Here is a 54,943-nt window from a genome sequence, read left to right as displayed (position 1 = left end):
GAGGAACTGCTTCAGCGTCTCGGCCGTCCCCAGGTCGGAGCGTTCGCGCAGGAAGGTCGGCAGCGGCGAGATGTGGTCGTACCAGGCGGTGGGATCAACATTGCCGTCGAGCACCATCGCCCGCACTCGGTCGGGGAAGAGGTTGGCGTAAGTCGCGCCGAGCAGCGTCCCGTAGGAGGCCCCGTAATAGGTCAAGCGCTCGTCGCCCACGACCGCCCGCAGCAGATCCAAGTCGTGTGCCGAGTCTGTGGTCGAGACGAACCGCAGCAAGACCGGGTCACGCTGTTCGCAACCCCGACCCAGTTCGGCGTTGAGTTCGATCCACCGCCGCTCTTCCTCATGGCCGACGGGGAACCCTGCGGGCAACTGTGCGGACCAGGCCGCGTACTCCGCGGCAGTGGCGAAACATTGGACGGCGGTCGAGCGACCGAACCCGCGCGGATCCCAGCTGACGATGTCGAACCGTTCTCGTATCTCTTGGGGAAAGGACGGATACTCCCCGATGAACAGGTCGATAGCCGGTGCAGGCCCGCCGGGGTTGAACAGCATGCTGCCGATCCGATTCGCCGGGTCGGTTGCCAGGTGCCGGATGACCGCCAGCTCGATCGTGCGCACTTCCGGATGCTGATAGTCCAATGGTGCGGGCACGGTGGCGCATTCGAAATCGGGGGCGTCGGGGCACGGGGTCCAGACTGGAGCGGGCGGTACCGCGGGTGTCGGGTCCGGCGGCTGGGCCGCGGCGGGCGCGGCGCCGCAGGCCACGACCGCGACCGCGAATATGGATGTCAGCACACGTCGGGGGAAAAGTCGGCGGTTCGACACGGATCCTCGCTATCGGCACGGGGAAAGAGCGTGGCTGTATTGCAAGGAAACTTCGCCCACCGTAGTCGACCGTCCAGCAAATGATGGTTACGCAGACCCATCGGCGTGGTGTTCCTCGACACGCGGTGCACCCGCTTCGTGACGCGACCGATGGAGCGCCGATCGCCACATTGGGACCCGGCCAGTCGAGGCGCTTGAGAAAAACATACGATCGACCGTATGCTCTGCTGCATGGAGCAACAGACCTTCACCGAGGCGACCGACCCGTTCTGCCTGGACCAGGCGGATGCCGTGGCGTTACTGACCGAGGCCCCGTGGGGCAGGTATGCCGTTGTCGGAGACAGCCTTTCGGCGGGAACCGGCGATCCCACCCCGGGCTACAAGAATCAAGGCTGGTCAGACCGGGTTGCTGGTGTCTTGCGGTCGGCCCGGCCGGAGTTGGACTACCTCAACGTCTCCCGAGATCGGGGCGACAACCGCCCAGACGCTGGAGAGCCAGGCGGCCCGGATGCTCGAGTTCTCCCCGGACCTGCTCCACATGCCATGCGGGGCAAACGACATCGTGCGGCGGAAGCCGGACTTCGGTGAGATCGAGCGAACTCTTCGGCAGATGTACGACCTGGCGAAGGGGACCGGCGCCCTGCTGACCACTTTCACGCTCGGCAGGGCGTATGTGGTCCCGGCCTTCCCCGACTGGCCGCAGCGGATTGCCGCGATCAACGAGATCGTGCGCGGGCTGGCTTCCGAATACGACGCCATCGTCGTGGACATGTGGGACCACCCGGTCAACGACCGCGACAACCTGCTCAGTGCGGATCGTATCCACTTCTCGACCTCGGGTCAGGCTGTCATGGCGGCCGAGGTGGTCAAGAAGCTGGCCAATTCCCTGGGACGCACGAATGAAGAGGTTTCTTACCGTGGCAAGTAGTCAGCAAGCAGTTAGCCAGCCGGTAGTGGCCGCGAAGGCCGACGGCATTCCATGGATGACGATGTCGATTGTCTTGTCCGCCATGTTCATGGCGGTCCTCGACTCGTTCATCGTCGTGGTCGCCGACCCCTCGATCGTGGCGGACCTGCATGCCTCCGCTGGCGATGTCCAGTGGGTTCTGGCGGGTTACCAGCTCAGCTACGCGGTCTTCATCATTACCGCTACTCGCCTTGCCGACATGTACGGCCGCAAGCGGATTTTCCTTCTCGGGGTGGCCCTGTTCACGCTGTCATCAGTCGCTTGCGCGCTGTCACCGAACGCGGGCAGCCTTATCGCCGCGCGTGTCATCCAGGGCCTGGGAGCCGCCCTGATGGTTCCGCAGGTGTTCGCGTACGTCACGGTGCTGGTGCCGGAGGCGAAGCGGCACAGCGTATACGGCGTAGTCGGCATCGTCATGGGTATGGCCACCATCGGCGGCCAGGTCATCGGCGGACTGCTGATCGGCGCCGATCTGTTCGACTCCGGCTGGCGCCTGGTGTTCTGGGTGAACGTGCCGATCGGAATCGTCATGTTCCTGCTCGCCGTGCGATACGTGCCGCAGACAACCTCAGCCGCCACCCGCAAGCTGGACATGCCTGGCGTTCTGGCGCTCAGCGCGGCACTCTTCCTCTTGGTGCTCCCGCTGATCCAGGGGCAGCAGGCAGGCTGGCCATGGTGGGTCTGGGCTTGCTTCGCAGGCAGCGCGGTCGCGTTCGGTTTGTTCGTCGCGATCGAACGGGGCTTGGAACGGCGGGGCGAGGATCCGCTGGTACCGCTGACGCTGTTCGGACAGCGCTCGTTCTCGCTCGGGATCATTCTCGTCCTCGCCCTGTACGCGCTGATCTACTCGTACTACCTGGCCTTGTCGGTAACGCTGCAGCAAGGCCTCGATATGTCGGCGCTCGGCGCGGGTCTGGTCTACACCCCCGCGGCCACCGCATTCTTCGTGTTCAGCATGGTAGCGAGCCGGATCATCCCGAAATATGGACGACGTGTCCTCGAGGTCGGGGCGATCATCCTGGCGAGCGGTTACCTGGCGACCGGCCTCTTGCTGGTGTCCGGCCCGCGAATCACTCCGCTGCTCGTGATCCCCACCCTCATTCTGCAAAGCGTCGGTGGCGGACTGGTTATCACCCCGGCGCTCAACACGGTGCTGAGCCGCGTCGAGCCGGAGTCGGTCGGCGTCGCGTCAGGGGCGCTCTCCACCGCCCAGCAATGTGGCGGAGCGCTAGGCGTTGCCATTATCGGAGCGATCTACTTCGGCTCGTTCCATCCCGCGGAAGTCGGCAGGGCCGCCGCCGCCGGCCACGCCTTTGCCACCGCGTCCTTCGGGACGTTCGTAATCGCCGTGATAGCAGGCATTGTCGTGTTCCTGCTACCGAAGCGGCCGGCGGCCCAGGCCTGAGTGCGAGGGTCACCAGTAATGACCGGGGCTGCCGGAAAGTTCTTCGCTACTTCAACCCCGACCGCACGAACGCATTCACGATGTGCCGTTGCAACAGCAGATACATCAACAGAACCGGCAGGCAGGCCAGACTGGCCAGGGCCATCATCGGCCCCCACTGATCACCTTCGGTGCCCATGAAGCTGCGCAAACCCAGCTGAAGCACGCTGTTGGATTGGCGGAGAACGACTGCGGGCCAGAAGTATTCGTTCCAGGCGTTGATGAACAGCAGGATGGCCAGGGCGGCGAGGGCGGGGCGGAGGTTGGGGACGACGACGGTCCAGAGGATGGACCAGGAGGAGCGGCCGTCGATTTTGGCGGCGGCGACGAGTTCCTTGGGGAAGCTGGCCATGTGCTGACGCAGTAGCAATACCGCGAGTGCCGAGCACAGGGTCGGCAGGACCACGCCGATCAGCGAGTTGACCAGTCCGAGCCGGGTGAGCAGCACGTAGTTCGGCAGCATCGTCACCTGGAACGGAACCAGCCAGGTGCCGACGAACGCGAGGTACAGGATCCGCTGGAACGGGAATGTGTACATCGCGAACGCGTAGGAGGCGAGCAGCGCCACCAGCAGCTGTCCGGCCGCGGACAGTGCCGCCACGAAGAAGGTGTTGCCGATCAAGCCGACTACGTCGACCTTTTCGGCGGCATCGGTGTAGTTGGCGAAGGAGATCGGCCAGGGGAAGGGCGAGAGTGAGGTGACATCCTCGGGCCGCCGCAGCGAGGTGGCGAACAGCCAATAGATCGGGAATATGCACACCACGGCGGTGACCGCGAGCAGCAGATGGCTGCTCGCGGTCCGCAGACGATCAATCATCATGGAAGGCAACCCTTTCCGAGATCCACACCAGAATCCCGGCTATCACACCGAATCCGGCGAACAGCAGCACACCGGCCGCCGCGCTGAGTCCGGCATCGAAGCTGTGGAAGGCGTAGTCCCACAGCAGGTAATAGATATTGGTGGTGGCCTGTGCGGGGCCGCCCTGTGTCATCGAGTCGATGAGCGGGAAGGTCAATGTGGGACTGAGCAGCACGGTGGTCAGCACCAGGAACAGCAGCGTGGGGGAGAGCAGCGGCAGGGTGATCCAGCGCCGGATCTGTCCCGAACTCGCGCCGTCCACCTGTGCGGCCTCGTCGTAGTCGCCGCTGATACCGGCCAATCCGGCCCACACCACCAGCACCGCGAAACCGAGCAGCTGCCAGCCGGTGATCCCGATGATGACGGCGTGCGCGGTACCCGCGTCGTACACCCAGTTGCGATCCGAGCCGAGCACCTGGTCGACGAAGCCGCTGCCGGGATGCAGCAGCCACCGCCACACCGCCGCAGCCGCAACGGGCGCCACCAGGAACGGCACGAATATGAAGGCGTGATAGATGGTCCGGCCCTGCACCCGCCTACTGGCCAACGCAATCAACACCGGCAGCACCACGGTGAACGGAAGCATGCCCAGAATCAGCACCCCCGTCCGCCCGACCGAATCCCAGAACGCCGGAAGTTCCACCAGCCGTTCGTAATTGCCGGTGCCGACCGGCTTCATCGGCGAGGTCGGCAGGAGATTCCACGAGTACGTCGACAATTCGAACGCCTGCACCAGTGGCCGGTAGATCCACACCACCAACAGGAACAGCGCAGGCGCGAGATAAAGGTAGGGCACCACGAACCGCCCCGCCCGGCGGAACCGGGCGAGGCGGCGGGTCTGCGGCACCGGCACGATATCCGTTGCCGCAGTGGGTATTTCGACTACGAACATCTACCTGGCCTCGGCGGCCAGTGCGGCCAACTGCTCGAGCACATCCGATTCGGCCCGGTCGTAGACGGTTTCGGCGGGTGTCGCCTCGATCGCGGTGGCCACCAATGTCGTACCGAGCAGATCGATTCGGCTGTAACCGAATCCGGTCAGGCCGCGGTGCCGTCCGATCGGGGCGATCGTATCGATTCGGTATGCCAGCGCGGGCCCGATCCACACCGGAATGCCGCCGAGCGCGGCCGCGCCCGTCAGGTGGTTGTGCCCGCAGATGATCAGTCGCACATCCGATCCCGCAAGCACTTCCTCGAGCAACTCCGGCTGCTCGAGCCGCAGATATTCGGTCGCCGCGACCGGCGACGGAATCGGCGGATGGTGCAGCACCAGCAGCGTGCCGTGCGGTGCGGGTTCGCGCAGCTGATCGGTCAGCCAATCCAGCTGTTCGGGCTCGAGCCGCCCGTCGTGCCTGCGCGGTGTGCTGCTGTCCAGCGCGATGATCCGGAGTCCGGCGATGTCGAACACCTGGTCATGGGTGACGTCCGGGTCGACCGAATCCAGACCGAGCAACTCGATGCCGAACGCCGTGCGCTCGTCGTGATTGCCCATCGTGTACACCGTCTGCGCGCCGAGTTCGGCGGCTACCGGTTCCACCGCATCGCGCAGCCGCCGATATGCCTCCGGCGACCCGTTATCGGTGAGGTCCCCCGATAACACCAGCGCGTCGATGCGCTGCTGCGAGGCCCGCAGCTGCTGCAGCGCGTGGGTGAGGTTGGCGTAGGTGTCGATCATGCCGTGTACCCGCTCCCCGGTGGCCCGGATGTGGGTATCGGTCAGCTGAACGACGGTCACCGTGCTCATGACGCGGGCAGGAGTTTGGCGCCCTGTTCCCGGGCGGTGGTCAACGTGGGCTGGGGATCCTTGCCCTGGAACACGATCGACTCGACCGCGTCCATCATGCCGTCCCGGATCTGCAGATAGTTGGTTCCCGGCATGGAGATCCACGGCTCCATATTCGCCAGCTGCGCGACATTCGGCTTCAGCAGGGGATTCTGCTCCGACCAGGTCTTCAGCCCGTTCGGATCGTCCATCAAACCGGTACGCAGCGGCAGATACCCGATGCCCTGCGAGATCTTCGTGTACGCCTCCTCACTGGTGAGGAATTTGATGAGCTCCCACGACGCCCGCTGCTTGGCCGGGTCGTTGGACAGAATGTGCAGCGACGCACCGGAATTCGTCGGCACGGTCGGCTTGCTGCCGAAGCTCGGCATGGGTGCCGCGCGCAGATCCCACTTGTCCTTGGCGCCGGTGACGAAGGTGCCCTGGATCGCGCTGGTCTCCAGGATCATGCCGATCTCACCGCGGGCGAACGCCTCATAACCCTGCTTCTGGTTGAACTTCGGCATACTTCCCGAATCGACCAGCGCCTTGCTCATCTGGGTGACCTCGACCGCGGGCGTGTCCGCGAACGACAGCGTCTTGCGATCCTCGGAGATGACCCGGCCGCCGTTGGAGCGCACCATCGACTGGAAGCACCAGTCCTTGGCGGTCTTGGTCAGGCAGTCGATGTACACACCGCCCTTACCGGTCTTGCCGGTGATCGCGGCGGCCGCATCGGAGACCTGCTGCCAGGTGGCCGGCGGCTTGGCCGGATCGAGTCCGGCCTCGTTGAACAGCGAGGCGTTGAAATACAGGACGGGCGTGGAGAATACGAACGGAACACCGTAGGTGTGGCCGTCCCAATCCGCGAGCGTGCGTGCCTTCGGGGCGTACGGGTACTTGGCGCCGTCGAAGTTGTGCTGCACTTCCTGCTTGGAAACCAGCGTGTCCAGCGGCTTGGCGCCGAGCTGGTGGATGGTGTAGTCCAGATCGCTGAAGCCGAGCTGCGCGACATCCGGCGGGGTGCCCGCGACCATCTGGTTCTGAATGCTGGAGATGGTGTCGGTGGCCGGGTTCGGGCTGTTGCCCTGCGGCTTCTGCGCGGTCACCTTGATATTCGGGTACTTCTTGCCGAAATCGGCGATCAGCGCGTTGAAGGTGTCGGTCCACGCGCCGGCGAGTCCGTAGTTGTAGGACTCGAACACGATGGACACCTGCTGATCCGGTTTCAGTTCCGGGATCTGGGCGGTGTCGGCATTCGAGTCGGTGGTGGTGCTCCCGAGGCCGCCGCAGGCGCTGAGCGCGACGGTGGTTGCGAACACCAGGCCCAGTACGGGCAAGGTGCGTTTCACGGTGGTTCTCCTCATCGATGAAGGGTGGTTGCTACGAATCAGGCGACGGCGACTACGGCGCTGTCGGTAACCGAATCCTGATGCGGCTCTTGCCAAGTCAGGCGCAGTCCGGATTCGGGGTGGAACAGGTGCAGGTGTGCGGGATCGACGCGCAGTCCGATCGGTTCGTCGGCGCGCACGCCCGCCGGGCGCGGTGCGCGGGCGCACAGTGTCTGCTCGCCGATGCTGAAGTGGATCAGTTCTTCACTGCCCAGGTTCTCGACCATCCTCACGTGCCCGCGGATGGCTGGGTCAGCCGAGTCGATGCGCAGTTGTTCGGGGCGGATTCCGGCGACGACCTCGATGTCGGCATCGAAATCCGCTGCGGTTATGGCTAATTCGGTGTCGATGCCATCGGCCACCAGGAACAGGCTGCCGTCGCGCTGGGTCACGGCCGCGGGGAACAGATTCATCGGCGGGGCGCCGAGGAATCCGGCGACGAAGGTCGAGCGGGGCCGATCGTAAAGTTCGGTCGGCGTGCCGACCTGCTCCACCTGACCGTCATTGAGCAGTGCGATCCGGTCCGCCATGGTCATTGCCTCGACCTGGTCGTGTGTGACGTAGAGGAACGTCGCTCCCAACCCGCGATGCAGTGAAATCAGTTCGGCCCGGGTGGCGCTGCGCAATTTCGCATCCAGATTGGACAGTGGCTCATCCATCAAGAACGCACCGGGATCGCGAACCATGGCGCGGGCCAAGGCAACTCGCTGTCGCTGCCCGCCGGACAAAGCGGCGGGCTTGCGGCGCAACAACTCGTCCAACCCGAGCGCTGCCGCCACCTCCGCGACCCGGGCCGCGATTTTCGCGCGCGGTGTGCGCCGCGCCCGCAATGGAAAGCCGATGTTCTTCGCCACCGTCAGATGCGGATACAGCGCGTAACTCTGGAACACCATGGCCAGGTCCCGCTGCTGCGGCGCCCGATGGGTGATATCGGTGTCGTCCAACAGGATTCGGCCGCCGGTCGGATCCTCCAGACCCGCGATCATCCGCAGCAGGGTGGATTTGCCGCAGCCGCTCGGTCCGAGCAAAACCATGAACTCACCGTCGGCGATATCCAGGCTCACCTCCCGCACCGCATAGGTGGTGCCGAAGTGCTTGGATACCTGCTCGATGCGCAGTCGTGCCACCAGATCTCCTAGACCGGCAGCTCGCCCGCGACGACCCAGGTCGCCACCCGGGCCGCGATCGCCGGTGCATCCTTGACCCACTGGAAGTGGTCACGGTGGTCGACCGGCGCATTCTCGTCGATATGCCACTGGGTGACCCGGGCGTTCGGCATCCGGGAGACCAGGAAGTCGACATTGGACTTCGGGCCGAGCACATCCTCGGACAGCGAGATGACCAGCACCGGCAGTGTCATCCCGCGCAGCAGCGTATTGTACTGCCGCGCTGTGCCTTTCGGGCGGTAGTAGCTGGTCAGCGAGTGCATCGACCAGTCGCGCATCACGCGGCCGGGCATCGGTGCGGGGATCAGCACGCCGCCGGGCCAGTGCCCCTTCCAGCGCGATACCAAGCCGATCCACTGGATCTGGCTCAGTGCCTCGAACCAGCGGCGCGGTCCGAACGCCCACCAGAACACGGTGCCGGTCCCGATGACGGTCACTCCGGCGACCTGATCGGGTTCGGCGGCGGCGAAAAGCAGCGCGAGCTGGCCGCCGAGGCTGTGTCCGAACAGGTGGACCGGGGCTTCCGGAAAGCGTGTGCGCACCGCGGAAACTATCGCGGGCAGATCGATTTCCAACATCTCGCGATAGCCGAAATCGCTGTGCAGCCCGAATTCCGGCTTCGCCTCACCGTGCGCGCGCAGGTCGCAGGTTGCGACCGAAAGCCCTTGGGCGTTCAGCTCTTTGGCGAGGGCCAGGTAGTTCTTCGCCTTCATCGCCATGGCGGGCAGGATCAGCACCACCGGCGCATCGGCCTTCTTGGCGGGCAGGAAGCGGACGGTGAATTCGACGCCATCGGCGGTCGATACCGTGGTCGACTCCAAGGCCTGGAATTCCGAACTTTTCTGGGGTGCCGTACTGGTCACTGGTCGGCCTCCGTGATCGCGATATCGCAGACATAGTCGAAGGTGAATTTCGCGACGACAATATCGGCGTCGTCGAGCAGCACCGCCTTGCCGGACAATTCGAACCGGTTCGAGGCGGCGGCGGTCAGCACCTCGGCGAGTTCACGCTGGTCGACGGTGGCGATGGCGCGAATCCGCCCGACCGCCGGTTTGCGATAGGACGCCGTGCCCGCGCGCAGCACCAGTCGCTCGACGGTGTCCAGGCGAGTCGCGGCCGCGCCGACGAAGGCCGCCGCGCCGCCGATATCGGCGGCGGTGAACAGCGCACCGGCGTGCACGGTGCCCATGTGGTTGCGCACGGTGTCGACGGCGGGAATCTCCACGACCGCGCGCTCCGGCGAGATCTCGGTGATCAGGGTGCCGACGTGCCGTCCGAACGGCACCATATCCTGCGATACCGCCCGCAGATATTCGTAATCGACCGCATCGCAATCGAGTTCGGGATACGCGGCGGCGAATCCGACGATTTCACGCGTTGTCATTGTTGTCTCCTTCAGCGATTGCGCAGTGCGCGACGGGCAATGGACCAGCGCAGCACCTCGGATGGCCCCTCGTAGATGCGGAAGGCCCTGGCCTCCACCAGGAACCGGGCGACCAGATAGTCCTCGCAGACACCGAGTCCGCCGTGCAGCTGCACCGCCCGGTCGAGAACTCGCCAGACGGCTTCGGAGACAAAGGTTTTCGCGATCGACGCATCGTGGCGCGCCTGCGAGGAGGTCGGCCCCTGCTCGTCGATGGTCTCGGCCGCCGTGCGGATCACGCCACGGGCCGCGGCGATATCGATCTCGCTGTCTGCGACGAGCCCCTGTGCCAGACCGTGATCGGCGATCGGCACACCGAAAGCCTTTCGGGTGCTGATGTGTTCGATGGCGAGGTGGTGTGCGCGCACAGCCAGCCCGAGCCAGTTCATGCAGAACACCAGGCGTGAGGGCGCGAGCCGGACCTGGGCCAGCACCAGTCCCTGACCGACCGCGCCCAGTACGGCGGAATCCGGTACCGCGCAGTCGACGAAGGCGATCTCGCAGTGTCCGCCGGGTGCGCTGGAATGGTCGAGCGTCGGCATCCGGCGACCGACCTTCAGACCTGGATTGTCCTGGTCCACCAGGAACATGGTGGGTCCGTCACTGGTCTGTGCGACACAGATGGTGAACGCGGCGCCCTGCGCACCGGTGGTGAAATGTTTGGCGCCGTTGATGATCCAGCCGTCGTCGGTCTCCTCGGCGACGGTCTGCAGCATGCCCGGATCGGATCCCGCGCCCGGTGCCGGTTCGGTCATCGCGATGGCCGAACGCACCTCACCGGCGGCCAGCGGCGCGAGATAGCGCTGCTGCTGCTCGGCATCGGCCACGTGGGCGAGCAGGTGGATGTTTCCGTCGTCGGGCGCCCAGGCGTTCACCGCGATCGGGCCGAGCAGACTGGCTCCGGCCGCTTCCAGCACACGCGCCTGGGCCCTGGTGTCCAGGCCGAGTCCGCCGTACTCCGGGGCGGACAGGGGGCCGAATACGCCCGCCTCTTTCGCTTTCTTCTGTAATTCGAGCCGCAGCGCGTCGTCCATTACGCGCCCGTCGACAACGACCTCGCGTTCCACCGGAATTACCTGGTCACGTATGAACTGGGTGGTCTTGTCCACCAAATGCGCCACAGTGGTCATGGCGTCAGTTTCGGTGGGCGGGCGGCGTCTGAGTCGGGTCGATAGTCAACGTCGATTGTGCGAATCGACTGCGCATTCGTCCGGTGCGGATCGGCGGTCTCTCGGCGACGGTAGTCGCGAAGACGAGATAGCCGAGGGGACCAGATGACGGACATTCCGGTACGGGTGTCGGCCCGCCGTGACGAGGCCGAGGGTGTGTTCTCGCTCGAGCTGACCCCGGTTGCGGGCGGTCAGCTGCCGTCGTGGGAGCCGGGCGCCCACATCGACGTGGCGGTCGGCGCCGCCGGGGTGCGGCAGTACTCGCTTTGCGGTGATCCGGCGGATCGGCTGCACTGGCGGATCGCGATATTGCGCGAGCCCGACGGGCGCGGCGGGTCCGAATATCTGTACCGGACGGCGCTGGTGGACTCGGAGCTGCGTATTTCGGCTCCCCGCAATAATTTCGAGCTCGTCGAGCGAGCGAGTTACGTGTTCGTCGCGGGTGGTATCGGAATCACGCCGATCCTGCCGATGGTGGCCGCCGCGCAGGCCGCCGGTGCCGAATGGGAGCTGTACTACGGCGGACGGACCCTGGCGCATATGGCCTTCGCCGAGGAGATCGTTCGCCACCCGCACGCCCGACTGCTGCCACAGGACGAGCACGGACTGCTGCCGATCGCCGACATCGTCGCCGAACACCGTGATTCCGCGATCTACTGCTGCGGACCGGAACCACTGCTCGCAGCCGTGGAAACCGAAGGAGCACGGCGTGATTCGGCTGTCTTCGCAGAACGCTTCGTGCCGCGATCGGTGGACACGCCGCGCGGCTCATTCGAGGTCCAATTGGCAAGCAGCGGAACAACTTTCCGCATCGGCGTGGACGAGTCCATTGCCGATGTGCTCGACGCCGCCGGTATCGGCATCATCACCTCCTGCCGCGAAGGCACCTGCGGCAGTTGCGAAACCGCCGTGCTCGCAGGCGTTATCGACCACCGCGATTCGGTGCTCACCGCCGAAGAGCAGGCCCGCGGCAACACCATGATGCTGTGCGTTTCGCGGGCCAGATCGGACGTGCTCGTCCTCGACCTGTGACCGGCGAACCCTGAGCTGTCGGCGCGATCGGCGACCGGCATGCGGCGCGCTCGCGCGCCCGACCTCCCCGAAAAATCGAGAGGAAAGAAGTAAGGATGAGGAAAATCGTTGCGGTGGCCGCCGGATTGGTCGCCGCAGTCGGCATCGCCGCCGGTACCGCCGGCGCCCAGACCGACGGTGACGAAGCGGTCGGATTCACGGCCTACGCCACCGACACCCAGTCCATTGTCAAGACCGATGGCGGCTCCATGGTCATCGAGGACAACGTCTTCAAGATCAAGGCGAGCAACGGCACCGTGCTCACCGGCATGCCGCTGAAGTTCCGCGTCGACGACTTCGAATTCCCGATCGTGGCCGATATCGCCGACCACTCCGCCACCCTCACCCCGCAGTTCGACATCGCGCACGCGGCCTACAAGCCGGTCGCGCTGCCGTTCGAGGACAAGGCGCCGTGGAAGAACGAATACGACCGTGAGCAGGCCGCCTGGTCCCGCATGACCAGCACCATCACCATGGGCGCCACCCTCGGCACCCTGATCGGCGGCCTCAGCGGCGGCGCTGTCGGTTGCGTCCTGGGCGGCATCGCCGGTGCGACCGTCGCCTCCGCCGCCATCGTCGGCCTCTTCGGCGCCTTCATTCCGGCCGCGGCCATCGGCTGCCTCGGCGGCATCGTCGCGGTCGGTGCCCTCGGCACCCTCGCGGGCCAGATCCTGATCACCGCCCCGGTGGCCATCGGCGCTGCCATCCAGTACTTCTCCACTATCAACCAGCCGCCGTTCCCGCCGGCGAAGTAGATAGCGAAGAAGAACCCAACGGCGTTCGTGGGGGACACCCGACCCCGCCCGGTTCCTCACCCCGGGCGGGGTCTTCGCTACGTGGTAGAGCGGATGGCGCGGCGGGCGGCTATGGAGCCGAAGGTTTCGCGGTCGGCGAGGAAGCCTTCGAGGGCGAAGGTGGCCGCGCCGAGGCTGACGGGGTTGTGGGGGAGGGTGCACAGTTGCAGGGTTACCGCGGTGAAGGGGTCGGACATGGCGTGGTGGGCGGCTACGCGGCGGGTCGCGTCGAGAAGGCGGTCGCCGAGGACGTTCGCGACGAGGTCGCCGAAGACCATGGTGCGGGGGTTGAAGAGGTTCACCAGGTTCGCGACGGCGACCCCCAGGTAATTGCCGGTCTTTTCGATGACCTCGCTCGCGATGGGGCCGTCGCTGGCGCCTATGGCCGCGATGGTGGCGGCATCGTCGGCCGCGACTAGCGGACTGGCCGGGGCGATTTCGCGCAGGGTCTGCACGATGCCGCGTGTGCTCACATAGGCCTCGACGCAGCCGTGACGCCCGCAGCGGCATTCGCGTCCGTCGATGACGAGGTTGGTGTGGCCCCATTCGCCCGCACTGTTGGTCACGCCGCGATAGAGCGTGCCATCGATGACGACGCCGATGCCGACTCCGGCGCGCAGCGTGACCACGATCAGATCGTCCACATCCCGCCCCGCGCCGAACCAGAGATGCGCTGCCGTACTGGCTTTCAGCGGATTGTCGAGGTACAGCGGATGCGGCACCCGCGGTTGCAGCAGCGATTTCAACGACACGTCGTGCCAGTCCCAGTACGGCGAGAACACCGAAACGCCGCCCTCGGGTTCCACCAGTCCCGGCACGCTCAATCCGACGCCGAGTACCCGCTCCGCATCGTCGGCGGTCAGCTCACCGATGCCGCGAACGATCAGCTCGGTGACATCCTCGGGCCGGGTGGCCGCGGGATCCACCGGAATCTCCACCGATCGCAGCACCGTCATCGCCAGGTCGAAAAGGTCGAAATGAATGCTGGTTTCGGCGATATCGACCCCGACCAGGGTGCCGCGCGCCGGATTGATCGCCAGCTGTGCACGCGGCCGCCCGATGCCGGGCGCGTCGTAGCCGAGTTCGGCGAGCACCCCCACATCGAGTAGTTCGGCGAGCAAATTGCCCACCGTCGCGAACGAGAGCCCGGTGGCGCGGGCGATCTCCTGACGGCTGGTGTGGCCCTCGGCGGCATAGACCGCCTGCAGTACATAGAACCGATTCCGGCGTCGGATGTCGCGCGCGGTCAGCTGGTACACGGTCGGGCCATCTCCTTCCGATTGATATTCGCAGACGCTACCCGAGCAGTTCTGACAACACTATTTACAACGGTTAGCCGAAGTCCTACTGTAACCCAGGTCACTACAAGACGCCGAGTGCCCGGCGCAGCATCAGAGGAGCACCCATGTCCTGGACCCGCCGAAGCCGTTGGACCAGAGCCGTTTTCTGCGGGGTATCGCTCGCACTGGCCGCGTCGGCCTGTTCATCGGGCAAGGACGATTCGCAGGCGACCGGTCCGCAGCACACCACCGGCGCGATCAGCCTGGTCTACGCCCAGAAGCAGGGCGATCAGGAGTACTTCATCGGCGAGGCCGAAGGCGCGAAGGCCAAGGCCAAGGAACTGGGCATCGATCTGAAGGTGGTGAACCTCGGCAATGACGCGAACAAGGCGGTCACCGAGGTGCAGAACGCGGTGAACCAGAAGGCCAGCGGCGTGATCGTGGTGGTGCCCGATCCTTCGGTCGGCCCGCAGGTCGCCCAGCTCGCGAAGGCCGGTGGTGTCGCGCTGCTGACCTCTGATGACCAGGTCTGCACGAACGGGCCGGATCCGACGTCCTGCGCGAAGGACAATCTGGTGCCACGGGTCGGCTTCAGCGGCACCCAGATGGGCACCGAGGTCGGCACCCGCGCCGGTCAGGACTTCAAGAAGGCCGGGTGGAAGCCGGAGGAGACCGCGATCATCGACGCCTGGAAACAGGATGTGACCGTGTGCACCGACCGGGTCAAGGCCAACCAGAAGGCCTTCAAGGATGCCGCCGGTGTGGACGTCAAGGTGATCGAGGTCGGCACCGACAACACTCCGTCGGACGCGCAGAACAAGATCTCGGCGACGGTGTCGGGCAATCGGTCGGTGAAGAACTGGATTGTCATGGGCTGCAACGACGAGAACGTCAGCGGCGGCGTCGCGGCGATCCAGAACGCCGGATACTCCGCCGACAATGTGCTCGGCGTCGGCCTCGGCGCCTACCTGGCCTGCAAGGAATGGCGCGGCGGCAAGCCCACCGGCTTCAAGGCGGCACTGTTCATCAACGGCAAAGACGTTGGCGCACTGTCGGTTCAGACGATCTACGACTACCTGAAGAACGGCAAGCAGATGCCGCCCGAAGCATATGCGCCGACCAAGATGGTCGATTCGACCAACTGGCAGCAGGCGGGCGTCACATGCAGCTGACCGGACTGCGGGTATCCGGGCTGAGCAAGAGCTTCGCCGGGGTGCCGGCCCTGCGCGAAGTGAGCCTGGATTTTCCCGCTGGCGCGGTGACCGCCCTGATGGGTGAGAACGGAGCGGGTAAGTCCACCCTGATCCGCATCCTCGGTGGCGATCACCGCCCGGACGGTGGCCGGCTCGAGTTGGATGGTGTGCGACTCGAGCTGGCCACCCCCGCCGACGCGCGGTCGGCCGGAATCCGGGTGATCGGCCAGGAGCCGGAGATCGTGCCGCACGTTTCCGTCGCCGAGAACGTCTATCTCGGATCGCTGCCGCGGCGCTCGGGCCGACTGCTCGATCGGGCCGCCCTGCGCGAACGGATGCGCGCCGACCTCACCCGGCTCGGCTTCGACCGTGACCTCGACCCGGACACCATCGGATCGAAACTCACTGCGGCGCAACGGCAATTGGTGGAGATCATGCGCGCGTTGACCACCGATGCCAAGGTGATCGCCTTCGACGAGCCGACCTCGTCGCTGTCGGACCACGAGACCGAATCGCTGTTCGCGCTCATCGGTCGATTGCGTGAGCAGGGCCTCGCGGTGATCTATGTGTCGCATCGGATGCGGGAGATCTTCCGGCTGGCCGATCGGGTCGCGGTGCTGCGTGATGGCGCGCTCGTCGGTGAGTGCGCGACCGCCGACACCAGCGACCGCGAGATCGTGCGGATGATGGTCGGCCGGGATCTGTCGACGTTGTTCGCGCGCAAGCACAATACGCCGGGCCGGGTGGTGCTCGACGCGGATGCGGTGACCACCGACGACGTGACGGACGTGAGTCTGCAGGTGCGCGCCGGTGAGGTGGTCGCGCTGGCCGGCCTGGTCGGCGCGGGTCGCTCGGAACTGGCCGGTGCGCTGGCCGGTGATCTGCCGATCCGCTCCGGCGAGGTGCGGGTGGACGGTAAGAGACTGCGTCTGCGGCAACCGCGGGACGCGGTGCGAGCCGGGATGGGGTACGCGCCCGAGGAGCGCAAGGCGCAAGCCCTGCTGCTGCATCGCGGTGTGCGCGACAATATTTCGCTCGCGATGCTCGATCGCCTACGGCGGCTGCGATTCGTCCGGGGCGGTGAGGAGCGGCGGCTCGCTCGTCAGTACGTCGAATCACTCAGGGTGCGAACACCTTCCATCGAGCAGGAGGTGCGCAAGCTCTCCGGCGGCAATCAGCAGAAGGTCGTGCTGGCGCGCTGGCTCGCCCGCAAACCCAAGGTGCTCATCCTGGACGAGCCCACTCGTGGCGTCGATGTCGGCGCCAAAATCGAGATCTACCACGTCATCGAGGAACTGGCCGAATCCGGTGTCGCGGTGCTGGTGATCTCCTCGGAGCTACCCGAAGTGCTCGGCCTGGCCGACCGCATCGTGGTCATGCAGCACGGCCGAGTCACCGGCGAACTGGACCGCGAAGAAGCCAGCGAGGAGGCGATTCTCGCGCTGGCCATGGCCGCCGACCTGTCGCATACATCGCGAGGAAACCCATGACAGACCAACAACTTTCGATTCCGGTGGAGGCCGCCGCGCCCTCGGTGCCGGCTCCCGGCGCAGCCGCCCGTCGCCTGGTGCAGGCGATCGGCACCGGCAACCTCAGCCTCATCGGCGCGCTGGTGGTGATCGTCGCGATCTTCGCCTGGCTCAACGACGGTTATCTGGATCCGGCCAATCTGGCCGGAATCGGCGAAGCGGTAACGGTTTTCGGTCTGCTCGCCGTGGTTCAGACGGTCGTGATCATCTGTGGTGCGCTCGATATTTCGGTCGGCTCGCAGGCCGGAGTCGCCTCGGTGATCAGCGCGATGGCATTTACCGTGACCTCTGGCAATGCCTGGTTGGGCATTCTGGCCGCGATCGGAGTCGGGCTGGTGCTCGGGGCGATAAACGGGCTGATCATCGTCTACGGACGCGTCAATCCGGTGATCGCGACACTGGCCACCCTGGCCGCGTTCAAGGGCGTCGCGCAGTTGATATCCGGCGGTAAGGCACAGGGGTTCGTGCTCGGCGACGATGTGTTCATCTTCATCGCGCGCGGCAAGATCCTGGGTCTGCCGGTGCCGGTGGTGATCCTCGCGGTGGTCGCGATCGGTATGCATGTGCTGCTGAAGTACACCGATATCGGCCGCAATATCTATGCCATCGGCGGCAATGACACGGCCGCAAGGCTTTCCGGCATCAATATCAACAAGTACCTGATCGCGGTGTTCGTGCTCGCGGGTGCGGTGGCGGCGATCGCCGGAATCATCCTGACCGCGCGGACCGGCTCCGGGCAGCCGGTCTCGGGTAGTGAGGGGCTCGAGCTGAAGGCGATTACCGCGGCGGCTCTGGGTGGGTGTGCGTTGAAGGGCGGTAAAGGCACGATCGGGGGCACGCTGCTGGCCGTCGTGCTGCTCGGTGCGCTGGACAACGGGCTGAACGTTGTTGGTGTGAATACGTTCTGGCAGAACGTCGCTCAGGGGTCGTTGCTGGTGGCGGCGGTTGTTATCCAGCAGCGACGCAGCGGGGAACGTGCGGTCGGATTGCCGACCTAGCACCCGTCAGGAGCGAATCATGATCGAACTGAAAGCCGACCGCTGCTCGCCGAGGCCGGGCAGATTGTGCGAGGGACCGGTCTGGGATGACCGCACCGATGAGGTGCTGTGGGTGGACATTCCGGCGGGCCGTATCCATCGCGCGACACTGCGCGACGGCGACCTCGTGCAGCGGTCCACCGTGGCGGTGGGGAAGCGGGTCAGCGCGGTGGTGCCGTGCGCATCGGGCGGGCTGATCGCGACTGCCGTCGACACCTTTTTGCATATCGCCGACGGCACGATGACCGAGGTCGCGGCTCTGTCGCTGCCCGATGACGGGGTTCGGCGGCGCATGAACGACGCCAAGGCGGACCCGTGGGGGAGACTGTTCGCCGGGACCATGTCGGAAGACGAAATCCAGGGCACCGCAGCGCTTTATCGACTGGATCCCGATGGCGAGCTGAGCACCGTGCGGCAGCAGGTGACGATCTCCAACGGACTCGGCTGGAGCCCGGACGGCGCCACTCTGTACTACGCGGACAGCCCGACACATCGAGTCGAGGCATTCGACTACGACTCGGCCACCGGCACCTTCAGCGGTGGGCGCACCTTCGCGGAATTCCCGGACGGTCTGCCCGATGGACTGACCGTGGACGCACGGGGTTTCGTCTGGGTCGCGGTGTGGGGTGCCGGGCAGGTCCGGGCATTCGATCCATCGGGTCGGCCGCACGCGGTGATCGATGTCGGCCCGGCGCAGGTCTCCAGTTGCGCCTTTGCGGGTCCGGACCTGGATGTCCTCGTAATTACCACGGCCGCAGAAGGTTCCGCCGATCCGGATGCCGGGCGGCTGTTCACCTGTAGGCCGGGTGTGACCGGTCTTCCGACGAATACCTACTCCGATGCGAGATTGGTGAGCAACCCATGACCGACCACGGCCTGATCCTGGATCCGCCGGTAATCGCGATCCTGCGCGCCCCGACGGCCGCGCGGTTCGCCGAAGTGGCTGCCGTACTGCACGAGTCGGGCATCACGGCGGTGGAGTTCACGCTCAACTCGCCGGGAGCGCTGGACGCACTGCGCGATTGCGCCGGAGCGGCCCACGCGGTCGGTGCGGGCACGGTGCTCACCGCGATCGATGCCGCACGAGCTGTGGATGCGGGCGCGGCATATCTGATCACGCCGACGGTATGCCCCGAGGTGATCGCGGAGGGCCGCCGCCTGGGTGTCCCGGTGATCTGCGGCGCGTTCACGCCCACCGAGATCCACAGTGCGTGGCAGGCGGGCGCGACCATGGTGAAGGTCTTCCCGGCCTCGGTCGGCGGTCCCGGCTATCTGAAGGCGATTCGGGGTCCGTTGAACGAGATCCCGCTGGTGCCGACGGGCGGCATCGGGCTCGCCGATGCCAGAGCGTATATGGATGCTGGGGCCAGGGCGCTCGGTATGGGGTCGCCGCTTGTCGGTGACGCGTGCGTCGGCGGTGATCTGGATGCGTTGCGTGAGCGCGCAGCGGTGGTGCGGAAGGTATTGCTATGAGCGCTGTTTCGCGGGTTTCGAGTGTGTGCAGGGCGTTGCGGGTGAAAGGCGTAGTAATGAGGGGCGTCTTTCACGATCCGATGCGCCGTCGAGCGGCACTGCCCGCGAAAGGTGTCACCATGGGGGCTGACTCGATGTGTCCGATCGCGGTCATCGTGCCTCTCGACACGCGAAAGCCGCCGCAATGACCGGCGGATTGGTAACTCTGGGCGAAGCACTCGGTGTCGTAGCCGCGACTGACCCCGGTCCATTGGCTCCCGGTGCGGCAATGCGGATGGATTTCGCGGGCGCGGAAGCGACGGTCGCGATCGGCGTTCGCAGGCTGGGGCATGAGAGCGCATGGGTGGGCAGCGTCGGTGCCGATGCCGTCGGCACCATGGTGCTCGACCGACTCCGCGCCGAACAGGTCGACATCTCGCGGTGCCGAATCGATCCAGAACTGCCGAGTGGTCTGATGCTGCGCGAGCGACGAACCGCCGCCCATATGCGAGTCACCTACTACCGCAGGGGTTTCGCGGGTTCTCGGCTGTCGCCCGCCGATATCGACACCGCCCAGATCGCCGCCGCACGCGTGCTGCATCTCACCGGCATCACCCCCGCACTCAGCCCGTCCGCCCGCGATGCCGTCCACACCGCACTCGACGCCGCTGTCGATGCCGGGGCGATCATCTCCCTGGATATCAATTACCGCCGCGCATTGTGGTCGGAATCGGATGCGGCCGTGGAGCTTTCGAAGCTGGTGTCGCGCGCCGATATCGTCTTCGCCGGTACCGACGAAGCGGCCATCCTGGTACCGGCCGCGACTCCCGCCGCGATGGCGGAATCGCTTGCCGCACTGGGTCCTTCGCAAGTCGTGATCAAACTCGGATCCGAAGGCGCGCTCGCACTGCACAACGGCGAGCTGATACCGCAGCCAGCGGTGGACATCCGCAGTGTCGACCCGGTCGGTGCGGGAGATGCGTTCGTCGCGGGCTACCTCGCCGGTGTGCTCGACAACGGGTCCGCAAGGCACAGCCTGCGATTGGCCGCCGCCTGCGGCGCATTCGCCGTATCCGTACCCGGTGATTGGGCTGGTCTGCCGTTCCGGCACGAACTCGGCCTGCTCACCGGAGCCGACATCAACCGATGAAGGGAACAGCATGAGTCGTCTGGCAGACCGGGTCGCGGTCGTCACCGGGGGCGCATCCGGCATCGGTGCGGCCACCGCGCATCGGCTCGCCGCCGATGGCGCCGCGGTCGTCATCGCCGATATCGCCGAGGCGAGTGGGCGCGAGGTCGCCTCCAAGATCCGTGCGGCCGGTCATCGAGCCGAATTCGTTCGCTGTGATGTGTCTTCGGAGGATTCTTGGATCGAGCTACGCAATAGCGTCAACGAGCTGTTCGGACCGCTGGACTTCTTGTGCAGCAACGCATCCCGGCAGGCCACCATCCCGGCACATGAATTGAGCAGGCAGGCATGGGATGACGGCCTCGCGGTCAACCTGACCCCGCTGTTCCTCGGCCTGCGCACCTTCATCGACGATCTGCGCAGCCGCGGCGGCAATGTGGTCGCGGTGTCCAGCGTGCACGCCCAATTCGGGCTGCCCGGATACCCGGTCTATGCCGCCGCCAAGGGTGGGCTGACCGCATTGGTCCGGCAACTCGCCGTCGAGTACGGGCACTCCCGCGTGCGGGTCAACGCCGTGCTGCCCGGCCCGATTCTCACCCCGGTCTGGGACGACGTCGACGAGGCAGGTCGGCGGCTGTCCGCCCAGGCCACCGCCCTGGACCGGATGGGCGCGCCCGAGGAGGTCGCCGCCGCGGTCGCCTTCCTCGCCTCCGACGACGCATCTTTCATCACCGGTGCCAACCTGGTCGTCGACGGCGGCTGGAGCGTGCGAAAGGAGTCCCGGTGAAGATCACCGCACTCACCACCTACCTGGTCGCACCGCGCTGGTGCTTCCTGAAGATCGAGACCGACGAGGGCATCGCCGGCTGGGGTGAACCGGTACTCGAGGGCCGTGCCCACACCGTCGCCGCCGCGGTCGGCGAACTGGCCGACTATCTCGTCGGCAAGGACCCGATGAGTATCGAAGCGCACTGGCAGGTACTCACCAAGGGCGGCTTCTATCGGGGCGGACCGATCCTGTCGAGTGCGGTCGCGGGCATCGACCAGGCGCTGTGGGATATCACCGGAAAGGCGCTGGGCGTACCGGTTTGGCAGTTGCTCGGCGGTGCGGTGCGCGATCGTGTCCGGGTATACAGCTGGATCGGTGGTGATCGTCCCGACGATGTCGCGCGCGCGGCGGTAGAGCGAAAAGAGCAGGGCTTCACCGCGATCAAGATGAACGGCTCCGCCGAACTGGAGCTGATCGATACGCCACGCGCCACCCGAGGCATTGTCGATCGAGTCGCGGCGGTGCGCGAGGCAACCGGCGACGATTTCGATATCGCCGTCGATTTCCATGGTCGCCTGTCCATTCCGATGGCGCGGCGGGTGCTGCCGTTACTCGAACCGTATCTGCCGTTCTTCGTCGAGGAACCGCTCCTCCCGGAGTGCAGCCAGCAGATCGGCGAGATCACCCGCGCGACAAGCATTCCCATCGCCACCGGTGAACGGCTCTATTCGCGTTGGGATTTCAATGCGGTGCTCGATCAGGGCATCGCCGTCGTGCAACCCGATCTCTCGCACGCGGGTGGCATCTCCGAGGTCCGCCGCATCGCCGCCCTGGCCGAGGCCCGCGATATCGCCCTCGCCCCACACTGCCCCCTCGGCCCCATCGCCCTCGCCGCCAGCCTCCAAGTCGGCTTCGCCACCCCTAACCTGCTCATCCAGGAGCAAAGCCTCGGCATCCACTACAACACCGGCTCGGACTTGCTCGACTACCTCGCCGACCCGACGGTCTTCGCCTATCGCGATGGCTATGTCGACCTGCTCCAAGCCCCCGGCCTCGGCATCCAGATCGACGAAGCCGCGGTGACTCGCGCCGCCGAACAGGGTCACCGCTGGCGAAATCCGATCTGGCACCGCAAGGACGGTTCTTTCGCCGAGTGGTGATCCCCTAGGGCGTCGTGATCCGTCTGGTGTTTCCCGTAGATTTGCCCGGGTCGGCGACAATCCGGCACCGGACAAATCTCGCAAGGGAATATCGTGACCACAACCGACGAGCGCACGCGCTCACCCTTCTCGGCCTGGCTCCTACAGGGCGTGACCGATGAGCGCCACTCGCAGCATGCGGGTCCCATGCGCAAGCCGGGCGATGCCGAACACGAGCGGTCCTGGTGGCAGGTGATGTGCCTGACCGGTGTCGACTACTTCTCGACCCTCGGCTATCAGCCGGGTATCGCGGCGGTCGCGGCCGGTGTGCTGTCGCCGCTGGCCACGCTGGTGCTCGTCGCGCTGACGCTGTTCGGTGCGCTACCGGTATATCGGCGGGTGGCGCGGGAGAGCCCGCACGGCGGCGGTTCGCTGGCCATGTTCACCGAACACCTACCGCGCTGGACCGGCAAGATCTTCATTCTGGTGCTGCTCGGTTTCGCGGCAACCGATTTCGTCATCACCATGACGCTCTCGGCCGCCGACGGTGCCGCTCATATCGTCGAAAACCCATATGTGCCCGCGGCTCTGCACGATCACAACCTGCTCATCACGCTCGCCCTGCTGGCATTGCTCGCGGCTATCTTCCTGAAGGGTTTCGCCGAGGCCATCAAGATCGCGGTCGTGTTGGTGGGCGCGTATCTCTCGCTGAATGTGGTTGTCGCCGTTGTCGGTTTGTATCAGGTGCTCACCGCCGGTGATCTGGTCGTCGACTGGACGCATGCGCTGACCGCCGAGCACGGCAACGTCGCGGCGATGATCGGCGTCTCGCTGCTGGTTTTCCCGAAGCTGGCGCTCGGCTTATCCGGATTCGAGACCGGTGTCGCCGTGATGCCGCAGATCAAGGGTGCACCAGAGGAATCCGAGGAGAACCCGACCGCTCGCATTGCCGGGGCGCGCAAGCTGTTGACCACCTCAGCCCTGATCATGAGCAGCTTCCTCATCGTGACCAGTTTCATCACCGTCGTGCTGATTCCCGAGCGGGAGTTCGAAGCGGGTGGGTCCGCGAACGGTCGAGCGCTGGCCTGGTTGGCGCACGAATACCTCGGCGATATGTTCGGCACGGTGTACGACGTGAGTACCATCGCGATCCTCTGGTTCGCGGGCGCGTCGGCCATGGCGGGGCTGTTGAATCTGGTGCCGCGCTACCTGCCTCGGTACGGCATGGCGCCGGAGTGGGCGCGTGCCGTGCGGCCACTGGTGCTCGTGTTCGCGGTGATCGCGTTTGGTATCACCTGGTACTTCAACGCCGATGTCGACGCGCAGGGCGGTGCGTATGCGACCGGTGTGCTCGTGCTCATCACCTCCGCGGCGGTCGCGGTGACGTTGTCGGCCGCGCGGAAGGGGGAGCGCAACAAGGTAATCGGCTTCGGCGCGATATCGGCGGTCTTCGTCTACACGACCATCACCAATATCTTCGAACGCCCCGAGGGCGTGCAGCTGGCATCGCTGTTCATCGTGACGATCATCGTCATGTCTTTCGTCTCGCGTGCCCGGCGCTCCTTCGAATTGCGCGCCATCGAGGTGACTTTCGACGAAACCGCCGCCCGCATGATCGACCGGGCCGCGGCCGAGGGCATGATCCGCATCGTCACCCACGACATCGACCAGCGCAGGCCCGAGGAGTACCGGGAGAAGGAAGCGGATCAACGTCTGGAGAGCCATATCCCCGCGGATGCCCCGATCCTGTTCCTCGAGGTCATCGTCCGCGACGCCTCCGACTTCAGCACCGACCTGCGCGTCACCGGACTCGACCTCGAGGGCTACCGCATCCTCAGCGTCGAAGCCACCGCCATCCCCAACTCCATCGCCGCCATCCTGCTCGCCATCCGGGACCGCACCGGCCTGGAACCGCACGTGTATTTCGAATGGACAGAAGGCAACCCGCTGGTCAACCTCCTGAAGTTCCTCTTCGTCGGCGAGGGCGAGGTCGCCCCGGTAACCCGCGAAATCATCCGCCGCGCAGTCCCGAACCCCGCCGACCGCCCCCACGTCCACGTCGACAGCTAGCGCCCGTCATTGCCGCGGCTGTGTGTAATTCGTCCACTGATACCCGTCGAACCACCGCACCAGCCCGGGATTCGCATGGTCCGGATACCACCCTGGAGCCATCGCAGGTGCCTGCGATCTCCCTCCCGACCCGGACTTCACAATCAACACGATGACCACCGGCACCGCCACGATCGCAAGCAGAATCAAGATGTGCAACATACTGACAGCACCCATGCGGTCAGTATGTAGTACGCCCACTCACCACTGGAGTCCCACCACGGGAGTTTGCCCTGGACAGATGTTCATCATGCACTGGCTGCGTTGCTCTCGACCGATGCCGCCACGAATGCACGGTGATCACCCGTCCATAAGTGCTTCGGCGTGGCGTGCGGTGCATCGGGTGTTCGGGGGATTCTGGCGCGGTGGGTGTGCGTCGATTCCGTACCCGCACCCGGGCTGGTACTGGCTCGCCTGGTCCGGCGGCCTTGCGCTCTTCGGACTTCAGATCATCAGCTGGGTCGAGCAATCCTGGGATTTCGTCTGGATCCGAAACTGATCAGCATCCGTTTGGTGCCGGAGCTCCCGCGAACCGATCCGCGAGGTATTGAATCGCATCCTGTTGGCGGACAAGGCCTTCCAATACATGGTCGAGCCAGGCGTCGCGGACGAGCTGTATGCTCGCTCCGCCTGCGCACCACTGACGTGTCATATCGTCGGCTTGACTCACCGGCACGATTTCGTCGAGAACGCCGTGGAAGCTGTAGATCGGGACGCGTGGTATGAATCGGCCGAGTGTATTGCGCGCCAGGACATCGGCGACGCGTGGATCGCCGAGGAGGTCCGGTACGGCCGACAGGCTACGTAGGCTGGTGAAGGCGAGACTGGTCAGCGATTGCTCGGTGCACATCTGCCGAATCTGTGAGAACACCTGCGTTCCTTGGGGATTGAGCAAAGACGCGATACCGGCCTCGGGATACTCGGCATCGATGCCCGCCAGCGTTGCGATCACCAGTGGGCTGGCCGGGCCCTCACCGTTGAATCGGCTGAGCAGCATCAGATCCGACGGTATGCCGCCCAGTGTTGCCCCGACGAGGGGGAGTTCGGGTGCATAGGGCGGCTGCAGTTGGGCCGCCCACCCCGAGATGGCCGCACCACCGGAATAACCGGTCAGTCCCCAGGGAGTTGCCGCGGTGAGACCTCCGGGCTCGAATTGTCTGGCCGCTCGGATGCCGTCGAGCACGATGTGACCGCCGGAGAAGCCCGCCGAGAATGCCGACCTCGGTCCCTCGTGGTCCGGCACCGCGACCGCCCAGCCCCGGCGCAACAACGCGACGGGAACCGAGGTTTCGTTGGCCTGCAAACCGATGCCGGAGCCGCTCTGCATCGTGCGTGATGGCGCGCATTTCTCGGCTACCGCGTCCTCGGCGAACTGGACCGAGACCGCGGGCCTCGGATCCGGACCGGGCCATGGCGTCGTGGGAACGAGAAGGGTGGTGACCCCCAGAATCGGCCGGTCGTGAGAGTCGTTGCTGCGGAAGGAGATCTGCCATGCCCGGGTGTCCGCCGGTAGGTCGGGAATGGCGAGTTCCATCGGCCTGGCTGCCACGATAGCGCCGGGTGCGAAACCTGACAGCGATGCGGGCGCTTGGTAGAGGGCCGATTCGGATGTAGCTGGTTCCGCACGCACGGTTGGCGAGCCCGCGAGTGCGCAGATGGTCCCGACGATGAGCACCAGAAACCGCATGACACACCTTCTCTGGGGAGAATTCAGTGCCAGCAAGGTAGTGCGAGAATCTCGCGCCTACGATTGCGCTTCCACTGACCGGGATTCACTTCTTCCTGGCGCGATAGGCCGCGACAGCGTTGCGATTTCCGCAGGCCGTGCTGCAGTAGCGGCGCGATCTATTGCGGGACAGGTCGAGAACCAGGCCCGCACAGTCCTCGTCGGCGCAGAGGGATAGCCGACTCAGCTCGTCCGAGCGGACCAGATCGATCATTGCCATAGCGGTCTCGACGGCGATGCGAACGGGTAGCGGAGCCTGCGCGGGCACCGCGTGGATGTGGTAGTCGACATCGCCGTGCCGGACCAGTTGCGGCAGGGCTCGATGCTTCGCCAGCGTCTCGTTGATCAGCCGCACCGTCGTATCGCGATCGCTGGTCAGCATGCGGCGGAGTGGCGTGCGCAAGGCGCGCACCGCCGCGAGCTCGGTGGCGTCGCCGGAGTGCACGCCGGTGTAGACGTGCTTGACGAAAAACTCGTCGAGCTGGCCGATCTCGGTCAACGTGTCCGGCTCCTCCGCCGAGTTCACCAGCTCCACCGCGGCAACCAGCGCCGCCTCAGTGTCATGAGCAAAGGCCATGTTGACATATTACCCCAGCTGACCTTAGCGTCATTAGTCATGGCTACGATGACTCATGACAACACTGTGCAGCGCCTGCGCACCGGGTTGCTCTGCGCGGTGGTGTCAGCGTCCTCGTTCGGGCTATCGGGATCACTGGCTCGCGGCTTGATGAATGCGGGCTGGAGCTCCGCATCCGTGGTGGCGGTCCGGGTGCTGCTCGCTGCCGCTGTGCTGGTGCCGATCGCGGTGGTGCAGTTGCGTGGTAACTGGGATCTGTTGCGCCACAACGCGTCTTTGATCACCGCGTACGGACTGCTCGCCGTGGCCGGTACCCAACTCGCCTACTTCAACGCCGTCGCCCATATGCAGGTCGGCGTGGCACTGCTCATCGAATACACCGCGCCGGTCGCGGTGGTGGGTTGGCTATGGCTGCGTCAGAGCCAACGACCCGGCGCGGCAACGGTTCTCGGCGCACTGCTCGGCATGACCGGCCTGGTCCTGGTCATCGACCTGCGCTCCGGCCTGGCCGCCAGCGGCATCGGCATCGCCTGGGCACTCGCCGCCATGATCGGCGCCGCTGCCTACTTCCTGCTCTCCGCCCACGGCGACGGCACTCTGCCCGGCACCGTACTCGCCGCCGGAGGCCTCCTCCTCGGCGGACTCGCTCTCCTCGCGGCAGGCGCGATCGGCATCGTCCCCCTCCATGCCACCACCGATCCGGTTGTCTTCCAACACCTCACCGTCACCTGGTGGCTCCCCGTCCTCGCGCTCGGCACGATCACCGCCGCCCTCGCCTACGTCTCCGGCATCGCCGCCACCCGACTCCTGGGCTCCCGCCTCGCCTCCTTCGTAGCACTCTTCGAAGTCCTGGCCGCCCTGGCCTTCGCCTGGGTCCTCCTCGGTGAATCTCCCCGCCCGCTCCAACTCCTCGGTGGCGCCCTGATCCTCACCGGAGTAATCACCGTCCGCCGCGGCGAAACCGCCCCGCTGGCCCCCGCCTCGAGCCGACAGGAACGGTGATGCGGCCGCGCAGGCTCGAGCTGTAACCTCCTGCCGCAACCGGCGAGGTCAACCACGGGCTTGACCTTCACGTATACGTCAATCCCTAGCGTCGCTCCCATGACTGTTACGACGCGAACCGCACGGGCTGTCCAGCTTTCCGCGCGACCGGACGGATTTCCGGAACTATCCGACTTCCGACTCGTCGAGCAGCCGGTGCCCGATCCGGCGCGGGGACAGGTGCTGGTGCGGAATATGTACATGTCGATCGATCCCGGGATGCTCATGCAGATCGGCGCCTATCCGGGAATTCCCCTGCCGCCGTTCGCTGTTGGCGCCACGATGTTCGGCGACGCGATCGGCGAGGTTGTCGCCTCCGCGGATCCGGATGTTCCGGAGGGCGCGCTGGTGCTGCATCGGTTCGGCTGGCGCGAGTACGCGATGGCCGAGGCGAGCGCGATCCAGGTCGTGGATCCGGACGTGTACCCCTCGCCGTCCAGCTATCTCGGATTCGGGCTGGTCGCCTACGCGGGCCTGACGGCCGTGGCGAGTCTGCGTGTCGGCGATACCGTCTTCGTTTCCAGCGCGGCGGGCGCCACCGGCGGCATGGCAGGCCAGATCGCGCGGTTGCTCGGCGCGGGCCGGGTCGTCGGTAGCGCGGGCTCGGCGGAGAAGGTGCGCCATGTCATCGACGAGCTCGGCTTCGACGCTGCGTTCGACTACCACGACGCACCCCTGGCCGAGCAGTTGCGAGCGGTCGCGCCGAACGGAATCGACGTGTATTTCGACAATGTGGGTGGTGCTCAGTTGCGGGCGGCGATCGAGGTGATGAATGTGGGCGGACGCATCGCGCTCTGTGGCGCTCTCACTCGGCAGCGGTCCGGCGGTCTGCCCGACGAAGGTCCCGGAGATCTGCTGCCGGTGATCGGCAAGCGGATCACGCTGCGTGGCTTCACCATGCTCGACCATCTGGATCTGGCGGCGGAATTCGGGCAACGGTTACGGCGCTGGATTGCCGATGGGCAACTCGTGCAAACCGAGACCGTCGTCGACGGGCTGGAGAACGCGCCGCGTGCGTTGCTCGATCTGGTCCGCGGCCACTACACCGGGAAGGTGGTCGTACGTCTCGCGCGTTGACCCTACCGACGGAAGGGAAACGAGATGCTGATCGGTGAACTCGCGGCGCGCACCGGAACGACCACCCGCGCCCTGCGCTTCTACGAAGAGCAGGGCCTGCTCACCTGCGAGCGCGCTACCTCGGGATACCGCACCTACGACGAAAACGCGATCAAACAGGTGAACAACATCCGCGAATTGCTCGATATCGGTTTCACCGTCGACGATGTCCGGGCCTTTCTGCCCTACCTGGACCACGACCTGCCCGCCGTATTTCCCTTCGAACCGCGCTGCGCCACCGGCTACGCGGCCGTCGGACCGCCACGAGTTGCCGAGTTGAACGAGCGCATCACTCGGTTGACGGAACTGCGGGACCGGCTGCTCGACCGCATGCCCTGGCTCGCAGCCGACGCCCCGACCGCCCAGCGCGACGAAATCCCGACCACGAACAGCGCGGACCCGGATCGATTGTGACTGTGAAGGGGAAGTGTTCCGAATTCGCCCGCCGACGGGATCGGCGTGGCAGGATCGGGGTGCTACGGATGGGGATGGGATGACTGAAACTGATTCGACAGCAACGGCATTCACCACGATCGCAGACGCGCGGGCGGGGCTGAGACGCGGGGAAGTCAGTGCGGCCGAGCTAGTGGAAGGGGCGCTGGCGGCCGCGGATGCGCACGACGAGACGCTCGGGGTGTTTCTGGCTCGGTTCGAGGAGAGGGCGCGGGCGCAGGCCGCCGGGGTGGATCGCAAGATCGCGGAGGGGGAGGCGCTCGCGCCACTGGATGGGATTCCCTTGGGCGTCAAGGATATTTTCGCGCACTCGGCCGGGCCGACCACGGCGCAGAGTTCGGTGCTCGACCCGGCATGGGCGAAGTCGGCCGGGGATGCCGCGGTCGTGCGGCGGCTGGAGCAGGCCGGTGGCATCGTCGTCGGAAAGACCACCACGATGGAATTCGCCATCGGTGTCCCGGATCCCGAGAAGCCCTTTCCGATACCGCGGAATCCGTGGGACGCGCAGCGGTGGGCGGGCGGGTCCAGCTCTGGTTCCGCCAGTGGGCTTTTGACCGGGGCTTTTCTGGGTGCCGTCGGCACCGACACGAGCGGCAGCCTGCGCATTCCGGCAGCCTTCTGCGGCATCACCGGGTTCAAGCCGACATTCGGACGGGTGCCGAAATCCGGTGTGGTGCCACTGGCCTACACCCTCGACCATGCGGGCCCCTTGGCTCGCACGGCCGCCGACTGCGCCTTGCTGCTGGAGGTATTGGCCGGTCACGATCGCGAAGATCCCTACAGTTCGACCGAGCCCGTCGCCGACTACACGGCCGCGCTCACCGGCGACCTGCACGGAATCACCATCGGCGTCGACAATCTCGACCGCTTCGTCGGCGACGGACGCGATTCGCTACAGCCACAACGGTTCTCGGCCGCTATCGATGCCCTGCGCGCCGCGGGCGCGACCGTAGTCCCGGTCGAGGTGCCGATGTACGTCGAGGCAACGGCCACGACTTTGATCGTCTTGGCCGCCGAGTCAGCCGCATACCACCGACCGACCCTGCACTCCCGATACCACGACTACGCCCGCGGCAGTCGCGTCGTCTTCGCCGCGGGCACCACGGTGTCCGGTGCGGATTATGTTCAGGCCCAAAGGGTTCGACATGTCGCGCAGCGCAAGATGGCAGAGCTGCTCGCCGAGGTCGACCTGGTGGCGACCCCGACCGGCCACCTCGGCGCCCCACGTATCGACGCCATGGAGCAGCTGAATCCGGTGAGCGTCCTGGCCGGATTGCATACGCCGTACTGGAATGCGCTCGGCAACCCCACCATCGCGGTACCGATCGGGCTCACCGCCGACGGCGTCCCCCTGTCGATGTCGATCAGCGGCAAGCATTTCGACGAGGCAACCGTGCTGCGCGCGGGTGACGCCTTCCAGCGCCGCACCGATCACCACCGCCTGACACCCACGCCGAGCCGAAAGGTATTGCCATGAGTTCTTGGCCCGCCTCCGCGGAGGAGAACGCGGCGATCGCCATGTTGGAGCAACTCCTGCAGGGGATGGCAGGTCTGCTGCAATCGGTCGACGAGGCCCGATATATCGATCCCAGTGGCGGCTATATGCCGTACCGGGGAAAACAGCCGAGCTGATTCGGCATCGAGTACGCCGCAGGGGTGGGGCGGCGAATTCGGCTCTACCTCCGCGGTTTTCGACGTAGGCGGCATGCGCGTCGATCGTTCCACCGTTTGGAGTTGGATTCGTGACCACCCAGCAGTCTCCCGTTCCGCACCGCTCGCCCTTCGATACCGGTAGTGAGCGCGCTCCGCTCTACACCCCGGAGTTCGCCGCCGACCCGCATAGCGCATATCGGGAGATGCGCCGCAAGTACGGTTCGCTGGTGCCGGTGGATCTGGCTCCCGACACCCCCGCGACCCTGGTGATCGGCTATCGCGCCGCGGTGCGGATTCTGCACGACCCCGAGCACTTCCCGCGCGATCCGCGCACCTGGCAGAAGGACGTTCCACCGGACTGTCCGGTCCTACCGATGATGGATTGGCGCCCAAGCGTTTTGCACAGCAACGGCGCGGTGCACGCTCGCTATCGGGAGGCCGTGAACGCGGCCATCGAGGCGGTCGACCTGCACGCACTGCACACCACGGTCGCCGAGATCGCCATCCCGCTGATCAACGCGTTCTGCACGACCGGATCGGCCGATTTGATCAGCCAGTACGCACTCCCACTCGCCTTCACCGCGATCAATGCCGTCCTCGGCTGTCCGCCCGAAATCGGGGGCCGCACCGCACTCGGCCTGGCGGCGATGTTGGATACGGTCAACGCCGCCAAGGGAAATGAGCTGGTACACGAAGCGCTGACCGAGCTGATCGCACTCAAGAAGGCCGAACCCGGCGACGACATCACGACCCGACTACTTCAACACCCCGTCGGCCTGGACGATCTCGAGGTGCTCGAACATGTGATGCTCCTCTACGGCGCTGGCATCGAACCGGCCCAGAATCTGATCGCCAACACCTTGCTGCTGATGCTCACCGACGAGCGCGTCGCCGACAATATGCTCGGTGGCAGCCTGTCCACCCGCGACGCGCTGGACCGGGTGCTGTTCACCGACCCACCGCTGGCGAACTACTGCATCACCTATCCGCGACAGCCCATCCTGATCGACGAAATGTGGCTGCCCCCACACCAACCCGTCCTCATCAGCATGGCGGCCTGCAACAACGATCCCGAAATTATCGGCGAGCGCACCGGCAACCGCTCACATCTGGCATGGAGCGCGGGCCCGCACGCATGCACCGCAAACTCCATGGCGTACTTGATAGCTCAAGACGCGATCGACCAATTGCTCGATGCGATACCGGAACTCGGACTCGCCACCCCGGCGGCAGCCCTCACCTGGCGTCCGGGCCCGTTTCACCGCGCACTGACCGCCCTGCCCGTGACCTTCCCGAAGTCACCGCCGTGGACCGTCTGACAGCGCCTCAGCCGCAGCAGCCGCGATAGCACTCGCAACCCCACTGAGCGCGGGCGAATCAACCTTCCACTGCTGCCAATAAAGCGGCACATCGATATGCGAATCCCCATCGATGGGCACGAGACTCCGGCCACCCCGAGTCTGCAGATCCGGCAACATCCCCCATCCCAACCCGATCCGAACCGCTTCCGCGAATCCGGCCGACGACGGCACATAATGCCGCGGCGGATCCACCGGCTGCCCACACCGCCGCCGCAGATGTCGATCCTGCAGATCATCCTTGCGATCGAAAAGCACAACCGGCGCAACGGAATACGCCTCCGCGGTAGGCCCATCCGCGAACCAGGTCCGCGCGAACCGCGGATTCGCCATGGGCCGATAGCGCATGGCGCCGAGCCGCTCCACCCGGCAGCCCTGCACCGCCGCGGCGGTGGCGGTGATCGCGGCCATCACCGTCCCGTCGCGCAGCAGTCGAGTCGTATGCTCCTCGTCCTCACGATGTATCTCGAAACACACACCGGCGGGCGCCTGCCGCAGCGCGGGCATCACCCACGTTTCCAGCGAATCGGCATTGACCGCGATCGGCACCCGGATCGGTCGATCCGCGGGTCGATCGGTATCGCCGAGTTCGCGTGCGGCATCACCCGCGAGTAGTTCGATCTGCCGCGCCAACCGCAGCACCGCGAGCCCGGATTCGGTGGGCCGCACCGGTTTTGTGCGCTGCAGCAATATGCGACCGGCCGCATCCTCGAGTGCCTTGATGCGTTGACTGATCGCCGATGGCGTCACGCGCAGACTGCGCGCGGCCGCATCGAAGGTGCCCTCGGTGACCGCCGCATTGAGCGCGCGGAGCTGATCGAGCTGCAAGTCCATTAAGAAATCGTAAAGGTACTTCAGAATCTTTAGCTGGTCTGGTCACGGCGGTGGATCTAGCGTCGATGCATGTGACGGCATCATCGGCGGCCCTGGCGGCCATCTCGGGACTCGGCTTCGGACTCTCTTTGATCGTGGCGATCGGCGCGCAGAACGCTTTCGTCCTGCGACAAGGTCTGCGTGGTCAGCATGTGCTCGCGGTGGTCGCGGTCTGCACCGTGTCGGACATCGTGCTGATCGCCGCGGGAGTCGGCGGGTTGGGCGTCGTGGTCGAATCCGCACCCGTGCTGCTGACGGTGATCCGCTACGCCGGAGCCGCATTTCTACTCTGCTACGGCATTCTCGCCGCCCGCCGCGCCTTCGCGTCATCGAGCCTGAGCGCCGAGTCCACCGGCGCCACCGTCGCGCTCGGCGCGACCGTCCTCACCTGCCTGGCCCTGACCTGGCTCAATCCGCACGTCTACCTGGACACGGTGCTGCTGCTCGGCTCCTTCGCCAACACCTACACCAGTCCGGACCGCTGGTTCCTCGGCGCGGGCGCGATGGCCGCAAGCATCATCTGGTTCACCTCGCTCGGCTACGGCGCCCGCAAACTCGGCCCGCTGTTCGCCCGCCCGATCGCCTGGCGCGTGCTCGATTCGGTGATCGCGGCCGTGATGTTCGGCCTTGCGCTGGGCCTCTTGCTCACCGGCTAAGCTGGCATAACTGCAACGCTGGGGGATCGGCTCGCGATCAGTACCTGACTGGGTGGGCCGAAGCAGGGTGGGGGTCGCCGCCCCGGCGGGAGAGGTGGGCAGGCAGTGAATTATCCATACGGGGAGCAGCCGCGGCAGGATCCGGCGCCGTGGGGGCAACCGGTGGACTATCCGGCTCAGCATGGCTGGGCGCAGACGGGCTACCCGATGGGGTATCCCAGCGCGCCGACACCGGGCCCGCCGCCGAAATCGAAGACCGGTGTGATCGTCGCGGTGGTGCTCGGCCTGGTCGCGGTGCTCGCCGTGGTCGGCGTCGGGCTGGTCGTCATCAGCGCGCGAGATAAGGACCAACCGCAGGCGTCGGATGCCACCGCCACCGTCGTCCCGGCGACGAGTGCGCCGCGCACGAGCACCCCGCGAACGACCACGACAACGCCGCGCTCTGGCCAACCGTCCGCGGGCAAGCTCAGCTACAGCGACTTCGCCGGTGACTGGAATTTCAAATTCGACAGCGTGGAACTGCACGCCGACTGGGTCGAGGGCCGCGACCACGCCAACTGCCGCGATTTCGAGGTGAACGGCAAGCTCAGCGGACTGGGCTGCGAGTACGCCGCCGAAATGGTGTACCGGGCCGAGGGCGGCGGGCTGAAGATCACCCAATTCGTCATGGCGATGTCGAGCGATGGCCAGGCCACCGCCGCGCTCGGCAAGTTCACCGACGAGGACCTGCACCTGCGACCGGGCACCTACATCGACAATTTCGTCACCGGTAAATGGCGCGACGGGACCGAGAAGGAGTTCGTCGTGGTCACGGTGGCCACCGCGAACGCTGCCGTCGCCGCGGACACGGTCAAGAAGTATCTGCAGTACCGGCACGCGGATACGCTCGGCGCACTGGCCTTCCGCTAGCCATGAACCGGCCGCAAGCCTGTGGCAGTGTCGATGTCATGCGATTGCGAAGCTGGAAGACGACCGCCGCGATCTGCGCGTGGGGCATGTTGCTCGGCGGATGCGCGCACGACACATCGGGTTCATCGGCGCGCACCACGGCACCGCAGGTCGGCGACGAACCGGCGACATCCCCGCCGCGCTTCATCGCCGATGACCGCGTGGTGGTCATCGACCCCGGCCACAACGGCGGCAATGCCGCGCAGCCCGGCGAGATCAACCGTCAGGTGCCGGACGGTCGCGGAAAGACCAAAGCGTGCAACACCACCGGCACGTCGGCCACCGATGGCTACACCGAACACGAATTCAACTGGGATGTCGCTATCCGGGTCCGGGATGCCTTGGCCGCCCGCGGAATTCGCGTCGTGCTGACCCGCGACGACGATGCGGGCGTCGGCCCGTGTGTCGACGAACGCGCCGCCATCGGAAACCGCAGTGGCGCAGCGGCTGTCGTCTCGATCCATGCCGACGGCGCCGCCGCGGGTGCGCACGGCTTCCACGTCGCGTACTCGTCGCCGCCACTGAACCCGGCCCAGCACGAGCCGTCGCAGCGACTGGCAACGACATTGCGCGACACCATGATCGGGTCCGGCTTCGTCCCGTCGACTTACGTCGGCTCCGACGGCATGAACCCGCGCGCGGATCTGGCGGGTCTCAACCTGTCCGAACGTCCGGTCGCATTGGTCGAGTGTGGAAATATGCGCGATCCGGGTGACGCCGCGCTGATCGAATCGCCCGACGGCCGGGCGAGGTACGCGGACGCCATCGCCAATGCGATCGTCGCCTTCCTCGGGTAGTTGCCCAAACCGTGATCGGGATCACTATTTGTTAGCTGTGCGCCCCTATCGACACTGAGTTAACGGCGTTACGCTAACGCTGTTACCCAAGGGTGGTCGAACTAGGGGAGTCGCTCATGCTCGTACGGATCGCACATCTGGCCACCAGGCATCCGCGGACGATCCTGCTCGCCGCCGCACTGTTGGCCGTACTCTGCGGCGTGTTCGGGGCCACGGTGATCTCGGATATGAAGACGGGCGGTTTCACCCCGGACGATGCCGAATCGTCGCAGGTCGCCAAGTTGATCGCCGATAACTTCGGCGGCGCGGAACCCAATCTCATCTTGCTGGTTCGCGATGATGCCGGTGCGGACAGCCCGGCTGCCAAGGCCGCGGGCGCGAAGGTGGTCGACACCCTGCGCTCGCGCGGCGATGTGATCGGCATCCAGTCCTATTGGAGCGCTCCGCAGTCGTTCTCATCCGTGTTGCGCAGCAAGGACGGTAAGAGCGCACTGGTGCTCGGCTACATCACCGGCGAGGAGTCCGTGGCGCAAAAGGCCGCCGGTGCGATCGCCGAAGAGGTCACCGGCACCAGCGACGGCGTCAGCGTCTATCAGGGCGGCCTCAGCTCCCTCTACCACGAATCGAACGAGCAGATCACCCATGATCTCGCGGTCGCGGAGAGCGTGGCCATCCCGCTGTCGTTCATCGTGCTGATCCTGGTCTTCGGCAGCTTGGTCGCGGCCTTTCTGCCGCTGGCCGTCGGGATCTTCGCGATCTTGACCACCCTGGCGATCCTGCGCGCCCTCACGGTCTTCACCGATGTGTCGATCTACGCGCTGAATTTGACCACGGCAATGGGTCTTGCCCTCGCGATCGACTACAGCCTGTTCATTGTCAGCCGCTTCCGCGAGGAACTCGGCAATGGACTCGATGTCGAGGCTGCGGTGGTGCGCGCGGTGCAGACCGCGGGACGCACGGTGCTGTATTCCGCACTGACTGTCGCGCTGTCGGTGGCCGCGCTGGGCGTGTTCAATCTGTACTTCCTGCAATCCTTCGCCTACGCGGGAGTTGCGGTGGTCGCCGCTGCCGCCGCAGCATCGATCTTGATTCTGCCCGCGGTATTGATGGTGCTCGGACATCGAGTGAATGCATTGGATCTGCGAAAGCCGTTGGGGCGCTTGTTCGGCTGGGACCCGCACATCCAGCGCACACCCGAGCAGACCTTCTGGTACCGCACAGTCCAGTGGGTGATGCGCCATGCCGCACCGGTCGCTATCGCGATCATCGTGCTGATGCTGGCGATCGGATCCCCGTTCCTCGGTGTGAAATTCGGCTATCCGGACGATCGAGTGCTCAATGCGGGCGCCTCCGCCTCCAGTCGCACGGTCGGTGACGCCCTGCGTTCGGACTTCCAATCCAATGCCGCGACCAATGCCACCGTGGTGCTCGACGACTACCACGCAAACCCGGCCGCCATCGGCGATTACGCCGCCGCGCTGTCGAAGGTGGAAGGCGTGTCCGGAGTGCTCTCGGGTTCCGGCCTGTACGCAGGCGGACTGAAGGTGGCGCCGGGATCGCCGCAGATGACGAACGACACCGGCGCATTCCTCACTGTCGCGACGACAGTCGATCCCTTCACCTCCGCGGGTAAGACGCAACTGGACCGGCTCCGCGATGTCCCGAGCCCGGGACCGGCGCTCTTCGGTGGCAGCGCCGCGATCAACCGCGACTCCCTCGACGCACTCGGTGCGCGACTGCCGCTGGCCGCTGGGCTGATCGCGCTCACCTCCTTCGTGGTGCTGTTCCTGTTCACCGGCAGTGTGCTGCTACCGCTGAAAGCTCTTGCCCTCAATACGCTTTCGCTGACCGCCGCGTTCGGAGCGATGGTATGGATCTTCCAGGACGGACACTTGTCCAGCGTTTTCGGCAACAGCGCGACCGGATATCTGGTTCCGACCATGCCGATCCTGATGTTCTGTCTTGCCTTCGGAATGTCCATGGACTACGAGGTATTCCTGCTCTCGCGCATCCGCGAGGAGTGGCTGGCCTCGGGACAGACCGCCGCGGACAACACTCGCGCGGTGGCCCTGGGCGTCGCGCGCACCGGCCGGATCTTCACCGCGGCCGCACTATTGATGGCCATCGTGATGGCCGCCATGGTCACCTCGAAGGTATCGTTCATCCAGATGACGGGTCTGGGTCTGACGTTGACGGTGCTCGCGGACGCAACGCTGATCCGCGGCCTGCTCGCGCCCGCACTCATGCGGCTGCTCGGCACCGCGAACTGGTGGGCGCCCGCGCCACTCGCCCGGCTGCATGCCAAGATCGGCCTGAGTGAGGGCGAAACCGCACCGGGCACAACCGAATCCGATAAACACCAACTAGCCGGACGAGCGTGACTTCTACCCGCAGGAAGCGTTCGGCACGTGGCTCCGGTGCGGAGCTACGCGCCGAAATCCTCGACGCCACAAAGAAACTGCTGGCTGATGCCGGTCACGTCGACGCGGTTTCCATCCGGGAGATCGCCAAGATCGTCGGTGTCACCCCGCCATCGATCTACCGCCATTTCGCGGATAAGGATCAGCTGATCGAGTCGGTGGTGGCCCAGGTCTTCGAAGATCTGGACGCGGAAATGCTGGCCGCATCCGATCCGAACGACTCGCCGATGGAGCGTCTGCGTCAGCAGGGCCTGGCATATGTCCGCTTCGCCAGGGAGCATCCGAAGCAGTACCGCTTGGCCATGACGCCCGGCGAGACGGCGGGCGCGGTCGACCAGGTGTTGAGCAGCAGTGCCTTCGCCCATCTCGCGGCGACCGTCACCGAGTGCATGAACCTCGGCGTGGTCGCGCCGGGTGACCCGGTGCCGGTCGTCTTGGAGTTGTGGTCGACCGCGCACGGCGTCGCCTCGCTGCTGATCGCGAAACCCTATCTCCCGTGGGGAGATGTGGAGGCATTCACCGATCGCGTATTGCGATCGATCTGCGTCGGGCGGGTTGTCATCGATAATATGCTCGGCGACGACGTGTCCCCCGACGCCGTCGCCGAGTGGGTGGTGGCGAACCGTCGGGTGCCCTGAGCCGCGCTCAGCGCCGCGAAGGCGAGAGTGGCGGCTACTGTGCGCACCGCATGGGAGAGCTGCCAACGATCACGGATGGTTGCCCAGTCGCCGGGCGGCATGGTGGCGATCCAGTCGCGCTGGTCGGCATTGATCGGCAGGTTGACGATGATCGTCAGGATCAGGACGCTCGCGAGCAGTGCGAACGCGATGATCGGGAGCCAGCGGGTCGGGCCGCGGTCGCGGAAGCGGGCCACGATGATCAGGGCGGTGGCGATCAGGGCGGGCAGCAGGGTGACGGTGGCGAGGACATCGAGCCATTCCAGTTCGATCTGCCTGACCTGGGTGTAGACGGCGGCGGTGGCGTCACGCATCGATAGTTCGAGGACGAGGACGGCGATCAGGAATCCGGCGAAGATACCGCTGAATATCTGGGCGGCGAAATTGGCGATTGTGCGCATGGTCCGCACTCAATTCCGGAACGCGGCAGCGTTATCGGCGGCCCACTCGGCGAAAGTTCTTGTGCGGCCGAGTATTTTCTCGACATTGTCGGTGAGCGGTGCGGGTTGGCCGACGCCATCGGCGTAGCGGGTGAGCAGGGAGTCGACGAAATCCTCGGGAAAGCCGCGCGCCACCATGCCTTGTCGCACCACAGCGGCGGGAACTTCCTCATAGCGCAGCCGCCTACCGATGACCTCGCCGATGATCCGAACCATATCCGCATGGGTAAGTGATTGCGGTCCGGTCAATTCCACTCGTCTGTTGACCAGATCGCCGGTCAGGAGGGCATGCGCCGCGACCGCCGCGATATCCCCTTCGTGCAGCGGACTCTCGGCGAATTCGGCATAGGGGCCGCGCACCACATCACCCGCTCGGATCTGGGCATTCCAGCCGCTCTGCAGCACATTGACCGCAAAGCTGCTGGCGCGCAGGCTCACCCACTCCAGACCACTGTCGACCACCGCCTCCTCGGCCTCCCTGTTCCGATCGCCACGGAACCGGGACGGCTGTGCGTCGAGCGGGTCGTCGACATTGATGGCCGAGAGGGCGACGAGCCGCCGCACACCACGCTTACCGGCCAGTTCCGCGAATGCGAAGGCCGCATCGCCCACGGCGCGTGGATGCAGGAATGCCGCGGACGTACCGTCGAGGGCGTCGGCAAGCGTGTCCGGCCAGACCGGATCGCCGCCCACGACCTCGACACCGGCGGGCAGCTCGGCATTTTCGGGGGACCGGGTGACGGCGCGCACTTGAACTCCTTGTGCGGCAAGCAGTTCGACGAGCGGACGGCCGACGGTTCCGGTGGCTCCGGTGATAAGGATCATGACCACTCCATCTTTGGAAATCATATCGTATGAATCTCATACTAGATTGATTGGAGTGTCATGCGATATGACTTCCGTAACATCGAGCCGCAGCTGCGCGTCCGAGCGGATGCCGCGTCCGAACTGCTGGACCGGCGCTCGAAGCCGGGCATGGTGTGGTCGGCGCTGCGAGACCGTATCGGGGCTCCCGTGCGATGAACCGGCTGGAACGGAACTGCACGACCGCTCAGGACTTCAGGTCTGCGGACCGGATACTCAGTCGAGCTCCGCCAGGCGAACGGCGTACGGCTGCGCGGTGAGCGGCAGTGTGTATCAGCGGCTGGAGGCCAGTCGTGACGCACCTCGCGCAGTTGTCGTCGCGCGTCCGCGTTCGCTGATCTGCCAGCACCCGCTGTGCGAAATGGCGACGACCAGGCCGCGTGCACGCAGCCGCGACAGCGCGCTGCGGGTGCTCCATCCCGTCAGCTGTGCCTGTCGCTGGATCTGAACCGCCGACAGCAGGCCGCCGGGACGAAGAATGCTCAGCACCACCGATTGTGCTGCCTGCCCGAACCTCATGCGTCCTCCTCGAAAGGCTAGACATGCCGACGGTGTACGCGGAGCCGCCGACGCGCGCACACGCGGGAATGTCATAAAAGGTTAATAATCGACATCGCGTGATGTCAACAGCATGTGATGTCAACATTATTGGGACTTATGGGGATTCGGTCATGCCGACCGCCGCGGAGCAGCCCAGAGACGAGTCGTGAGCGCTGGCGCGGTCGTGAGCTCGCCGACCGTACGACGAACCGGCCTCGGTCAACAGCAAGAAATCTCGAATCCTCCACAGACGAACAGGTCGAGGCCAGTGCGGCTGAACGATCGCAAGCAGAGGTGGAAGGGGCCCAGGGGTAGGCGGCGCGGCAATCCGCGCTGAAGCGTGACCTCGGCTCGGTGGTATTCGCGACTTTCATGCCACCAAATCTGTTGTGCAGGATGGCCTTCCGTGACAATAGCAACGGCCCCGCGTCGACGTCATGGTCGCGCGGGGCCGCTTTGTGGTCTTCGGTTTTGCCTGGCTCAGGCGGGGCGGTTGAACTCTCCGTTGGTGACGCCAGCTGTGAAGGCATCCCATTCGCCCGGGGCGAAGTTCAGCGCTGGGCCGGTCGGTTTCTTCGAGTCGCGAACGCCGACGCTGCCTGTGTCGAGCCACGCCACCTCGACGCAGGAAGTCTGGCCGCTGCTGTGGCTGCTCTTGAACCAATTCACTTCAGATAGTTCGGTGTTCACGCTGACCACTCCCTTGCTGCTCGCCTGAGCAGGTCTCGCGTTGTGCCGGTCAGGCGGGGCGCTGGAATTCTCCGTCTGTGATGCCAGTGGTGAAGGCATCCCATTCGCCCGGGGCGAAGATCAGCGCTGGGCCGGTGGGGTTCTTCGAGTCGCGAACGCCGACGCTGCCTGTGTCGAGCCACGCCACCTCGACGCAGTCGGTCTGGCCGCCGCTGTGGCTGCTCTTGAACCAATTCACCCCGGATAGGTCAGTATTCACGCTCTGTAACTCCTTGCTGCCCGCCTGAGCAGTTCTCGCGTTTGCGTCTCATCCAGTGCTGTGCTCCGTACGGCCGAAGCAATGTCATGGTAGCGCCGCAAGTCGTCGGCGTGTTCCAGGTACAAGTCCGGCTTTCCGTTCCCTTCGAGATAGACCAGCGGGGGTTCCACTGTGCGGCCCTTGGCGTCGGTGCCGAAGTCGAGAATGACGAAAGGGCCATGCAGCACACCCAAAGCGCATCCGCCGACGTACGGATGTATACGGAGCGAGACGTTCGGCAGCTTGCTGATCTCGGCCAGATGATTCAGCTGTGCAGCCATCACCTTCGGCCCGCCGACAACGCGGTGCAGCGCCGATTCATGAAGTAGCAGCTCGAGTTTCACCGGATCGGCTTTGCGGGTGACGATCGTTTGTCGCTTCAGGCGCAATTCGACCCGGCGTTCGATGTCTTCGGGGTCGCTGTCACGGTAGAACGCACTGATCAGCGCCCGCGCATAGTCAGCGGTCTGTACTAGACCGAGGACGATCTCGTGGTAGGCGATCAGTTCGCGCGCGGCGGCCGCCAGTTCGACGTACATGTTGAACGTCGCATCGCTGTAGAGCCCGCCGAATGCGGTGTACCACGAGGTGACCCGTGCTTGCTTGGCGAGTTCGACCGCGCGATCGATGTCGGCCGGTTTGACTTCGTACAGTTCACACAGGGCTTGAATGTCGCGGATGCGGGACTTCTTCACGCCGCCGGTCTCGATGCGATGAAGGGCGGTCTTACTCAGTTCCACGAGGTGGGAGGCTCGTTCGAGAGATAGCCCGGTGCCTTCGCGCGCTTCGCGTAGAAAACGTCCCAGTTGTCGCCGGGGCAGGGTCGAGGGTTCATCGTCGCTGGTCATGTTGTTTGCATCCTTTGCAGAAGCGGAACGAAACGAAACCCAAACGCGGGACGGACTTTACGCGGGCCGTGGACCCTTTCTTGGTGATTCGGGCCAATTGGATCCGGAACTTCCGGAATCGCGTGTTTCACTCGAAGTTCGTGGTGTGCTTGGCCCCGACGTTCGGATGACACCGCAGGTTGGAGCACCGAGAACAGCGCCAATCTGCACCGACCACAACAACTTCAGCTGTCCGCCTCGCGGCTCGAAGTTCCCGCGAGCGGATACCGCGATCGTTGTCGCCGGACGCCGACATCCAGCACACCGACCAGGTTCCGGGGGAGCCATGACACCTACGCAAACCATCAGCGCCAAACCGAAGGCCATCGGGTTCGTCCGCGATGACGTGTCCGGTCCGGATGCGCCATGCCACGCCTCCGACGTGCAGCGGCACGCGAACATGCTCGGCTACCAATACATTTACACCGTTCGGCCACCGGGCGATATCGACGATCCGATCGGATATGCACTCGCGATGGCGGCCGGTCTCGAAATCGAGGTGATCGTTGTCTTCGACCTCGAGCACGTCGGCTGTCGGCCCGCAGTGATCTGCGACGCGGGTTTCGATCTGGAAACCGTTTGTCCGCAAGGTATCTGGATGCGCTCCAGGCCAGGCGTCGAACGGGGAGCAGCCTGATGGCCGACCACACGATCCTCACCCCGCCCACCATCTGCGGCCGCGCCGAGGTGGAGTTGGCGCACCAGCAGATGCGGCGACACCGCGCGTGCCGGATCGAGCGGTGCGCGTGGAAGTGGGCCGCCTACTACACGCTCGTGCGGCACGGCCGGATCGCGCCGCAGGCGTTGAGCCCGCGCGAGCGCGCCCACCGGCGCGGCATCGCTTTTCCGGCCGAGACCATCGAGCGCTGCCTGCCCATCGGTACGCCCGGACTCCAGACGTTCCAGCAGGTGCTCGACGGGCTCACCCAACTAGCACTACCGCCGATCCACCCGGGCGAGGATCGCGGGCGGTGAACAACCATGGGCGCATGGCAAGTGGTGCACAGTGTGCTCGCGGTCATCGGAGGCGGCGCGTTCGCCATGGTCGGGGTGGGCTGCGTGTGGCCGGTCGACAGGCCGCGACGCCATCGGCCCGCCGCGGGCCGTCTACGTCCGATCGAATGGCCGAAGGCATGGACGTGCGGCCCGCCCGAATCCGCATTCACACTGGCCGACGCCCATCTCGCGATGCAACTGCACCGCGACCACGACTGCGCCCGCAAGCACGCCGCATTCGACGCGCTGGTCGAAGCGGGACGTATCCGCCCCGATTCCGCACGCCGCCACCGACTGTGGGGGAGACCCTGGTGAACCATGGCGATCACGCGGCACCGGGGACGACGGCCTCCGGCGAGAATCCCAGTGGGACAACGTCATCGCCGCACGGCGTGCCTTCCCCGAGCACCACAACGTGTCGGTGTTTCCACCCGGCGCATCACGGGCGACGGGATTCGGCTCGGTGCATGTATCCGAGCACGCCGCCCGGATCACCGAACCGGACGGCTGTCCGCGCGACGACAGCAAGCGCTGACGGAACTCGGCATCGACCTGCGGCCGAGTCGGGCAAGTCCGGTGATCCCAGGGCGATCGGTTGGCTGAGGGAGCCAGCCCGCACGCCCGGCAGCGATCAGGAGAACGTCTTGTGCGGAACTCCTACGGTCAGACCGCCATCGATGACGAATTCGGCGCCCGTCGAATAGGACGATTCATCACTGGCCAGATAGGTCACCAGTGCCGACACCTCGGACGGATCAGCGGCGCGCCCCAGCGGAATCTGCAGGAAATCCTCCGGAATGCCGTCGGTCATCGGTGTGCGGATCAGCCCTGGATGGATCGAATTCACTCGAATTCCGTACTGCGCCAACTCGAGTGCGGTCGACTTCGTGAGTCCGCGGACCGCGAATTTGGTGGCGGTGTACCCGTGCAGGCCGGGGCTGCCGCGCATGCCCTCGACCGAGGAAATATTGACGACCGAACCCCCGCCCGCCTCGATCATCGCGGGCGTCGCGGCCTGCATGCCGAGGAAGGTGCCGGTCAGATTGATATCGATGATCTTCTGCCACTCGGACAATTCGAAGTCGACGAGCAGGTTGCCATTGACGATCCCGGCATTGTTCACCAGGACATTCAGCGCACCGAAGCGCTGCACGGCCTCGGCGACCGCATCCTGCCACTGCTGCTTCTCACGCACGTCGAGGTGGACATACGTGGCATTGTCGCCGATTTCCTTGGCCAGGGCCGCGCCCTCCTCGTCGAGGATGTCGCCGAGCACCACCCGTGCGTCCTCGGCCACCAGTGCCCGCGCGTGCGCCGCGCCCATGCCCCGCGCACCGCCGCTGATCAGTGCCACCTTGCCGGTCAACCGCCCCATCGCGGCCTCCTCTCGATCCCATCGACTTGTCGAAACACGTTACAGATGATTGCCGGTCGAACCTCGCCTCGGTATCGACCAGTGGGACTCGGCGCTACTGTGCGATCTATGAGTGAACCGACCGTCTTCAGCATGGAATCACTGCGCACCGCAGCGGGTACCGATCTCGGCGTGAGCCGCTGGATCGAGGTCCCCCAGGATCGCATCGACGCCTTCGCCGAGGCGACCGAGGACCGGCAGTGGATCCACATCGATACCGAGCGCGCCGCCACCGGCCCGTACGGCACCACCATCGCACACGGCTACCTCACTCTCTCGCTGCTCCCGCCGCTGATGGCCGACCTGATCGCCATCAAGGACGCCTCGGCGCGACTCAACTACGGCCTGAACAAGGTCCGCTTCCCCTCGCCCGTGCCCGCCGGTTCCCGCATCCGGGGCCGCGCCCGGATCGTGAGCGTCGACGAGGTTCCCGGCGGCCTGCAGATCGTCATCCAGGCGACCATCGAACGCGAAGGCGGCGATAAGCCCGCCTGCATCGCCGAATACATCGTCCGCGCGCTCGCCTGAATAGCGTCCTATGGCATCATCGATGTAGAACGCGTTCTAATATTGCCGCGCGAGGAGGCCGACGATGACGAATCCGAATCCCGCGGTGGTGGCCATGCGGCGGTTCTCCCGGCGTTCGGGGGTACCCGATATCGCGCAGGTGCCCGGCGGTCGGCTCGTCGAGCTGCCGGGGCGCGGGCGCACCTACGTCGTCGATATTCCGGGCCCCGAGAACGCGCCGACCCTGATCCTGCTGCACGCCACCGCCTGCACGGGCTACCTGACCTGGTTTCCGGCGCTCGACGCGCTGGCCGAGCGCTACCGCGTGATCGTCTTCGATCAGCGCTGGCACGGCCGCGGTATCCGCTCGGAGCGGTTCTCGGTAGAGGACTGTGCCGACGACGTCGTCGCGGTGGCGGACGCGCTCGGCATCGAGCGGGCGATACTGGCCGGATACTCCCTCGGCGGTGTCGTGGCATTGCTTGCCGCACACCGGCATTCGGATCGGGTGAGTGGTCTGGTGCCGTGTGCGACGCCGTATCGGTTCCAGGAGAAGTTGCGCGAGCGCGCATTTCATCTGACCTTCGGTGCATTGGCCGGAGCAATCGGCCCTTATTCGTACCGCCGTGCCGCCGAGTACGTGGGTCGGTTACCCGAGTTGCCGGAGCACACCTGGGCACCGGGAAAACTGAATCGCTGGGCGCTCACCGAATTTCGTAGCAGCAGTGGTTGGGCCATGGCACAGGTCATCGCCGAGGTCGGCCGATTCGATGCGACCGCTTGGCTTTCCGAGCTGAGGATGCCGACCGCCGTCGTGATCACGACGCGGGACCGTGCGATTCCGGTCTATCGGCAATTGGAGATGGCGACCATGATTCCCGGTGCGAGCATTCATCTGGTCAAGGCCGGTCACGCATCCTGCGTGCTCGAGGCCGACCGCTTCGTGCCGGTACTGCTGGAGGCCTGCGCCGCCGTTGCCGCAAGGCAGAAATAGACTTCGAATGCGGCCCTGTCCGGCGGCGATGGCGAACAGGGCAGCGGAGGGCATCAGCCCAGATCGCGTGCCGCGGTCAGCAATTCATCGACGACGCCGGGGACCGCATCGGCTATCGCCTGCAGATCGGGCACCAGTTCCCGGCAGGCGATGAATCCGAAGTCCAGATCACCGTTGTTGGACAGCACGGTCACGGTCAGTCCCGCGCCGTGGAAAACCGGCCCGAACGGATACATGGCCTCGACCTGAAGTCCGAGGAAATACAACGGCATCGGCGGGCCCGGCACGTTCGACACCACCAAGTTGTGCACCACCGGATGCAGCTCGGCCAGCTTCAGCGACGAGTAGACGCGCGCGGCCAACTGAAAGGTGTTCGGCGGAGCGTACTTCGACCAGTCCATCAGGAAATCCGCGCCGACGAATTCATGTTCCTGTTTGGCGTCGCGGTTGGCCTCGGCCACCTGCCGCAGTCGCTCCACCGGATCGGCGATATCGGTGCCGAGCTGGGAGAACAGCGAGGAGACCTTGTTGATGCCCGCGGTGTGCCGGGAAGCGTCGTGCACCGACACCGGGACCGAGGCGATCAGCGATTTGTCGGGCAGCTCGTCGTGCTTCTCCAGATAGGTGCGCAGCACACCCGCCACGACGGTCAGGACGACATCGTTGATCTTCACATCGAAGGCGGTCTTGATTTCCTTGATCGCGGCGAGCTCGGTCTCGGCGCACGCCACCACACGATCCGGGCTGATCGCCCCGTTGAACGGGGTGCGTGGTGCGGTCAACGGTAAGGCCATGCCCGCCTGGCTGTTTCGGCGTCGCTGCGCGAAACCGGCAACCATGCCAAGGGTTTTCGGCACCATGCCGACCAGCCCGAGCTTGTTGGGCAGGTTCAGCACCGCCTCGGCCGCCAGCTTCAAGTCACTGGGCTGCGGCTCGGCATGCCACTCCTCGGCCGGTTCGGGCTCGCCGAGACCTGGCTCCAGATCGCACAGATGCATCATCATGTTGGCGCCGGTAATGCCGTCCACTGCGGCGTGGTGGTACTTGCAGATCACCGCCAGTTTGCCGTCCGTCAGATGCTCCACCACGCTCATCTCCCACAGCGGACGGCTGCGGTCCATCGGCACACTGGCGGTCTCGCCGACCAGATCCGCGAGTTCCCGGCGTTCCAGGGGGCGCGGCGTTTCGATTCGTCGGATGTGGTGGTCCAGATCGAAATCCGGGTCTTCCACCCAGACCGGATGATCGAGGTTGAACGGCACCTCGTGGATTCGCCGCCGCATCTGTGGGATCAGCGGTAACCTGCGGCCGAGTTCTGCTTTGAATTTTTCGAAGGTGTAGTGCGCGCCCCCTGCGGCGGGATCCAGGATCAGCAGTGCACAGACGTGCAGGTGCTGGGTCCCGGTCTCGAGGTACAGGAAGCTGGCATCCAACCCGGTGAGTCGCTCCATAGCCAAAGCCTACTAGAACGTGTTCTAGTTTAATGTCGGATCGCGGGGATCTCGGTCACAGTCGAGCTTTCTATTGTCAAGCGGGCTTTTCGGCGCCATTCGCGCTGGCCAGGCGTGTGTGTAACTAAGGGTTTCATATATGTGTATGATCATTGCTACGGCCATGAAGGAAGGTACGCAACGTCGCGGGTCGTGGCTCTTTTCGAGCTGTGGCGCGGCGGGTGAGATCGAGGAGTATCGATGAAGCTACTTCGTAGGGTGCGGCAGGACGTCGATCCCGGTGAGGTTGCCCTCAACGCGCGCAATGTGCGGTTCGACTGGGCGGATACCCCATTGCACTGGATGCCCGCGGAACCCATCGCCTCGCATCTGATCAATGCCTTGAACCTGTTGCTGCCCGAGGGCGAGCGGATGTTCTGCGCCGCATACTCCGAAGCGCTGCCCTACGTCAAAGACGAGAAACTGCGTGAGGCCATGCTCGGCTTCATCGGTCAGGAATCCATGCACGCCGAGACGCATGACAAGGTGCTGCACGAGGTGCTCGCCGCGAACGGCATCGATCCGGAACCGTATGTGCGGCAGGCGGAATACCTGTTCCGGAAGTCGCTCGGGCCCAAGAATGTCGATGGTGTCGCCCAGCGGCAGGTCATGGTGGAGCGCCTGGCATTCATCGCCTGCCTGGAGCATTTCTTCGCCTACCTCGGCGATTGGGTGCTCAATGCCGATCTGGAGAAGTTCGGCGCCGACCCGCGAGTGGCCGACCTGTTTCGCTGGCACGGAGCCGAGGAGGTCGAACACCGGCACGTCGCCCACGATGTGGCGCTCTACTTCGGCGCAGGCTACGTGCGGCGGGCGGCGATCATGATGATCGTCTTCCCGATCTTCATCACCCTGGTGGTTCGCGGCACGAAATTCATGGTGCACCAGGATCCCGCGCTGCCGGACCTCGGCTATCCGCGCCTGATCACGCGCGTCTTCGGCTCGATGTGGCGCGGTGCGCTGCCCGGTGTGCCCTCGCTGCTGTGGAGCGCGCTGACGACATTCAAGCCCGGCTACAACCCGGAGTCCGTCGGTTCGACCGCGCAGGCGGTGGCATATCTGGCCAAATCGCCCGCGGCCCAGGCGGTTGCGTCTTGAACTGGCGACCGATGCCGGAGCAGCGGCCAGCCGATCTGTTCGGTAAGCGCGACGAGGATCGGGCGGTGCGGGTGCTCGACGCGGTCGCCTCGGCGCGGCTGCGGTGGACCACGATCATCAACCGCCGGGATCTGTCACCGCGCGCCGATGATCACCGGCTGTCGCTGGTGGTGACCGGTCGACGCATCGAGGCGCACGACCAGGATGTGGTGAGCCTGCGACTGGAATCGCCGGACGCGCGCGAACTTCCGCCGTGGCGACCGGGTGCGCATCTCGACCTGGAGTTGCCTTCGGGTCGGTTGCGGCAGTACTCGCTGTGCGGTGATCCGGCCGATACCCGGGCATACCGGATCGCGGTGCGCCGCATTCCCGATGGCGGCGGCGGTTCGGTGGAGGTGCACGACGAACTGCCGGTCGGATCGCGCATGGTGGTTCGTGGTCCGCGCAATGCGTTCCCGTTCGCGGTGCCCGGTTACGGATCGCCCTCCGCCCGTTTGCATTTCATCGCGGGCGGGATCGGTATCACCCCGATTCTGCCGATGGCGCGGCTGGCGATGCGGCTCGGGATCGACTGGTCGATGGTGTACACCGGGCGTAATCGCGACACGATTCCGTTTCTCGACGAGATCGCCGGATTCGGGGATCGGGTCACCGTGCGCACCGATGACGAACACGGATTGCCCGACGCCGCGACGCTACTCGCTGGGGTCACCCCCGATACCGCGGTGTACTGCTGCGGCCCGGTCCCGATGACGACCGCCGTCGCGGATGCGGTGCGCGAAATGCCCGGCGTCGAACTGCATTCCGAACGATTCTCGCCACCGCCGATCGTCGACGGTGTCGCATTCGAGATCGAATTCGCCTCCACCGGTGAAGTTGCCGAGGTGCCTGCGGATGAGTCGGCGCTGGCGACGATTCTGCGGAGCCGCCCGGATCGGCCGTATTCGTGTCGCCAGGGCTTCTGCCGGACCTGCAAGGTGCGGGTGCTCTCCGGTGAACCGGAGCATCGCGAGAGCGTGCTCACCGCCGCCGATCACGAGGCGGGGGAGATGCTCGTCTGCGTCTCGCGTTCGCGGGGTGGGCGATTGGTTTTGGACCTGTGAGTAGGAACCTCGAGGAGATACGTCAATGACGACGACCGACCTGGACTCGGATGCGACGCGGCGGACCGTGCGCAGCGGCGAATTCGATATCGCCGTCTTCGAATACGGCGATCCGAGCGCGGAAACCATTGTGCTGGTGCATGGTTGGCCGGACACCCATCATCTCTGGAATGCGGTGGTGCCACTGCTGACCGACCGCTTCCACGTCGTTACCTACGACACCCGCGGCCACGGGGAGTCCACCCGCACCCGGCGCGTTCGCGATTTCCGCCTGGATGCGCTGGCTGATGACTTCTTCGCCGTCGCCGACGCGGTCAGCCCGGATCGGCCGGTGCACGTCCTCGCGCACGACTGGGGTTCGGTACAGGTGTGGGAAGCGGTGTGCGAACCGCAGGCCGCGGCCCGGGTCGCGTCGTTCACCTCGGTCTCCGGGCCGAACCTGGACCATCTCGCGAAGTGGGTGCGCGCCAGGCTGTCCCGGCCGACGCCGCGCAATCTGTGGCAGCCACTCACCCAGGCGCTGTCGTCGGGATACACGATCTTCTCGATGACACCCGGTCTCAACCAGGTGTTCCGGGTCGTTGCGCACGAAAAGCGTTGGCAGCGCATCGTTTCGATCATGAACGACACCGCGCCGTCCAATATCGTGCTCGGCCCCACATTCCGTCGTGACGCCGTAGCAGGTCTGCTCATCTACCGTGCCAATATCCTGCCGCGAATGCTCGCGCCGCGAGAGCGCCGCACCGAGGTACCGGTGCAGTTGATCGTCGCGGGTCGCGATATCGCGGTTCGGCCCGCGGGCTATGACGATGGGCACAAATGGGTTACACGGCTGTGGCGCCGCGATGTGCCCGCCGGACATTGGATGCCGTTCTCCCATCCCGAATTGCTCGCCACCGCGACCACCGAGCTCATCGACGCGGTGAATAGTGGTGTGGCGCCGCGCGGCCTTCGTCGTGCTGAAATCGGGCGCAGCCGACGGTCATTCGAGGATCAGCTCGTGGTGATCACCGGCGGCGGCAGCGGTATCGGTCGCGAGACGGGCCTGGCATTCGCGCGGCTCGGTGCGGAAATCGTGCTGTCGGATATCAATCTGGATTCGGCCAAGGAGACGCAGGAGCTGATTGCCGCCGAAGGCGGTGTGGCGCATGCCTATCAGCTCGATGTCTCCGATGAGGAAGCGGTGCACCTGCACGCGGTCGAGGTGCTCGCCGCGCACGGCGTGCCCGACATTCTGATCAACAATGCCGGAATCGGGCAGGCCGGTGGGTTCTTCGACACGCCATCGGCGGAGTTCGATCGGGTCATGCGGATCAATCTCGGCGGCGTGGTCAATGGCTGCCGTGCCTTCGGTTCGGCGATGGCCGAGTGCGGACTCGGCGGACACATCGTCAACCTGTCCAGCATGGCGGCCTACAGTCCGCAGCAGGGGTTCAGCGCGTACTCCACCAGTAAGTCGGCGGTATTCATGTTCTCCGACTGCCTGCGCGCGGAACTGGCCGGGCGCGGCATCTCCGTGCACACCATCTGCCCCGGCATCGTGCACACCAATATTGTTGCCACCACTAGGTTTTCGGGTGTCAGCGCGGAGGAGGAGCAGCGCAAGCAGGAACGGTACGACAAGCTGTATCAGGCGCGGCGCTACGGTCCGGAGAAGGTGGCGGCGCAGATCGTGCGGGCGGTCGAACGGGATCGCAGCATCGTGCCGGTCACCCCGGAGGCGCGGCTGCAGTACCAGTTCAACAAGTTCGCCCCTGCGGTTGTGCGGTTCTTCGCCGCGCGGGTGAAGCTCACCTGAGCGTCTGCGGTGTGCCTGCGAGTACGGCCTCGATGGCCGCAACTCGCTCGGCGCCGATACCCCACGGGTGCTCGACGCCCACCTTGCTGTCGAGATCCCAGAGCACGCACGTCTCGCCGGCCTTTGCGACCATCGACCACGCGACGACGGTGCGGCCGAGTTGCTCACCCATGGAACCGTGCGAAATGCCCTTCGTCGCAACGCCTTCCGGAAAGTGATGGAGGAAACGGCCGTATGCCGCGGTGCAGAATGCGGCATACATCTCCGTGCACAGAATGAATCCGTGCCAGGCCTCGTCGACCGCATGGGACGGCATACCGATGACCTGACCGTCGCGCATGGCCGCACCGCAGCAGCGCAGCCACTGGCGCAGTCCGGTTTTCACCAGTTCTCGTGGCTGCCACGGGCTGGTTTTGAAAACCGCGTCGGGAAATTCGAGTGCGGCCACCACCCGGCCGACATCGCTCAGGTCGATTCGGCGCTGGGTACGGTTTCGTAAGAAGGCCACGATTCACTCTACGGCGAATGGGTGATTGTTCGGGTAGCCGTTGCTTTTCGTGGGTTCAGTGCGGGGGAGTGGGCCTATACCATTTCGGAATGGCGGTTTTCTTGGTTGTACTGCTGCTGATCATCCTTCTGGTCGGTGGTGGCATCACGGCGCTGGTCGTGTTTCTGATCACGCGGGCGAACAACAGGGCAGTGCGGCATGGGCAGATGGGGTATGGGGGCTCCAGTGACTCGCAGTGGGCTTACGGGGCCGCCGGGTTCGATTCGGGGGTGGGTTTCGATCCGGGCAGTGGTGGGGGTTATGGGCATGGCCACGGTCACGGACATGATCACGGGCACGGGCATGGTCACGATGGTGGCAGCGGCAGCAGCTGTGGTGGGGGAAGTAGCTGTAGCGGCGGTAGCAGTTGCGGTGGCGGGAGTAGTAGTAGCTGTGGTGGCGGCGGGAGTAGTTGCGGCGGTGGCGGGTCCTGAATGTTCGCTCTGCTGCTGGTCTTCCTCATTACCGTCCTCATCATGGGCGGGATCGCTGGGTTCGTGCTGCTGGTGACCAACTTGCCGAGCCGGACGCAGCGGCGCGGGTTCGGGTGGATCGGGGGGCCCAGTTCTTCGTCCTGGGATGCCGGTGATGCGGGAGGCAATGACTCGGGGAGCGGCGGTAGCTGTGGTGGGGGTGGCGGTAGTGGCTGCGGTGGGGGCAGCAGTAGCGGCGGCAGCGGCTGTGGTGGTGGTAGTAGTAGCTGCGGCGGAGGAGGTTCCTGACGGCCGTGCCGTTGACCGGAGATGCCAGCGGCTATGGGCTAGTGCCCAGATAAGTTGCCGCGCTATTCGGGTCCGGCTTGCTCGCCGAGCGCAGTCGAAACGCGGTACGACACGCCCCGCGGCACCGCCATGTGACTGCCCTCGACGGATCTCGAGTACCTCAGAAGCCAGCTGGACACGGCACAGTTGCGGGACGGCGGCAGTAACACTGGCGGCGGGAGTGCCGTAACAGGCGAGGTCCCCTGTTGTCGGAGCCATCGGCTTGGTCCTCGGATGTGTTGGCGCCGTGGGTGAGTTCGATTCCCGTCCGGGCGCAATTGCGCGCTCAGCGTAATTGGTGCGCTCCGCTTGACCTCAACCCTGCTTCAGGTTCCAGGCTGTTCCATGTCGGATCGAGTCAGGAATTGATGGAGGTTGTCATGCGCGCTGTACACGCTGCGGAATTCGGTGGGCCCGAAGTTCTTTCGGTGCGTGAAGTGCCGGAGCCGGTTGCCGGACAGGGGCAGGTGGTCGTCGACGTCGCGGCCGCCGATGTCATGTTTCTGGATGTCCAGCTCCGAAGTGGTTGGGGCACCGAGTTTTTCCAGCTCGAACCGCCGTATGTGCCGGGCGGTGCGGTCGCCGGGGTGGTTACTTCGGTCGGTCCGGAGGTCGACCCGAGTTGGGTCGGCAAGCGCGTTGTCACCGATACCGCCGCGAGCGGCATCGGGGGTGGTCAGCCGATCGGTGGCTATGCGGAGCGAGCACTCGCCAAGGCCGAAACTCTTGTCGCCGTGCCCGAAGGGCTGAGCCTGACGGCGGCGGTAGCACTCGCCCACGACGGTAAGACCGCGCTCGCCATCTTCGATCGAGCGGCGATCCAGCCCGGTGAGTGGGTTCTCATCACCGCGGCGGGTGGGGGATTGGGCACCTTGCTGATCCAGCTCGCCCGCGCGGCCGGAGCGAATGTCGTTGCCGCGGCGCGTGGCAGCGCCAAACTGGAGCTCGCGGCGCGACTCGGCGCGAATGCGGTCATCGACTACTCCGAGTCCGATTGGTCTGCGAAGGCGCGCGCCGTGACCGGTGGAGCCGGTGCGAACGTTGTCTTGGATGGTGCGGGTGGCGAATTGGGTGCCGGTGCGATCGAAGCCGCGGTCGACGGCGGGCGCTTCATCGGATATGGCGCTGCCGCAGGGCAATTCGCCGACTTCGATCGAGAGGTAGTGACAGCACGCGGAATCGACGTGCTCGGGCTGTTCGATCTGACCGGAAAAGGCGATATCGATTGGCTCGCCTTGACCGGACGTTCGCTCGCCGAAGCGGCGGCCGGACGGCTGGAAGTGGTTATCGGCCAGTCCTTTCCGCTCGAACAGGCCGATCGCGCACATGTGGCAATAGAATCGCGAACCGCCGTCGGACGCACACTTCTTACGGTCTGAACGGCCTTCCGGGACAACTTGTCTCGGTACCTGCGTGTACCTCTTTTGAGCATTAGGGTGCCCCGGGTGGAAACGCTGATTGTCGTTGTCGTCGTCCTCATCGTGCTCGGTCTCGTCGCTCTCATCGTGCAGTGGGCCAGCCGCCCGCCTCGGAGCGAGTCCGCTTGGGACCGTGGTGATGTCGACGACGACGACGAGGCTTGGGAGACCGACTGAACTCAGCCGACCGGAGTCAGCACCACCACCGCGATCGGCCGCTTGGTCATCTTCTGGTACTCGCTGTAGCGCCCCTGATTGACCTTGTCGACAATCGCCCAGCGCCGCGCATAATCCGGAT

At 65.5% G+C, this 54,943-nt stretch carries 58 protein-coding genes and 1 pseudogene (2 of these 59 only partly in view); 35 read left to right on the top strand and 24 right to left on the bottom strand.

Going from position 1 to position 54,943, the window contains the following annotated elements; genetic code table 11:
* A protein-coding gene (locus tag ACQPZ2_RS34435) for an alpha/beta hydrolase (protein WP_433522231.1) crosses the window boundary here: on the bottom strand, positions 1–792 show its 5' portion. It extends 807 nt beyond the left edge of the window; only the first 792 of its 1,599 coding nucleotides appear in the window; its start codon is at positions 790–792; its stop codon lies beyond the left edge, outside the window.
* A gap of 261 nt (positions 793–1,053) precedes the next feature.
* Here ACQPZ2_RS34435 and ACQPZ2_RS34430 point away from each other — a divergent pair, with 261 nt between their 5' ends.
* Genes ACQPZ2_RS34430 through ACQPZ2_RS34420 form a run of 3 tightly spaced genes read left to right on the top strand, consistent with a single transcriptional unit; the run spans position 1,054 to position 3,194 of the window.
* Complete coding sequence (locus ACQPZ2_RS34430; RefSeq protein ID WP_433527724.1) at positions 1,054–1,410, top strand: hypothetical protein; 357 nt, start codon at positions 1,054–1,056, stop codon at positions 1,408–1,410.
* Positions 1,331–1,750: a GDSL-type esterase/lipase family protein gene (locus tag ACQPZ2_RS34425; protein ID WP_433522230.1), complete on the top strand. Its 420-nt coding sequence runs from the start codon at positions 1,331–1,333 to the stop codon at positions 1,748–1,750. The genes ACQPZ2_RS34430 and ACQPZ2_RS34425 overlap by 80 nt, the downstream gene beginning before the upstream one ends.
* Positions 1,722–3,194, top strand: a complete 1,473-nt coding sequence (locus ACQPZ2_RS34420; protein ID WP_433527603.1) for an MFS transporter — start codon at positions 1,722–1,724, stop codon at positions 3,192–3,194. The genes ACQPZ2_RS34425 and ACQPZ2_RS34420 overlap by 29 nt, the downstream gene beginning before the upstream one ends.
* A 46-nt stretch (positions 3,195–3,240) precedes the next feature.
* On the opposite strand, the gene ACQPZ2_RS34415 is transcribed toward ACQPZ2_RS34420, so the two are convergent.
* From ACQPZ2_RS34415 to ACQPZ2_RS34380, 8 genes are read right to left on the bottom strand one after another with little or no spacing between them, the layout of a single operon-like run.
* Entirely contained in the window at positions 3,241–4,053 is an 813-nt protein-coding gene (locus ACQPZ2_RS34415; RefSeq protein ID WP_063041114.1) for a carbohydrate ABC transporter permease, read from the bottom strand.
* Complete coding sequence (locus ACQPZ2_RS34410; RefSeq protein ID WP_433522229.1) at positions 4,043–4,984, bottom strand: carbohydrate ABC transporter permease; 942 nt, start codon at positions 4,982–4,984, stop codon at positions 4,043–4,045. Before ACQPZ2_RS34410 ends, ACQPZ2_RS34415 begins: the two co-directional genes overlap by 11 nt.
* Positions 4,985–5,836 (bottom strand): metallophosphoesterase, encoded by an 852-nt coding sequence (locus tag ACQPZ2_RS34405; protein ID WP_433522228.1) that lies wholly within the window; start codon positions 5,834–5,836, stop codon positions 4,985–4,987.
* Positions 5,833–7,206: an ABC transporter substrate-binding protein gene (locus ACQPZ2_RS34400; protein ID WP_433522227.1), complete on the bottom strand. Its 1,374-nt coding sequence runs from the start codon at positions 7,204–7,206 to the stop codon at positions 5,833–5,835. Before ACQPZ2_RS34400 ends, ACQPZ2_RS34405 begins: the two co-directional genes overlap by 4 nt.
* Positions 7,207–7,244: 38 nt before the next feature.
* Positions 7,245–8,372: an ABC transporter ATP-binding protein gene (locus tag ACQPZ2_RS34395; protein WP_433522226.1), complete on the bottom strand. Its 1,128-nt coding sequence runs from the start codon at positions 8,370–8,372 to the stop codon at positions 7,245–7,247.
* 8 nt (positions 8,373–8,380) lie between these two features.
* Positions 8,381–9,274 carry an alpha/beta hydrolase family protein gene (locus ACQPZ2_RS34390; protein ID WP_433522225.1) on the bottom strand — a complete coding sequence of 298 codons (894 nt, stop codon included), beginning with the start codon at positions 9,272–9,274 and terminating at the stop codon, positions 8,381–8,383.
* Complete coding sequence (locus tag ACQPZ2_RS34385) at positions 9,271–9,795, bottom strand: YiiD C-terminal domain-containing protein (protein WP_433522224.1); 525 nt, start codon at positions 9,793–9,795, stop codon at positions 9,271–9,273. The genes ACQPZ2_RS34390 and ACQPZ2_RS34385 overlap by 4 nt, the downstream gene beginning before the upstream one ends.
* 11 nt (positions 9,796–9,806) lie before the next feature.
* A complete protein-coding gene (locus tag ACQPZ2_RS34380; protein WP_063046787.1) occupies positions 9,807–10,964 on the bottom strand; it encodes an acyl-CoA dehydrogenase family protein in 1,158 nt (385 codons plus the stop codon).
* Between the two features lie 144 nt (positions 10,965–11,108).
* Between ACQPZ2_RS34380 and ACQPZ2_RS34375 the strand changes: the two genes are divergently transcribed.
* Positions 11,109–12,035, top strand: coding sequence for a PDR/VanB family oxidoreductase (locus ACQPZ2_RS34375; protein ID WP_433522223.1), 927 nt, complete (start codon positions 11,109–11,111; stop codon positions 12,033–12,035).
* 95 nt (positions 12,036–12,130) lie between these two features.
* Complete coding sequence (locus tag ACQPZ2_RS34370; RefSeq protein ID WP_063046785.1) at positions 12,131–12,829, top strand: hypothetical protein; 699 nt, start codon at positions 12,131–12,133, stop codon at positions 12,827–12,829.
* 77 nt (positions 12,830–12,906) lie between these two features.
* On the opposite strand, the gene ACQPZ2_RS34365 is transcribed toward ACQPZ2_RS34370, so the two are convergent.
* Positions 12,907–14,127 (bottom strand): ROK family protein, encoded by a 1,221-nt coding sequence (locus ACQPZ2_RS34365; protein WP_433522222.1) that lies wholly within the window; start codon positions 14,125–14,127, stop codon positions 12,907–12,909.
* 146 nt (positions 14,128–14,273) lie between these two features.
* Here ACQPZ2_RS34365 and ACQPZ2_RS34360 point away from each other — a divergent pair, with 146 nt between their 5' ends.
* From ACQPZ2_RS34360 to ACQPZ2_RS34320, 9 genes are all read left to right on the top strand, one after another.
* A complete protein-coding gene (locus tag ACQPZ2_RS34360; RefSeq protein WP_063046782.1) occupies positions 14,274–15,320 on the top strand; it encodes a substrate-binding domain-containing protein in 1,047 nt (348 codons plus the stop codon).
* Positions 15,311–16,831 carry a sugar ABC transporter ATP-binding protein gene (locus ACQPZ2_RS34355; protein WP_433522221.1) on the top strand — a complete coding sequence of 507 codons (1,521 nt, stop codon included), beginning with the start codon at positions 15,311–15,313 and terminating at the stop codon, positions 16,829–16,831. Before ACQPZ2_RS34360 ends, ACQPZ2_RS34355 begins: the two co-directional genes overlap by 10 nt.
* Positions 16,828–17,868 carry an ABC transporter permease gene (locus tag ACQPZ2_RS34350; protein WP_433522220.1) on the top strand — a complete coding sequence of 347 codons (1,041 nt, stop codon included), beginning with the start codon at positions 16,828–16,830 and terminating at the stop codon, positions 17,866–17,868. Before ACQPZ2_RS34355 ends, ACQPZ2_RS34350 begins: the two co-directional genes overlap by 4 nt.
* 19 nt (positions 17,869–17,887) lie before the next feature.
* The gene (locus ACQPZ2_RS34345; protein WP_433522219.1) at positions 17,888–18,772 is read left to right on the top strand and encodes an SMP-30/gluconolactonase/LRE family protein; all 885 of its coding nucleotides are present in this window, start codon (positions 17,888–17,890) and stop codon (positions 18,770–18,772) included.
* Entirely contained in the window at positions 18,769–19,380 is a 612-nt protein-coding gene (locus ACQPZ2_RS34340) for a bifunctional 4-hydroxy-2-oxoglutarate aldolase/2-dehydro-3-deoxy-phosphogluconate aldolase (RefSeq protein ID WP_433522218.1), read from the top strand. Before ACQPZ2_RS34345 ends, ACQPZ2_RS34340 begins: the two co-directional genes overlap by 4 nt.
* Before the next feature lie 184 nt (positions 19,381–19,564).
* A complete protein-coding gene (locus ACQPZ2_RS34335; RefSeq protein WP_433522217.1) occupies positions 19,565–20,509 on the top strand; it encodes a sugar kinase in 945 nt (314 codons plus the stop codon).
* A gap of 10 nt (positions 20,510–20,519) precedes the next feature.
* Positions 20,520–21,275 (top strand): SDR family NAD(P)-dependent oxidoreductase, encoded by a 756-nt coding sequence (locus ACQPZ2_RS34330; protein WP_433522216.1) that lies wholly within the window; start codon positions 20,520–20,522, stop codon positions 21,273–21,275.
* The gene (dgoD, locus tag ACQPZ2_RS34325; protein WP_433522215.1) at positions 21,272–22,417 is read left to right on the top strand and encodes a galactonate dehydratase; all 1,146 of its coding nucleotides are present in this window, start codon (positions 21,272–21,274) and stop codon (positions 22,415–22,417) included. The genes ACQPZ2_RS34330 and dgoD overlap by 4 nt, the downstream gene beginning before the upstream one ends.
* 186 nt (positions 22,418–22,603) lie before the next feature.
* Positions 22,604–24,466 carry an amino acid transporter gene (locus ACQPZ2_RS34320; protein ID WP_433527602.1) on the top strand — a complete coding sequence of 621 codons (1,863 nt, stop codon included), beginning with the start codon at positions 22,604–22,606 and terminating at the stop codon, positions 24,464–24,466.
* A 6-nt stretch (positions 24,467–24,472) separates the two neighbouring features.
* Here the strand turns inward: ACQPZ2_RS34320 and ACQPZ2_RS34315 are convergent, their stop codons facing one another.
* The 3 genes from ACQPZ2_RS34315 to ACQPZ2_RS34305 form a co-directional block, all read right to left on the bottom strand.
* Positions 24,473–24,568 carry a DUF2510 domain-containing protein gene (locus ACQPZ2_RS34315; RefSeq protein WP_387290543.1) on the bottom strand — a complete coding sequence of 32 codons (96 nt, stop codon included), beginning with the start codon at positions 24,566–24,568 and terminating at the stop codon, positions 24,473–24,475.
* Between the two features lie 436 nt (positions 24,569–25,004).
* Positions 25,005–26,192: a lipase family protein gene (locus ACQPZ2_RS34310; protein WP_433522214.1), complete on the bottom strand. Its 1,188-nt coding sequence runs from the start codon at positions 26,190–26,192 to the stop codon at positions 25,005–25,007.
* Positions 26,193–26,277: 85 nt separating this feature from the next.
* Complete coding sequence (locus ACQPZ2_RS34305; RefSeq protein ID WP_433522213.1) at positions 26,278–26,808, bottom strand: CGNR zinc finger domain-containing protein; 531 nt, start codon at positions 26,806–26,808, stop codon at positions 26,278–26,280.
* 39 nt (positions 26,809–26,847) lie between these two features.
* Between ACQPZ2_RS34305 and ACQPZ2_RS34300 the strand changes: the two genes are divergently transcribed.
* The 6 genes from ACQPZ2_RS34300 (at position 26,848) to ACQPZ2_RS34275 (ending at position 32,390) form a co-directional block, all read left to right on the top strand.
* On the top strand, positions 26,848–27,810 hold the full coding sequence (locus ACQPZ2_RS34300; protein WP_433522212.1) for an EamA family transporter: 963 nt from the start codon (positions 26,848–26,850) through the stop codon (positions 27,808–27,810).
* A gap of 99 nt (positions 27,811–27,909) precedes the next feature.
* Positions 27,910–28,926 (top strand): NADP-dependent oxidoreductase, encoded by a 1,017-nt coding sequence (locus ACQPZ2_RS34295; protein ID WP_433522211.1) that lies wholly within the window; start codon positions 27,910–27,912, stop codon positions 28,924–28,926.
* 24 nt (positions 28,927–28,950) lie between these two features.
* Positions 28,951–29,379, top strand: a complete 429-nt coding sequence (locus ACQPZ2_RS34290) for a MerR family transcriptional regulator (RefSeq protein WP_433522210.1) — start codon at positions 28,951–28,953, stop codon at positions 29,377–29,379.
* Positions 29,380–29,458: 79 nt separating this feature from the next.
* Entirely contained in the window at positions 29,459–30,895 is a 1,437-nt protein-coding gene (locus tag ACQPZ2_RS34285; protein ID WP_433522209.1) for an amidase, read from the top strand.
* Positions 30,892–31,050 (top strand): hypothetical protein, encoded by a 159-nt coding sequence (locus ACQPZ2_RS34280; protein WP_433522208.1) that lies wholly within the window; start codon positions 30,892–30,894, stop codon positions 31,048–31,050. The genes ACQPZ2_RS34285 and ACQPZ2_RS34280 overlap by 4 nt, the downstream gene beginning before the upstream one ends.
* Before the next feature lie 110 nt (positions 31,051–31,160).
* Positions 31,161–32,390 (top strand): cytochrome P450, encoded by a 1,230-nt coding sequence (locus tag ACQPZ2_RS34275; RefSeq protein ID WP_433522207.1) that lies wholly within the window; start codon positions 31,161–31,163, stop codon positions 32,388–32,390.
* Here ACQPZ2_RS34275 and ACQPZ2_RS34270 read toward each other — a convergent pair.
* Complete coding sequence (locus ACQPZ2_RS34270) at positions 32,370–33,263, bottom strand: LysR family transcriptional regulator ArgP (RefSeq protein WP_433522206.1); 894 nt, start codon at positions 33,261–33,263, stop codon at positions 32,370–32,372. The two genes, ACQPZ2_RS34275 and ACQPZ2_RS34270, sit on opposite strands and share 21 nt — an antisense overlap.
* A gap of 65 nt (positions 33,264–33,328) precedes the next feature.
* On the opposite strand from ACQPZ2_RS34270, the gene ACQPZ2_RS34265 reads away from it, so the two are divergent.
* The 5 genes from ACQPZ2_RS34265 to ACQPZ2_RS34245 all read left to right on the top strand — a co-directional run bounded on the left by ACQPZ2_RS34265 (position 33,329) and on the right by ACQPZ2_RS34245 (position 38,761).
* Positions 33,329–33,958, top strand: coding sequence for a LysE/ArgO family amino acid transporter (locus tag ACQPZ2_RS34265; protein ID WP_433527601.1), 630 nt, complete (start codon positions 33,329–33,331; stop codon positions 33,956–33,958).
* Positions 33,959–34,063: 105 nt separating this feature from the next.
* Positions 34,064–34,867 (top strand): hypothetical protein, encoded by an 804-nt coding sequence (locus tag ACQPZ2_RS34260; RefSeq protein ID WP_433522205.1) that lies wholly within the window; start codon positions 34,064–34,066, stop codon positions 34,865–34,867.
* 38 nt (positions 34,868–34,905) lie between these two features.
* Positions 34,906–35,703 carry an N-acetylmuramoyl-L-alanine amidase gene (locus tag ACQPZ2_RS34255; RefSeq protein WP_433522204.1) on the top strand — a complete coding sequence of 266 codons (798 nt, stop codon included), beginning with the start codon at positions 34,906–34,908 and terminating at the stop codon, positions 35,701–35,703.
* Between the two features lie 116 nt (positions 35,704–35,819).
* Positions 35,820–38,084, top strand: coding sequence for an MMPL family transporter (locus ACQPZ2_RS34250; RefSeq protein WP_433522203.1), 2,265 nt, complete (start codon positions 35,820–35,822; stop codon positions 38,082–38,084).
* Positions 38,081–38,761: a TetR/AcrR family transcriptional regulator gene (locus ACQPZ2_RS34245; RefSeq protein ID WP_433522202.1), complete on the top strand. Its 681-nt coding sequence runs from the start codon at positions 38,081–38,083 to the stop codon at positions 38,759–38,761. Before ACQPZ2_RS34250 ends, ACQPZ2_RS34245 begins: the two co-directional genes overlap by 4 nt.
* 26 nt (positions 38,762–38,787) lie before the next feature.
* Here the strand turns inward: ACQPZ2_RS34245 and ACQPZ2_RS34240 are convergent.
* The 6 genes and pseudogenes from ACQPZ2_RS34240 to ACQPZ2_RS34215 form a co-directional block, all read right to left on the bottom strand.
* Positions 38,788–39,114, bottom strand: a pseudogene (locus ACQPZ2_RS34240) (anthrone oxygenase family protein); the annotation flags it as partial.
* A gap of 96 nt (positions 39,115–39,210) precedes the next feature.
* On the bottom strand, positions 39,211–40,065 hold the full coding sequence (locus ACQPZ2_RS34235) for an NAD(P)H-binding protein (RefSeq protein ID WP_433522201.1): 855 nt from the start codon (positions 40,063–40,065) through the stop codon (positions 39,211–39,213).
* A 312-nt stretch (positions 40,066–40,377) separates the two neighbouring features.
* Positions 40,378–40,623 (bottom strand): hypothetical protein, encoded by a 246-nt coding sequence (locus ACQPZ2_RS34230; protein ID WP_433522200.1) that lies wholly within the window; start codon positions 40,621–40,623, stop codon positions 40,378–40,380.
* Between the two features lie 501 nt (positions 40,624–41,124).
* Positions 41,125–41,334: a DUF397 domain-containing protein gene (locus ACQPZ2_RS34225; RefSeq protein ID WP_433522199.1), complete on the bottom strand. Its 210-nt coding sequence runs from the start codon at positions 41,332–41,334 to the stop codon at positions 41,125–41,127.
* A 49-nt stretch (positions 41,335–41,383) separates the two neighbouring features.
* Positions 41,384–41,593: a DUF397 domain-containing protein gene (locus tag ACQPZ2_RS34220; protein WP_433522198.1), complete on the bottom strand. Its 210-nt coding sequence runs from the start codon at positions 41,591–41,593 to the stop codon at positions 41,384–41,386.
* Entirely contained in the window at positions 41,590–42,480 is an 891-nt protein-coding gene (locus ACQPZ2_RS34215) for a helix-turn-helix domain-containing protein (RefSeq protein ID WP_433522197.1), read from the bottom strand. The genes ACQPZ2_RS34220 and ACQPZ2_RS34215 overlap by 4 nt, the downstream gene beginning before the upstream one ends.
* 325 nt (positions 42,481–42,805) lie before the next feature.
* Here ACQPZ2_RS34215 and ACQPZ2_RS34210 point away from each other — a divergent pair, with 325 nt between their 5' ends.
* From ACQPZ2_RS34210 to ACQPZ2_RS34200, 3 genes are read left to right on the top strand one after another with little or no spacing between them, the layout of a single operon-like run.
* Positions 42,806–43,156 carry a hypothetical protein gene (locus ACQPZ2_RS34210; RefSeq protein WP_433522196.1) on the top strand — a complete coding sequence of 117 codons (351 nt, stop codon included), beginning with the start codon at positions 42,806–42,808 and terminating at the stop codon, positions 43,154–43,156.
* Positions 43,156–43,494, top strand: coding sequence for a hypothetical protein (locus ACQPZ2_RS34205; RefSeq protein ID WP_433522195.1), 339 nt, complete (start codon positions 43,156–43,158; stop codon positions 43,492–43,494). Before ACQPZ2_RS34210 ends, ACQPZ2_RS34205 begins: the two co-directional genes overlap by 1 nt.
* 6 nt (positions 43,495–43,500) lie before the next feature.
* The gene (locus ACQPZ2_RS34200) at positions 43,501–43,830 is read left to right on the top strand and encodes a hypothetical protein (protein WP_433522194.1); all 330 of its coding nucleotides are present in this window, start codon (positions 43,501–43,503) and stop codon (positions 43,828–43,830) included.
* A 316-nt stretch (positions 43,831–44,146) separates the two neighbouring features.
* On the opposite strand, the gene ACQPZ2_RS34195 is transcribed toward ACQPZ2_RS34200, so the two are convergent.
* On the bottom strand, positions 44,147–44,890 hold the full coding sequence (locus tag ACQPZ2_RS34195; protein ID WP_433522193.1) for a glucose 1-dehydrogenase: 744 nt from the start codon (positions 44,888–44,890) through the stop codon (positions 44,147–44,149).
* Positions 44,891–44,998: 108 nt separating this feature from the next.
* On the opposite strand from ACQPZ2_RS34195, the gene ACQPZ2_RS34190 reads away from it, so the two are divergent.
* Positions 44,999–45,457, top strand: a complete 459-nt coding sequence (locus tag ACQPZ2_RS34190; protein WP_433522192.1) for a MaoC family dehydratase — start codon at positions 44,999–45,001, stop codon at positions 45,455–45,457.
* A gap of 64 nt (positions 45,458–45,521) precedes the next feature.
* On the top strand, positions 45,522–46,430 hold the full coding sequence (locus ACQPZ2_RS34185; protein ID WP_433522191.1) for an alpha/beta fold hydrolase: 909 nt from the start codon (positions 45,522–45,524) through the stop codon (positions 46,428–46,430).
* Positions 46,431–46,483: 53 nt separating this feature from the next.
* Here ACQPZ2_RS34185 and ACQPZ2_RS34180 read toward each other — a convergent pair whose 3' ends face one another.
* Positions 46,484–47,881 (bottom strand): WS/DGAT/MGAT family O-acyltransferase, encoded by a 1,398-nt coding sequence (locus ACQPZ2_RS34180; protein ID WP_433522190.1) that lies wholly within the window; start codon positions 47,879–47,881, stop codon positions 46,484–46,486.
* A 240-nt stretch (positions 47,882–48,121) separates the two neighbouring features.
* Here ACQPZ2_RS34180 and ACQPZ2_RS34175 point away from each other — a divergent pair, with 240 nt between their 5' ends.
* From ACQPZ2_RS34175 to ACQPZ2_RS34165, 3 genes are read left to right on the top strand one after another with little or no spacing between them, the layout of a single operon-like run.
* Positions 48,122–49,018 (top strand): metal-dependent hydrolase, encoded by an 897-nt coding sequence (locus tag ACQPZ2_RS34175; RefSeq protein ID WP_433522189.1) that lies wholly within the window; start codon positions 48,122–48,124, stop codon positions 49,016–49,018.
* 11 nt (positions 49,019–49,029) lie between these two features.
* Positions 49,030–50,121, top strand: coding sequence for a PDR/VanB family oxidoreductase (locus ACQPZ2_RS34170; RefSeq protein ID WP_433522188.1), 1,092 nt, complete (start codon positions 49,030–49,032; stop codon positions 50,119–50,121).
* Between the two features lie 25 nt (positions 50,122–50,146).
* Positions 50,147–51,919, top strand: coding sequence for an SDR family oxidoreductase (locus ACQPZ2_RS34165; protein ID WP_433522187.1), 1,773 nt, complete (start codon positions 50,147–50,149; stop codon positions 51,917–51,919).
* On the opposite strand, the gene ACQPZ2_RS34160 is transcribed toward ACQPZ2_RS34165, so the two are convergent.
* Positions 51,912–52,427, bottom strand: a complete 516-nt coding sequence (locus ACQPZ2_RS34160) for a hypothetical protein (protein WP_433522186.1) — start codon at positions 52,425–52,427, stop codon at positions 51,912–51,914. The genes ACQPZ2_RS34165 and ACQPZ2_RS34160 overlap by 8 nt on opposite strands.
* A gap of 1,180 nt (positions 52,428–53,607) precedes the next feature.
* Between ACQPZ2_RS34160 and ACQPZ2_RS34155 the strand changes: the two genes are divergently transcribed.
* Complete coding sequence (locus ACQPZ2_RS34155) at positions 53,608–54,606, top strand: zinc-binding dehydrogenase (RefSeq protein WP_433522185.1); 999 nt, start codon at positions 53,608–53,610, stop codon at positions 54,604–54,606.
* A 66-nt stretch (positions 54,607–54,672) separates the two neighbouring features.
* Positions 54,673–54,822, top strand: coding sequence for a hypothetical protein (locus ACQPZ2_RS34150; RefSeq protein WP_433522184.1), 150 nt, complete (start codon positions 54,673–54,675; stop codon positions 54,820–54,822).
* Between the two features lie 2 nt (positions 54,823–54,824).
* Here ACQPZ2_RS34150 and ACQPZ2_RS34145 read toward each other — a convergent pair whose 3' ends face one another.
* Positions 54,825–54,943, bottom strand: partial view of a nitroreductase family deazaflavin-dependent oxidoreductase gene (locus ACQPZ2_RS34145; protein ID WP_433522183.1) — the final stretch only. It continues 313 nt past the right edge of the window; the window shows 119 of its 432 coding nt (coding positions 314–432); its start codon lies beyond the right edge, outside the window — the gene reads right to left on this strand; it ends in the stop codon at positions 54,825–54,827.

Source organism: Nocardia pseudovaccinii (genome assembly GCF_050942345.1).
GTDB lineage: Bacteria > Actinomycetota > Actinomycetes > Mycobacteriales > Mycobacteriaceae > Nocardia > Nocardia pseudovaccinii.
This window is presented reverse-complemented; position numbering and strand designations above follow the sequence as displayed.

What these genes read in the sequence shown, in the direction of transcription:
- ACQPZ2_RS34405 (WP_433522228.1), bottom strand. Translation starts at nt 5,836, where the DNA reads ATGAGCACGGTGACCGTCGTTCAGCTGACCGATACCCACATCCGGGCC.
- ACQPZ2_RS34280 (WP_433522208.1), top strand. Translation starts at nt 30,892, where the DNA reads ATGAGTTCTTGGCCCGCCTCCGCGGAGGAGAACGCGGCGATCGCCATG.
- ACQPZ2_RS34175 (WP_433522189.1), top strand. Translation starts at nt 48,122, where the DNA reads ATGAAGCTACTTCGTAGGGTGCGGCAGGACGTCGATCCCGGTGAGGTT.
- ACQPZ2_RS34420 (WP_433527603.1), top strand. Translation starts at nt 1,722, where the DNA reads ATGAAGAGGTTTCTTACCGTGGCAAGTAGTCAGCAAGCAGTTAGCCAG.
- ACQPZ2_RS34295 (WP_433522211.1), top strand. Translation starts at nt 27,910, where the DNA reads ATGACTGTTACGACGCGAACCGCACGGGCTGTCCAGCTTTCCGCGCGA.
- ACQPZ2_RS34335 (WP_433522217.1), top strand. Translation starts at nt 19,565, where the DNA reads ATGACCGGCGGATTGGTAACTCTGGGCGAAGCACTCGGTGTCGTAGCC.
- ACQPZ2_RS34235 (WP_433522201.1), bottom strand. Translation starts at nt 40,065, where the DNA reads ATGATCCTTATCACCGGAGCCACCGGAACCGTCGGCCGTCCGCTCGTC.
- ACQPZ2_RS34300 (WP_433522212.1), top strand. Translation starts at nt 26,848, where the DNA reads ATGGCTACGATGACTCATGACAACACTGTGCAGCGCCTGCGCACCGGG.
- ACQPZ2_RS34315 (WP_387290543.1), bottom strand. Translation starts at nt 24,568, where the DNA reads ATGGCTCCAGGGTGGTATCCGGACCATGCGAATCCCGGGCTGGTGCGG.
- ACQPZ2_RS34250 (WP_433522203.1), top strand. Translation starts at nt 35,820, where the DNA reads ATGCTCGTACGGATCGCACATCTGGCCACCAGGCATCCGCGGACGATC.
- ACQPZ2_RS34265 (WP_433527601.1), top strand. Translation starts at nt 33,329, where the DNA reads ATGCATGTGACGGCATCATCGGCGGCCCTGGCGGCCATCTCGGGACTC.
- ACQPZ2_RS34370 (WP_063046785.1), top strand. Translation starts at nt 12,131, where the DNA reads ATGAGGAAAATCGTTGCGGTGGCCGCCGGATTGGTCGCCGCAGTCGGC.
- ACQPZ2_RS34410 (WP_433522229.1), bottom strand. Translation starts at nt 4,984, where the DNA reads ATGTTCGTAGTCGAAATACCCACTGCGGCAACGGATATCGTGCCGGTG.
- ACQPZ2_RS34230 (WP_433522200.1), bottom strand. Translation starts at nt 40,623, where the DNA reads ATGAGGTTCGGGCAGGCAGCACAATCGGTGGTGCTGAGCATTCTTCGT.
- ACQPZ2_RS34375 (WP_433522223.1), top strand. Translation starts at nt 11,109, where the DNA reads ATGACGGACATTCCGGTACGGGTGTCGGCCCGCCGTGACGAGGCCGAG.
- ACQPZ2_RS34425 (WP_433522230.1), top strand. Translation starts at nt 1,331, where the DNA reads ATGCTCGAGTTCTCCCCGGACCTGCTCCACATGCCATGCGGGGCAAAC.
- ACQPZ2_RS34320 (WP_433527602.1), top strand. Translation starts at nt 22,604, where the DNA reads ATGCGCAAGCCGGGCGATGCCGAACACGAGCGGTCCTGGTGGCAGGTG.
- ACQPZ2_RS34205 (WP_433522195.1), top strand. Translation starts at nt 43,156, where the DNA reads ATGGCCGACCACACGATCCTCACCCCGCCCACCATCTGCGGCCGCGCC.
- ACQPZ2_RS34305 (WP_433522213.1), bottom strand. Translation starts at nt 26,808, where the DNA reads ATGGCCTTTGCTCATGACACTGAGGCGGCGCTGGTTGCCGCGGTGGAG.
- ACQPZ2_RS34380 (WP_063046787.1), bottom strand. Translation starts at nt 10,964, where the DNA reads ATGACCACTGTGGCGCATTTGGTGGACAAGACCACCCAGTTCATACGT.
- ACQPZ2_RS34415 (WP_063041114.1), bottom strand. Translation starts at nt 4,053, where the DNA reads ATGATGATTGATCGTCTGCGGACCGCGAGCAGCCATCTGCTGCTCGCG.
- ACQPZ2_RS34290 (WP_433522210.1), top strand. Translation starts at nt 28,951, where the DNA reads ATGCTGATCGGTGAACTCGCGGCGCGCACCGGAACGACCACCCGCGCC.
- ACQPZ2_RS34355 (WP_433522221.1), top strand. Translation starts at nt 15,311, where the DNA reads ATGCAGCTGACCGGACTGCGGGTATCCGGGCTGAGCAAGAGCTTCGCC.
- ACQPZ2_RS34215 (WP_433522197.1), bottom strand. Translation starts at nt 42,480, where the DNA reads ATGACCAGCGACGATGAACCCTCGACCCTGCCCCGGCGACAACTGGGA.
- ACQPZ2_RS34385 (WP_433522224.1), bottom strand. Translation starts at nt 9,795, where the DNA reads ATGACAACGCGTGAAATCGTCGGATTCGCCGCCGCGTATCCCGAACTC.
- ACQPZ2_RS34210 (WP_433522196.1), top strand. Translation starts at nt 42,806, where the DNA reads ATGACACCTACGCAAACCATCAGCGCCAAACCGAAGGCCATCGGGTTC.
- ACQPZ2_RS34360 (WP_063046782.1), top strand. Translation starts at nt 14,274, where the DNA reads ATGTCCTGGACCCGCCGAAGCCGTTGGACCAGAGCCGTTTTCTGCGGG.
- ACQPZ2_RS34310 (WP_433522214.1), bottom strand. Translation starts at nt 26,192, where the DNA reads ATGCGGTTTCTGGTGCTCATCGTCGGGACCATCTGCGCACTCGCGGGC.
- ACQPZ2_RS34185 (WP_433522191.1), top strand. Translation starts at nt 45,522, where the DNA reads ATGACGAATCCGAATCCCGCGGTGGTGGCCATGCGGCGGTTCTCCCGG.
- ACQPZ2_RS34200 (WP_433522194.1), top strand. Translation starts at nt 43,501, where the DNA reads ATGGGCGCATGGCAAGTGGTGCACAGTGTGCTCGCGGTCATCGGAGGC.
- ACQPZ2_RS34340 (WP_433522218.1), top strand. Translation starts at nt 18,769, where the DNA reads ATGACCGACCACGGCCTGATCCTGGATCCGCCGGTAATCGCGATCCTG.
- ACQPZ2_RS34430 (WP_433527724.1), top strand. Translation starts at nt 1,054, where the DNA reads ATGGAGCAACAGACCTTCACCGAGGCGACCGACCCGTTCTGCCTGGAC.
- ACQPZ2_RS34285 (WP_433522209.1), top strand. Translation starts at nt 29,459, where the DNA reads ATGACTGAAACTGATTCGACAGCAACGGCATTCACCACGATCGCAGAC.
- ACQPZ2_RS34165 (WP_433522187.1), top strand. Translation starts at nt 50,147, where the DNA reads ATGACGACGACCGACCTGGACTCGGATGCGACGCGGCGGACCGTGCGC.
- ACQPZ2_RS34195 (WP_433522193.1), bottom strand. Translation starts at nt 44,890, where the DNA reads ATGGGGCGGTTGACCGGCAAGGTGGCACTGATCAGCGGCGGTGCGCGG.
- ACQPZ2_RS34155 (WP_433522185.1), top strand. Translation starts at nt 53,608, where the DNA reads ATGCGCGCTGTACACGCTGCGGAATTCGGTGGGCCCGAAGTTCTTTCG.
- ACQPZ2_RS34270 (WP_433522206.1), bottom strand. Translation starts at nt 33,263, where the DNA reads ATGGACTTGCAGCTCGATCAGCTCCGCGCGCTCAATGCGGCGGTCACC.
- ACQPZ2_RS34180 (WP_433522190.1), bottom strand. Translation starts at nt 47,881, where the DNA reads ATGGAGCGACTCACCGGGTTGGATGCCAGCTTCCTGTACCTCGAGACC.
- ACQPZ2_RS34345 (WP_433522219.1), top strand. Translation starts at nt 17,888, where the DNA reads ATGATCGAACTGAAAGCCGACCGCTGCTCGCCGAGGCCGGGCAGATTG.
- ACQPZ2_RS34330 (WP_433522216.1), top strand. Translation starts at nt 20,520, where the DNA reads ATGAGTCGTCTGGCAGACCGGGTCGCGGTCGTCACCGGGGGCGCATCC.
- ACQPZ2_RS34350 (WP_433522220.1), top strand. Translation starts at nt 16,828, where the DNA reads ATGACAGACCAACAACTTTCGATTCCGGTGGAGGCCGCCGCGCCCTCG.
- ACQPZ2_RS34170 (WP_433522188.1), top strand. Translation starts at nt 49,030, where the DNA reads ATGCCGGAGCAGCGGCCAGCCGATCTGTTCGGTAAGCGCGACGAGGAT.
- ACQPZ2_RS34255 (WP_433522204.1), top strand. Translation starts at nt 34,906, where the DNA reads ATGCGATTGCGAAGCTGGAAGACGACCGCCGCGATCTGCGCGTGGGGC.
- ACQPZ2_RS34190 (WP_433522192.1), top strand. Translation starts at nt 44,999, where the DNA reads ATGAGTGAACCGACCGTCTTCAGCATGGAATCACTGCGCACCGCAGCG.